Annotated in this window: 44 protein-coding genes and 1 pseudogene (1 of these 45 only partly in view); 25 read left to right on the top strand and 20 right to left on the bottom strand. The window is 55.7% G+C overall.

Translation table 11 applies throughout. The features are described from left to right. Together pepB and sseB are read left to right on the top strand one after the other, a co-directional pair. A protein-coding gene (pepB, locus tag ACOTZP_RS09430) for an aminopeptidase PepB (RefSeq protein WP_271074815.1) crosses the window boundary here: on the top strand, positions 1-274 show its 3' end. It extends 1,013 nt beyond the left edge of the window; only the last 274 of its 1,287 coding nucleotides appear in the window; the start codon falls outside the window, past its left edge; the stop codon is at positions 272-274. A 96-nt stretch (positions 275-370) separates the two neighbouring features. Further along, positions 371-1,147, top strand: coding sequence for an enhanced serine sensitivity protein SseB (sseB, locus tag ACOTZP_RS09435; RefSeq protein WP_271074814.1), 777 nt, complete (start codon positions 371-373; stop codon positions 1,145-1,147). A gap of 17 nt (positions 1,148-1,164) precedes the next feature. Here the strand turns inward: sseB and ACOTZP_RS09440 are convergent, their stop codons facing one another. From ACOTZP_RS09440 to ACOTZP_RS09455, 4 genes are all read right to left on the bottom strand, one after another. Further along, positions 1,165-1,935 carry a MurR/RpiR family transcriptional regulator gene (locus ACOTZP_RS09440; RefSeq protein ID WP_023300717.1) on the bottom strand — a complete coding sequence of 257 codons (771 nt, stop codon included), beginning with the start codon at positions 1,933-1,935 and terminating at the stop codon, positions 1,165-1,167. Then, on the bottom strand, positions 1,935-2,780 hold the full coding sequence (gene sseA, locus ACOTZP_RS09445) for a 3-mercaptopyruvate sulfurtransferase (protein WP_063138181.1): 846 nt from the start codon (positions 2,778-2,780) through the stop codon (positions 1,935-1,937). The genes ACOTZP_RS09440 and sseA overlap by 1 nt, the downstream gene beginning before the upstream one ends. An 89-nt stretch (positions 2,781-2,869) precedes the next feature. Next, positions 2,870-4,237: a 6-phospho-alpha-glucosidase gene (locus ACOTZP_RS09450; RefSeq protein ID WP_271074813.1), complete on the bottom strand. Its 1,368-nt coding sequence runs from the start codon at positions 4,235-4,237 to the stop codon at positions 2,870-2,872. 12 nt (positions 4,238-4,249) lie between these two features. Next, on the bottom strand, positions 4,250-5,794 hold the full coding sequence (locus ACOTZP_RS09455) for a PTS transporter subunit EIIC (protein WP_038416508.1): 1,545 nt from the start codon (positions 5,792-5,794) through the stop codon (positions 4,250-4,252). Between the two features lie 286 nt (positions 5,795-6,080). Between ACOTZP_RS09455 and ACOTZP_RS09460 the strand changes: the two genes are divergently transcribed. The 16 genes from ACOTZP_RS09460 (at position 6,081) to ACOTZP_RS09535 (ending at position 29,302) form a co-directional block, all read left to right on the top strand. Further along, on the top strand, positions 6,081-11,033 hold the full coding sequence (locus ACOTZP_RS09460) for an alpha-2-macroglobulin family protein (protein WP_271086659.1): 4,953 nt from the start codon (positions 6,081-6,083) through the stop codon (positions 11,031-11,033). A 1-nt stretch (position 11,034) separates the two neighbouring features. Continuing rightward, entirely contained in the window at positions 11,035-13,362 is a 2,328-nt protein-coding gene (gene pbpC, locus ACOTZP_RS09465; RefSeq protein ID WP_421633698.1) for a peptidoglycan glycosyltransferase PbpC, read from the top strand. 88 nt (positions 13,363-13,450) lie between these two features. After that, positions 13,451-15,829, top strand: a complete 2,379-nt coding sequence (locus ACOTZP_RS09470; RefSeq protein WP_023306701.1) for a DMSO/selenate family reductase complex A subunit — start codon at positions 13,451-13,453, stop codon at positions 15,827-15,829. After that, the gene (locus ACOTZP_RS09475) at positions 15,826-16,455 is read left to right on the top strand and encodes a DMSO/selenate family reductase complex B subunit (RefSeq protein ID WP_022649006.1); all 630 of its coding nucleotides are present in this window, start codon (positions 15,826-15,828) and stop codon (positions 16,453-16,455) included. The genes ACOTZP_RS09470 and ACOTZP_RS09475 overlap by 4 nt, the downstream gene beginning before the upstream one ends. Continuing rightward, the gene (locus ACOTZP_RS09480) at positions 16,448-17,227 is read left to right on the top strand and encodes a dimethyl sulfoxide reductase anchor subunit family protein (protein WP_032623777.1); all 780 of its coding nucleotides are present in this window, start codon (positions 16,448-16,450) and stop codon (positions 17,225-17,227) included. The genes ACOTZP_RS09475 and ACOTZP_RS09480 overlap by 8 nt, the downstream gene beginning before the upstream one ends. Then, positions 17,227-18,102, top strand: coding sequence for a 4Fe-4S binding protein (locus tag ACOTZP_RS09485; RefSeq protein ID WP_063138178.1), 876 nt, complete (start codon positions 17,227-17,229; stop codon positions 18,100-18,102). The genes ACOTZP_RS09480 and ACOTZP_RS09485 overlap by 1 nt, the downstream gene beginning before the upstream one ends. A gap of 124 nt (positions 18,103-18,226) precedes the next feature. Next, entirely contained in the window at positions 18,227-18,658 is a 432-nt protein-coding gene (ndk, locus tag ACOTZP_RS09490) for a nucleoside-diphosphate kinase (RefSeq protein WP_003860625.1), read from the top strand. Positions 18,659-18,805: 147 nt separating this feature from the next. Next, entirely contained in the window at positions 18,806-19,972 is a 1,167-nt protein-coding gene (locus ACOTZP_RS09495; RefSeq protein ID WP_003860623.1) for a bifunctional tRNA (adenosine(37)-C2)-methyltransferase TrmG/ribosomal RNA large subunit methyltransferase RlmN, read from the top strand. Between the two features lie 291 nt (positions 19,973-20,263). Further along, positions 20,264-21,274 carry a cytoskeleton protein RodZ gene (gene rodZ / locus ACOTZP_RS09500; protein ID WP_271074810.1) on the top strand — a complete coding sequence of 337 codons (1,011 nt, stop codon included), beginning with the start codon at positions 20,264-20,266 and terminating at the stop codon, positions 21,272-21,274. Between the two features lie 26 nt (positions 21,275-21,300). Continuing rightward, on the top strand, positions 21,301-22,419 hold the full coding sequence (ispG, locus tag ACOTZP_RS09505; protein WP_421633699.1) for a flavodoxin-dependent (E)-4-hydroxy-3-methylbut-2-enyl-diphosphate synthase: 1,119 nt from the start codon (positions 21,301-21,303) through the stop codon (positions 22,417-22,419). Positions 22,420-22,500: 81 nt separating this feature from the next. Beyond that, positions 22,501-23,775 (top strand): histidine--tRNA ligase, encoded by a 1,275-nt coding sequence (hisS, locus tag ACOTZP_RS09510; protein ID WP_022649001.1) that lies wholly within the window; start codon positions 22,501-22,503, stop codon positions 23,773-23,775. A gap of 13 nt (positions 23,776-23,788) precedes the next feature. After that, positions 23,789-24,409, top strand: a complete 621-nt coding sequence (locus tag ACOTZP_RS09515; RefSeq protein ID WP_032622338.1) for a YfgM family protein — start codon at positions 23,789-23,791, stop codon at positions 24,407-24,409. Between the two features lie 10 nt (positions 24,410-24,419). Next, positions 24,420-25,598 carry an outer membrane protein assembly factor BamB gene (gene bamB / locus ACOTZP_RS09520; protein ID WP_022648999.1) on the top strand — a complete coding sequence of 393 codons (1,179 nt, stop codon included), beginning with the start codon at positions 24,420-24,422 and terminating at the stop codon, positions 25,596-25,598. 112 nt (positions 25,599-25,710) lie between these two features. Next, positions 25,711-27,183, top strand: coding sequence for a ribosome biogenesis GTPase Der (gene der / locus ACOTZP_RS09525; protein WP_022648998.1), 1,473 nt, complete (start codon positions 25,711-25,713; stop codon positions 27,181-27,183). 298 nt (positions 27,184-27,481) lie between these two features. Further along, positions 27,482-29,023, top strand: a complete 1,542-nt coding sequence (locus ACOTZP_RS09530) for a peptide MFS transporter (RefSeq protein WP_023306697.1) — start codon at positions 27,482-27,484, stop codon at positions 29,021-29,023. 57 nt (positions 29,024-29,080) lie between these two features. After that, positions 29,081-29,302, top strand: coding sequence for a zinc ribbon domain-containing protein (locus ACOTZP_RS09535; RefSeq protein WP_023300707.1), 222 nt, complete (start codon positions 29,081-29,083; stop codon positions 29,300-29,302). On the opposite strand, the gene ACOTZP_RS09540 is transcribed toward ACOTZP_RS09535, so the two are convergent. From ACOTZP_RS09540 to xseA, 3 genes are read right to left on the bottom strand one after another with little or no spacing between them, the layout of a single operon-like run. Continuing rightward, positions 29,299-29,649, bottom strand: a complete 351-nt coding sequence (locus tag ACOTZP_RS09540; protein ID WP_023300706.1) for a protealysin inhibitor emfourin — start codon at positions 29,647-29,649, stop codon at positions 29,299-29,301. The genes ACOTZP_RS09535 and ACOTZP_RS09540 overlap by 4 nt on opposite strands. Next, a complete protein-coding gene (locus ACOTZP_RS09545) occupies positions 29,650-30,669 on the bottom strand; it encodes a M4 family metallopeptidase (protein ID WP_046618989.1) in 1,020 nt (339 codons plus the stop codon). A 58-nt stretch (positions 30,670-30,727) separates the two neighbouring features. Further along, complete coding sequence (gene xseA, locus ACOTZP_RS09550) at positions 30,728-32,101, bottom strand: exodeoxyribonuclease VII large subunit (RefSeq protein WP_045621484.1); 1,374 nt, start codon at positions 32,099-32,101, stop codon at positions 30,728-30,730. 159 nt (positions 32,102-32,260) lie between these two features. Here xseA and guaB point away from each other — a divergent pair, with 159 nt between their 5' ends. Together guaB and guaA are read left to right on the top strand one after the other, a co-directional pair. Then, on the top strand, positions 32,261-33,727 hold the full coding sequence (gene guaB, locus ACOTZP_RS09555; RefSeq protein WP_003860601.1) for an IMP dehydrogenase: 1,467 nt from the start codon (positions 32,261-32,263) through the stop codon (positions 33,725-33,727). Between the two features lie 68 nt (positions 33,728-33,795). Further along, positions 33,796-35,373 carry a glutamine-hydrolyzing GMP synthase gene (gene guaA, locus ACOTZP_RS09560; RefSeq protein ID WP_023300703.1) on the top strand — a complete coding sequence of 526 codons (1,578 nt, stop codon included), beginning with the start codon at positions 33,796-33,798 and terminating at the stop codon, positions 35,371-35,373. 159 nt (positions 35,374-35,532) lie between these two features. Here guaA and ACOTZP_RS09565 read toward each other — a convergent pair whose 3' ends face one another. From ACOTZP_RS09565 to ACOTZP_RS09575, 3 genes are all read right to left on the bottom strand, one after another. Further along, positions 35,533-36,024: an Hcp family type VI secretion system effector gene (locus ACOTZP_RS09565; protein WP_046618992.1), complete on the bottom strand. Its 492-nt coding sequence runs from the start codon at positions 36,022-36,024 to the stop codon at positions 35,533-35,535. Between the two features lie 251 nt (positions 36,025-36,275). Beyond that, the gene (locus ACOTZP_RS09570; RefSeq protein WP_023300701.1) at positions 36,276-36,791 is read right to left on the bottom strand and encodes a DUF2778 domain-containing protein; all 516 of its coding nucleotides are present in this window, start codon (positions 36,789-36,791) and stop codon (positions 36,276-36,278) included. A gap of 461 nt (positions 36,792-37,252) precedes the next feature. Beyond that, positions 37,253-37,606, bottom strand: coding sequence for a helix-turn-helix domain-containing protein (locus ACOTZP_RS09575; protein WP_006811509.1), 354 nt, complete (start codon positions 37,604-37,606; stop codon positions 37,253-37,255). 334 nt (positions 37,607-37,940) lie between these two features. Here ACOTZP_RS09575 and ACOTZP_RS09580 point away from each other — a divergent pair, with 334 nt between their 5' ends. After that, the gene (locus ACOTZP_RS09580; RefSeq protein ID WP_022648992.1) at positions 37,941-39,116 is read left to right on the top strand and encodes an efflux RND transporter periplasmic adaptor subunit; all 1,176 of its coding nucleotides are present in this window, start codon (positions 37,941-37,943) and stop codon (positions 39,114-39,116) included. A 23-nt stretch (positions 39,117-39,139) separates the two neighbouring features. After that, a complete protein-coding gene (gene oqxB, locus ACOTZP_RS09585) occupies positions 39,140-42,292 on the top strand; it encodes a multidrug efflux RND transporter permease subunit OqxB (protein WP_023300700.1) in 3,153 nt (1,050 codons plus the stop codon). 66 nt (positions 42,293-42,358) lie between these two features. Here the strand turns inward: oqxB and ACOTZP_RS09590 are convergent, their stop codons facing one another. From ACOTZP_RS09590 to ACOTZP_RS09600, 3 genes are all read right to left on the bottom strand, one after another. Continuing rightward, positions 42,359-42,838, bottom strand: coding sequence for an RrF2 family transcriptional regulator (locus ACOTZP_RS09590; protein ID WP_003860591.1), 480 nt, complete (start codon positions 42,836-42,838; stop codon positions 42,359-42,361). Positions 42,839-43,005: 167 nt separating this feature from the next. Then, positions 43,006-44,394 carry a sensor histidine kinase gene (locus ACOTZP_RS09595; protein ID WP_271074807.1) on the bottom strand — a complete coding sequence of 463 codons (1,389 nt, stop codon included), beginning with the start codon at positions 44,392-44,394 and terminating at the stop codon, positions 43,006-43,008. Further along, a complete protein-coding gene (locus ACOTZP_RS09600) occupies positions 44,394-45,071 on the bottom strand; it encodes a response regulator (protein WP_271074806.1) in 678 nt (225 codons plus the stop codon). The genes ACOTZP_RS09595 and ACOTZP_RS09600 overlap by 1 nt, the downstream gene beginning before the upstream one ends. A gap of 206 nt (positions 45,072-45,277) precedes the next feature. On the opposite strand from ACOTZP_RS09600, the gene ACOTZP_RS09605 reads away from it, so the two are divergent. Then, a complete protein-coding gene (locus tag ACOTZP_RS09605; protein ID WP_271074805.1) occupies positions 45,278-46,114 on the top strand; it encodes a MipA/OmpV family protein in 837 nt (278 codons plus the stop codon). A gap of 130 nt (positions 46,115-46,244) precedes the next feature. Here ACOTZP_RS09605 and ACOTZP_RS09610 read toward each other — a convergent pair. The 3 genes and pseudogenes from ACOTZP_RS09610 to ACOTZP_RS09620 form a co-directional block, all read right to left on the bottom strand. Further along, positions 46,245-46,990 (bottom strand): annotated as a pseudogene (locus ACOTZP_RS09610) (alpha/beta fold hydrolase). A gap of 10 nt (positions 46,991-47,000) precedes the next feature. Beyond that, positions 47,001-47,468 carry a DUF6130 family protein gene (locus ACOTZP_RS09615; RefSeq protein ID WP_126315058.1) on the bottom strand — a complete coding sequence of 156 codons (468 nt, stop codon included), beginning with the start codon at positions 47,466-47,468 and terminating at the stop codon, positions 47,001-47,003. A 156-nt stretch (positions 47,469-47,624) separates the two neighbouring features. Next, a complete protein-coding gene (locus tag ACOTZP_RS09620; protein WP_017383512.1) occupies positions 47,625-47,795 on the bottom strand; it encodes a YfgG family protein in 171 nt (56 codons plus the stop codon). A 368-nt stretch (positions 47,796-48,163) separates the two neighbouring features. Here ACOTZP_RS09620 and ACOTZP_RS09625 point away from each other — a divergent pair, with 368 nt between their 5' ends. After that, positions 48,164-50,461 carry an EAL domain-containing protein gene (locus tag ACOTZP_RS09625; protein WP_063149259.1) on the top strand — a complete coding sequence of 766 codons (2,298 nt, stop codon included), beginning with the start codon at positions 48,164-48,166 and terminating at the stop codon, positions 50,459-50,461. On the opposite strand, the gene ppx is transcribed toward ACOTZP_RS09625, so the two are convergent. The 4 genes from ppx to purM form a co-directional block, all read right to left on the bottom strand. Next, on the bottom strand, positions 50,409-51,947 hold the full coding sequence (gene ppx / locus ACOTZP_RS09630; protein ID WP_421633700.1) for an exopolyphosphatase: 1,539 nt from the start codon (positions 51,945-51,947) through the stop codon (positions 50,409-50,411). The genes ACOTZP_RS09625 and ppx overlap by 53 nt on opposite strands. A 3-nt stretch (positions 51,948-51,950) precedes the next feature. Beyond that, entirely contained in the window at positions 51,951-54,011 is a 2,061-nt protein-coding gene (gene ppk1 / locus ACOTZP_RS09635) for a polyphosphate kinase 1 (RefSeq protein ID WP_006811494.1), read from the bottom strand. Between the two features lie 204 nt (positions 54,012-54,215). Further along, positions 54,216-54,857, bottom strand: coding sequence for a phosphoribosylglycinamide formyltransferase (purN, locus tag ACOTZP_RS09640; RefSeq protein ID WP_271074804.1), 642 nt, complete (start codon positions 54,855-54,857; stop codon positions 54,216-54,218). Further along, positions 54,854-55,891, bottom strand: coding sequence for a phosphoribosylformylglycinamidine cyclo-ligase (purM, locus tag ACOTZP_RS09645; RefSeq protein ID WP_023300680.1), 1,038 nt, complete (start codon positions 55,889-55,891; stop codon positions 54,854-54,856). The genes purN and purM overlap by 4 nt, the downstream gene beginning before the upstream one ends. A gap of 266 nt (positions 55,892-56,157) precedes the next feature. On the opposite strand from purM, the gene ACOTZP_RS09650 reads away from it, so the two are divergent. After that, positions 56,158-57,588: a 6-phospho-beta-glucosidase gene (locus ACOTZP_RS09650; protein ID WP_271074803.1), complete on the top strand. Its 1,431-nt coding sequence runs from the start codon at positions 56,158-56,160 to the stop codon at positions 57,586-57,588. Positions 57,589-57,671 lie beyond the last annotated feature (83 nt).

The following is a 57,671-nucleotide window of genomic DNA, read 5'->3' on the forward strand; positions in this document are numbered from 1 at the left end:
AAACGAGCCGTTCTGGCGTCTGCCGCTGGCCGAGTTCCACCGCAGCCAGCTGCCGTCTAACTTCGCCGAGCTGAACAACACCGCGAGCGCGGCGTACCCGGCGGGAGCCAGTACCGCAGCAGGCTTCCTGTCTCACTTCGTTGAGAACTACCATGAAGGCTGGCTGCACATTGACTGCTCCGCAACCTACCGTAAAGCGGCGGTTGAGAAGTGGTCAGCAGGCGCAACCGGTCTGGGTGTGCGTACCGTGGCGAACCTGCTGACGGCTGAGTGATCTTTTTTGCCGGGTGGCGCTACGCTTACCCGGCCTACAAAACCCGTAGGCCCGTGCAAGCGTAGCGCCACCGGGCAATTGTGAAGTAGCCAAACTATGTCAGAAACCAAAAACGAATTAGAAACCCTGCTGGAGCAGGCGGCGACCGAGCCCGCCCACCGTCCGGCCTTTTTCCGCACGCTGCTGAAATCCACCGTCTGGGTGCCGGGCACCGCAGCAGAAGGGGAGCAGGTTGTCGAAGACAGCGCCCTGGATCTGCTGCACTGGGAGAAAGACGACGGCACGTCGGTGATCCCGTTCTTTACCTCGCTCGAGGCCTTGCAGGAAGCGGTAGAAGACGAACAGGCGTTCGTGGTGATGCCGGTGCGCACGCTGTTCGAAATGACCCTGGGGCAGACGCTATTCCTCAATGCCAAACTGCCGACCGGGAAAGAGTTCACTCCGCGTGAAATCAGCCATCTGATTGGTGAAGAAGGCAACCCGCTCAGCACCCAGGAGGTGCTGGAAGGGGGCGAAACGCTGCTGCTGTCTGAAGTGGCCGAGCCGCCCGCGCAGATGATTGACTCCCTAACCACGCTGTTTAAAACCATCAAGCCGGTGAAACGCGCGTTCCTCTGCTCCATCAAAGAGAGCGCTGACGAAAAGCCTGTTCTGCTGATTGGGATTGAGGCCGACGGCGATGTTGAGGAGATCATCCAGGCGGCGGGAAGCGTAGCGACCGACACGCTCCCGGGCGATGAGCCGATTGATATCTGTCAGGTGAAGAAAGGTGAGCAGGGCATCAGCCACTTTATTACCGAGCACATCACTCCGTTCTACGAGCGTCGCTGGGGCGGCTTCCTGCGCGATCTCAAGACCAACCGCATTATCTGATTACGGCGGGGTGACCTTCACCCCGTTGCTTCCAGCAACAGTAAATCCATCAGCAGCACCAGATTCGACTCAAACGACGTCACCCCTGCGGCTTCGGCGGCGAAATGTACCGCTTCGTCATAGAGGGCAAAATGCACGTCGGCCATACCTGCCAGCGTATTGGCCGACGCGCGGGTAAACGCGACGATCGTCATGCCGACGTTTTTGGCGATCCGCGCTTTATCCAGCACCTGCTCCGTTTCGCCGCTGCGCGAAACGGCAATAAATACCTGATAGCGTGCGGCGTTGCTGAGAAAAATATTCCGGCTGTCCCCCGGTCCGGAGATGAACGCGGTTTTTCCCAGCACCTGCAACTTCTTGGTCAGGTACTCGGCAAAAAGATATGAAAACCCGGCGCCGTAGAGAAAGAAGCTCTCTTTCTGGCGCAGCAGGCTGGCAAACTGCTGGCGTTTGTCCTGGGTAACCCACTGGAAGGTCTGCTGATAGTTGGCAATAAACCGGGCAAAAAGCGCGGGCATTTCTGCATGTTGCGCAGACTGTACGGTGATCCGCGGCGTGTCAGAAAGCAGCTGCTTGCAGTGCCAGATAAACTCGCTAAATCCGCTGAAGCCCAGCTTCTGGCACAGCCGCATAATCGTCGCGGTGGAAACAAATGTCGCCAGCGCCAGCTCGCGCACCGTGATATTGCCCACCAGCAGCGGATGCTCAGTGAGGTGGGCGAGGACGCGATACTCCGCGCGGGTCAGTGACGACCCGCGTGTTAACAGCGTTGCCAGGCGGTTATCCATTATTTCGCCGGTTCAACCGGCAGATCGTCCCGTGCACCCCATTCACTCCAGGCGCCGTCATACAGCGTCACGTCATTCGCGCCAAGGGTTGCCAGCGCCAGGATCACCACGCAGGCCGTCACGCCGGAGCCGCAGCTGGCAATAACCGGACGATGCAAATCCACGCCCTGACGTTCAAAAATGGCACGCAATTCATCGGTGGTTTTCAGCTCGCCTTCAAACACCAGATCGCCCCACGGCACGTTCAGCGCCCCCGGGATATGTCCGCGCTTCAGCCCCGGACGCGGTTCATCCGCTTCTGCATTGAAGCGCGGAGCAGGACGGGCATCGACGATTTGGGCCGTTTTTTCATGGCTTACGACCAGCACGTCGGTCAGGCGTTTCACCACGTGTGCGTCGAACGTGGCATCGAATTCGCCTTCCGGCAGCGTCACGTCGCCCTGCTGAAGCGGCAGCTCGTCGCGCTTCCAGCCCGCAAGCCCGCCCGCCAGAATCGACACTTTTTCCACGCCGAAGTTTTTCAGCATCCACCACGCCCGCGGGGCGGAGAAGAGGTTACCCTCATCGTAAACAACGAGGTGTTTGTCTTTGCTGATGCCGAGCTCGCGCATCGCCACGGAAAACGCTTCCGGACGAGGCAGCATGTGCGGCAGGGGAGAGGTGTGATCGGAGAGAGCTTCGATATCGAAAAAAACCGCGCCAGGCAGGTGCCCTGCGCGATATTCAGCGGGAACGTCACGATGCTCCTGGCCCGGAGGGGCCATGCGCGCGTCGATAATCTGAACTTCCGGGTCGTCGCCGTGCTCAATCAGCCAGTCGGCGGCGACAAAATATGAGGTGGACATGGTTGCCTCCATTCTTTTCCGTAAAAAAGGATTGTCGGTGTTTTTTCTGACACCGACAAGTTAACCACGTTCAACTCGCGAGCAAGCCCCTATTTTTTCACCGCTTCACCGTCCTGCCATGCCTTTTGCAGCGCTGGCCAGTAGTCGCGGTTGGCTTCGATCATCTCATCCAGAATCGCTTTCGCGTGCTCCATGGTCGGCACGGTGCGGTTCAGAGTAAACGCCTGCAACGCTTTCTCGTAGCTGCCTTCGATGGTTGCCTCCACCAGCAGCTGTTCAGAAGCGAGCTGCTGTTGCAGGAGCGTCTGGTGGAACAACGGCACCTGACCCACGCGGACAGGCTCCGGCCCTTCGGAGGTGATATAGGCAGGTACTTCCACCACCGCATCGCACGGCAGATTGGTAATCGCCCCGCGGTTTTCCACCATCACCAGATGACGTTGGCGCAGGTTGAATGCCAGCGAGCAGGCGACATCGACGATAAATTCGCCGTGAACACCTACGTGGAAGGCGTCCGGTAAGATCCCGCTGCGCTGGTACTCTTCGGCGGCGGCAAACAGCTTTTTCTCACGTCCGTTCATCACTTCGTTGGCCCGGGTATAGTCGGGGTTCTGATGCTCCACAATCTGGTTCGGCATCAGGTAGTACTGTAGATACGGGTTCGGCAGGTACTCCGGGAAGTTATCCATAATCGGCTTGATGTTGCGCCAGGTTTTCACCCACGACGGATCCGAGTGCTGCGGGTCGGTTTTTGCCGCATCTTCCGTCAGCAGGCCAAACTTCGCGATATGTTTACGCAGCTCCGGTAATTTGTCCTCGCCGTCCACCAGCACGCGGGTAAACCAGCCGAAGTGGTTGAGGCCAAAATAGTCCACCTCCAGTTTATGACGGTCCACGCCCAGAATGGCGCCCATATTGCGCATCGCGGCGACAGGCATATCGCAGATGTTCAGCACGCGTGCGTTGGGGCGCAGGCGACGCACGCCCTCAGCGACGATCGCCGCCGGGTTGGAGTAGTTCACGATCCACGCCTTTTCGTGCGCGTAGCGTTCCACCCTATCGATCAGCTCTACCATCGGCAGGATCGTACGCAGGCCATATGCCAGCCCGCCGGGTCCGCAGGTTTCCTGGCCGACCACTCCGTGGCGCAGCGGAATTTTTTCATCCTGCTCGCGCATTTTGTACTGTCCGACGCGCATCTGAGCAAAAACAAAATGCGCGCCGCTGAAGGCCACCTCCGGATCGCTGGTGACCGTGAATTTGATGCTCTGGCTGTGGTCGCGAATGACCTTTTCCACCACGGGCGCAATGGTGTTCTGGCGCGCCTCGTCGATGTCATACAGGCGAATCTCTGCCAGGGGGAAATCGTGCAGGCGTACCATCAGGCTTTTCACTATACCTGGCGTGTAGGTGCTGCCGCCGCCGGCAATCGACAGAATGAATGGGGGTGTTAACATCTTTAGCTCCTTTCAGAGAAACGTCTCAACGGCTTCTCGCATTTTTTTGACATGCAGCCCGTAGACCACCTGAACGTTGTTACCTTGTTTGATAATCCCTTTCGCGCCGGTCGCTTTCAGGCGCGGTTCGTCGATGATGGCGACGTCCTTCACCGTGACGCGTAAGCGGGTGTAGCAGTTATCAACCACCTGAATGTTTTCCCGACCGCCCAGACCGACGACGATCGATTCGCCCAGACCGTCGTTATTTCCCTTCGCCTGGTATTCCTGTTTGCTGTAGAGGCGCGTCTCCCGATCGTCATCTTCACGACCGGGCGTTTTCATGTTGAAACGCAGGATCAGGAAGCGGAACACCACGAAATAAAGGGCGAACATGATCAGCCCGACCACGATGTACATGGGCCAGTTGGACTTTTCCGTGCCGAGCGGCAGGTTGTAGAGGATAAAATCGATAATTCCGTTGGCGCCGATGGCGTGAACGCCAAACAGGGTGAACAGCATCATGCCAATGCCGGTCAGCACCGCATGCACCACGAACAACAGCGGGGCGACAAACAGGAAAGAGAACTCGATCGGCTCGGTTACGCCGACCAGCAGCGAGGTCAGCGCCGCCGGGATCAGAATGGCTTTCGCAATCGCTTTACGCTCTGGCTTCGCGGTCATGTACATCGCCAGCGCGGCGGCGGGAAGGCCGAACATCTTGCTGATGCCGCGAGCATCCCACACCACGGTGCTGCTGAGCTGCTTCACGTCCGGGCAGGCCATCTCGGCGAAGTAGATATTGCGCGCGCCCTGGTAAGCCGTACCGCACACCTCCTGCGTACCGCCCAGTTCGGTATACAGGAACGGCGTATAGACCAGATGATGCAGGCCCGTCGGCACCAGAATGCGTTCAAGGAAACCGTAGATCGCCACCCCAAACGGACCGGACCCTTTGATCGCCAGCGCCAGGGCGCTTATTCCATGCTGTGCGTACGGCCAGAGTTCGCTCATGACCACGCCGAGCAGCATAGAGACTGGCAACATCACAATCGCGACAAAGCAGTGGCCGGAGTATATCGCCATCGCGCCGTTAAACTGGACACCGGAATATTTGTTGTACAGATAACCGGAGAGCGCCCCGGTCAGGATCCCGGCGAAAACGCCCATCTCCAGCACCTGTACGCCCAGAACCATGCTTTGTCCGGCGGCTTTCATCTGCTCTGCAGGGGCCAGTTCTCCCTGAAGCTGTAACGTCACGTTCATCGCGTTAATGAATACGATAAAGGTCACCAGCCCAATCAGCGCCGCGTAGCCTTTGTCTCGGGTTGCCAGGCCAATGGGGATCCCGACGGCAAACACCAGCGCCAGGTTGACCAGCACCGACACGGCAGATTTGGCGATCAGCTGGCCGACACTCTGGATCAGCGGATGGCCGAGAAACGGCAGGTACTCGGCCAGATTGCCGTTACCCAGCACATTCCCAAAGGCGATAAACAGACCGACGATAGGTAAGATAAGTACAGGTCCGTAAAGTGATTTTCCGAAATTTTGTAGGGCGTTCACGGCTCGTTTCATGGCTTTCTCTCTTATTGAACCGCGCACTCGGGGTGCGTCATGGTCATAAAACTAGCAGGCATGATGCGAGCTTATCCAGCTATCTTCTTGTTTTAAAAACAAATGACGCGAAAGGTAACATGTTACGTTACGCTGTGTGATCGCGGTTCCACCCTCGCATGCGAGCGCGATGCCATTCTGCGAGGCGCTTTCCAGATTATAAAATTGGACTTTTTGTATTAACGAAACTTGCGGATAATACTTATCCGGACGACGACCAACAGGCCCCTCAGGCCAGGGACATAGGATGAAACCGTTTCGCTTAGCTGCGATCTCTCTCGCGCTGCTCACCACCTTTACGCTTGTCGGCTGTGATAACAGCGATGACAAACCTCAGGCCGCTGCCCCCGCAGCGTCTACTACATCAGCACAGAAAACCCCGGCAAAACCGGATCCTGAAAAGCTGGCTAAGCTGGCCGCGCAGAGTCAGGGTAAGGCGTTGACGCTGCTGGATGCCTCTGAAGTGCAACTCGACGGTGCTGCGACACTGGTTCTGACCTTCTCTGTACCGCTGAATCCCAGCCAGGATTTTGCGAAAACGGTGCATGTGGTGGATAAAAAAAGTGGCAAAGTGGACGGCGCCTGGGAACTGGCCCCCAATCTGAAAGAGCTGCGCCTGCGCCATCTGGAGCCGAATCGTAATCTGGTCGTCACCGTCGAGCGTAATTTGCTGGCGCTGAACAAAGCGACATTCGGCATTGACTATGAAAAAGCGATCACCACCCGGGATGTTGAACCGACGGTCGGATTCGCCAGCCGCGGATCGCTGCTGCCGGGTAAAGTGGTGGAAGGGTTGCCGGTGATGGCGCTCAACGTCAACAATGTGGACGTGAACTTCTACCGCGTTAAGCCGGAGTCGTTGGCCTCGTTTGTCAGCCAGTGGGAGTACCGTAACTCGCTGACCAACTGGGAATCTGACAACCTGCTGAAGATGGCGGAACTGGTCTACACCGGCCGTTTCGACCTCAACCCGGCGCGCAACACGCGTGAAAAACTGCTCCTGCCGCTCAAAGATATTAAGCCGCTCCAGCAGTCTGGCGTCTATATCGCCGTGATGAATCAGGCTGGTCACTATAACTACAGTAACGCCGCGACGCTCTTTACCTTAAGTGATATTGGGCTGTCCGCTCACCGTTATCATAACCGCCTGGACATCTTCACCCAGAGTCTTGAAAACGGTGCGGCGCAGTCAGGCGTGACCATTACCCTTCTGAACGATAAAGGACAGACCCTGGCCGAGGCGAACAGCGACGCCGATGGTCATGCGAAACTGGAAACCGATAAAGAAGCCGCGCTGATCCTGGCCAGTAAAGATGGCCAGACCACGCTTCTTGACCTCAAACTTCCGGCGCTGGATCTGGCGGAGTTTGATATCGCCGGTAACCCGGGTTACAGCAAACAGTTCTTTATGTTTGGCCCGCGCGATCTCTATCGTCCGGGTGAAACGGTGATCCTTAACGGCCTGCTTCGCGACAGCGATGGCAAACCGCTTCCCGAGCAGCCGGTAAAACTTGACGTGCTGCGTCCGGACGGCCAGGTAGCGCGTACGGTCGTTGTGCAACCTGAGAACGGCCTTTATCGCTTCAACTATTCGCTTGATAGCGGCGCCCAGACCGGCATGTGGCATATTCGCGCGAATACGGGCGATAACCAGCAGCGCATGTGGGATTTCCACGTCGAAGATTTTATGCCTGAGCGTATGGCGCTGAATCTGACCGGGCAAAAAACGCCGGTTTCCCCGCAGGAGGATGTGGACTTTAACGTTGTGGGCTATTACCTGTATGGCGCGCCGGCTAACGGTAATTCTCTGCAAGGCCAGCTTTTCCTGCGTCCGCTGCGTGACGCGGTGCCTGCACTGCCTGGCTTCCAGTTCGGTGATATTGCCGAGGAGAACCTGAGCCGCAGCCTGGATGAAGTGCAGCTTACGCTGGACGAACAGGGGCGCGGACAGGTTACCACCGAAAGCCAGTGGAAAGAGGTGCACTCGCCGCTGCAACTGATTTTGCAAGCCAGCCTGCTGGAATCAGGCGGGCGTCCGGTAACGCGACGCGCCGAGCAGGCTATCTGGCCTGCGGCTGAACTTCCGGGGATCCGCCCACAGTTCGCCAGCAAGGCCGTGTACGACTACCGCACCGATACCACCGTCAACCAGCCGATTGTTGATGAGAACGGCAACGCCAGCTTTGACATCGTCTATGCCGATGCCAGCGGGGCGAAAAAAGCGGTATCTGGTCTGCAGGTGCGTCTGGTCCGTGAGCGTCGCGACTACTTCTGGAACTGGTCCGAGAGCGAGGGCTGGCAGTCTCAGTTTGATCAAAAAGATCTGGTTGAGGGCGAGCAGGAACTTAACCTCAAGGCCGATGAAACCGGTAAAGTCACCTTCCCGGTGGAGTGGGGCTCATACCGTCTGGAAGTGAAAGCCCCTGATAACATGGTCAGCAGCGTGCGCTTCTGGGCGGGGTACAGCTGGCAGGATAACAGCGATGGCACGGGTGCTGCTCGCCCGGATCGTGTGACGCTGAAACTGGACAAGCCATCCTATCAGCCAGGCGATACCATCAACCTGCATATTGCAGCGCCGGCCGCAGGCAAGGGCTATGCAATGATCGAATCCAGCGAAGGACCGCTGTGGTGGAAAGAGATCGACGTGCCAGCAAACGGTCTGGATCTCGCCATTCCGGTGGACAAGGACTGGAAACGTCACGATCTCTATCTCAGCACGCTGGTGGTTCGTCCTGGCGATAAATCCAAATCCGCCACGCCAAAACGGGCGGTGGGCCTGCTGCATCTGCCAATGGGGGACGAAAATCGTCGCCTGAGCATCGCACTTGATAACCCACAAAAAATGCGTCCGAACCAGACGCTTTCTGTGAAAGTGAAAGCCAGCGTAAAAGAGGGGGCTGTGCCACAGAAGGTGAACGTGCTGGTCTCGGCTGTCGATAGTGGCGTGCTGAACATTACCGACTACGTCACGCCGGATCCGTGGGAAGCTTTCTTCGGTCAGAAGCGCTATGGCGCGGACATCTATGATGTTTACGGCCAGGTGATTGAAGGTCAGGGACGTCTGGCCGCACTGCGCTTTGGCGGAGACGGCGATGAACTGAAACGCGGCGGTAAGCCATCGGTGAACCATGTCACCATAATTGCCCAGCAGGCGCAGCCGGTTACGCTTGATGCCAACGGCGAAGGCACCATCACGCTGCCGATTGGCGATTTCAACGGCGAACTGCGTCTGATGGCGCAGGCCTGGACGGAAGACGATTTCGGCAGCAGCGAAAGCAAAATCATTGTGGCGGCTCCGATTATCACCGAGCTTAACACGCCGCGATTCCTCGCAAGTGGCGATACCTCTCGCCTGACGCTGGACCTGACTAACCTGACGGACCAGCCGCAAACGCTGAACATTGCGTTAACCGCAACCGGTAAGTTGTCGCTCGAAGGCGCTCAGCCAGAGCCGGTTAAGCTGCCGCCTGGCGCACGTAGCACCCTGTTTATTCCGGTGCGCGCGCTGGAAGGCTATGGCGATGGTGAAGTAACTGCTCAGGTGACGGGGCTTCAGCTCCCTGGTGAGACGTTTGCGCCGCAGCAGAAGAGCTGGAAAATTGGTGTACGCCCCGCATTCCCGGCGCAAACGGTGAATACGGGCACGATGCTGAACCCTGGCGAATCCTGGAGCGCGCCAGCACAGCATATCGACGGTTTCTCGCCTGCCACGCTACAGGGACAGCTGTTGCTCAGCGGTAAACCACCTTTGAACCTGGCGCGCTACATTCGTGAACTTCAGGCCTATCCATACGGATGTCTTGAGCAGACCACCAGCGGCCTGTTCCCGTCCCTCTACACCAACGCGGCACAGCTTACGGCGTTGGGCATTAAAGGCTACACCGACGATAAACGCCGTGCGGCCATTGATATCGGCATCTCCCGTCTGCTGCAAATGCAGCGTGACGATGGCGGTTTTGCCTTGTGGGATAAAAACGGCCCGGAAGAGTACTGGCTTACCGCATACGTCACGGACTTCCTGGTGCGGGCAGGGGAGCAGGGTTACAGCGTGCCTGCCGAGGCGGTGAATAACGCCAACAGCCGACTGCTGCGCTATTTACAGGATCCGGGGATGATGTCCATCCGCTACAGCGACGACACCCAGGCCAGCAAATTTGCTGTCCAGGCGTATGCTTCGCTGGTGCTGGCTCGTCAGCAAAAAGCGCCGCTCGGTGCATTGCGTGAAATCTGGGAGCGTCACGCTCAGGCCGCTTCCGGGCTTCCGTTGATGCAGCTGGGCATGGCACTCAAACTGATGGGGGATACACCGCGCAGCCAGCAGGCGCTGGATCTGGCTCTCAAAACACCCCGTAACGACAGCCGAAACTGGATGGCGGATTACGGCAGCCAGCTGCGTGATAATGCCCTGATGCTCTCCCTGCTGGAAGAGTACAAGCTGCTGCCGGATGCGCAAAACAGGCTGTTGAACGCGTTATCTGAAGACGCGTTCAGCCAGCGCTGGCTGTCAACCCAGGAGAGCAATGCGCTGTTCCTGGCTGGACGTTCACTGCAAACCTTGTCAGGCGCGTGGCAGGCAACGACCACCCTCTCTGAACAGACCCAGAGCAGTGATAAAGCGCAGGTAGAAAACCTGAACGGCGACCAGCCTGGTGCCTTGCAGGTGACGAATACCGGCACGACGCCGCTGTGGGTACGACTGGACACTACTGGCTATCCGGAGTATGCGCCCCAGCCATCTTCTCACGTCTTGCAGATTGAACGTCATATCCTGTCGACAGACGGCAGCAGCAAGTCGCTCTCTTCACTTAAGAGCGGTGAGCTGGTTCTGGTGTGGCTGGAAGTGAAGGCCAGCCAGAACGTACCGGATGCGCTGGTGGTGGATCTGCTCCCGGCAGGTCTGGAGCTGGAAAACCAGAATCTGGCGAGCAGCAGCGCCAGCTTGCAGGACAGCGGCAGTGAAGTGCTAAACCTGCTGAATCAGATGCAACAGTCTGATATTCAGCACATGGAATTCCGCGACGATCGCTTTGTGGCCGCCGTGCCGGTCAATGAAGGTCAGCCGGTCACGCTGGTTTACCTGGCCCGTGCCGTTACGCCAGGAACCTATCAGGTGCCTGTTCCGATGGTCGAGTCCATGTACGTTCCGCAGTGGCGAGCAACGGGGTCGGCCAGTGGCCCGCTGATCGTTGTTCCGTAAGATGCAGATAGCACGCCTGATTCGCTCCCGCTGGCTGTGGCTTGCGGGAGCGCTTCTCTTTTTAGGGGGGCTGATTGTCGCCGCTGACCGCGTGTGGCCATTGCCCCTGAAAGAGGTCAACCCTGCGCGAGTGGTCGTGGATGAGCAGGGTGTTCCGTTGTGGCGTTTTGCCGACAGCGAAGGCATCTGGCGCTATCCGGTTACCATTGAAGAGGTTTCCCCACGCTATCTTGAGGCGCTGATCCAGTATGAAGATCGCTGGTTCTGGGATCACCCTGGCGTCAATCCGCTTTCTGTACTGCGTGCCGCCTGGCAGGATCTCACCGCCGGGAGAGTGGTTTCTGGCGGGAGCACGCTTACCATGCAGGTGGCACGCCTGCTGGATCCGCATCCGCGTACCTTTGGCGGTAAAATTCGTCAGCTGTGGCGGGCGATGCAGCTGGAGTGGCATCTCTCCAAGCGTGAAATCCTGACGCTGTATCTCAACCGTGCCCCGTTTGGCGGCACGTTGCAGGGCGTGGGCGCGGCAAGCTGGACTTATCTTGGCAAACCGCCGTCTCAGCTGAGCTATTCCGACGCGGCGCTGCTGGCTGTACTGCCACAGGCACCCAGCCGTCTGCGCCCCGACCGCTGGCCGGAACGTGCCGAAGCGGCGCGGAACAAAGTGCTCGACCGCATGCTGACTCAGGGCGTCTGGTCTGAGAAGCAGGTGAAAGAGTCCCGTGAAGAGCCGGTCTGGCTGGCCCCCCGGCAGATGCCGCAGCTGGCGCCGCTCTTTTCCCGCATGATGTTGAGTAAAAGCCGCGACACAAAAATAGTCACCACGCTGGATGCAGCTTTGCAACGACAGCTTGAAGAGCTGGCAATGAACTGGAAATCGCGCCTGCCTGCCCGCAGTTCACTGGCGATGATCGTCGTGGATCATACATCCATGAAAGTGCGTGGCTGGGTAGGCTCGGTAGATATCAATGATGGCAGTCGCTTTAGTCACGTGGATATGGTCAATGCGATCCGATCGCCGGGATCGGTCCTCAAGCCATTCATCTATGGCATGGCGCTGGACGATGGCCTGATCCATCCCGCTTCGTTATTACAGGATGTTCCAAGAAAAACGGGGGATTATCGCCCCGGCAACTTTGACAGCGGTTTCCATGGGCCGGTCAGCATGAGCGAAGCCCTGGTGCGTTCCCTCAACCTGCCTGCGGTGCAGGTACTGGAAGCGTACGGCCCAAAACGTTTTGCAGGCATGCTGAGCAACGCGGGATTACCGCTCATACTCCCCGCGGGGGCGCAGCCCAACCTCTCCCTGATCCTGGGTGGCGCAGGCGCACGCCTGGCTGATATCGCTGCCGCCTACAGTGCCTTTGCGCGGCAGGGTCAGGCGGGCCGGTTGCGTTTACAGCCGGGCGATCCGCTGATCGAACGTCCGCTGCTGTCGCAGGGGGCGGCGTGGATCATTCGTCGCATTCTCGCCAGTGAAGCACAGCCCCTGCCGGACAGTGCGCTGCCCCAGGTTGCGCCGCTGGCGTGGAAAACGGGCACCAGTTACGGCTACCGGGATGCCTGGGCCATCGGGCTGAACGCCCGGTATGTCATTGGAATCTGGACCGGACGTCCGGACGGCACGCCCGTTGCCGGGCAGTTTGGTTTCGCCAGCGCAGTTCCGCTCCTGAATCAGGTCAATAACATGCTTCAGTCCCGCTCGATGGTGGATGAAGCCCGTCTGCCGCGCGATCCGCGTCCTGCAAGCGTAGGACGGGGCGTGATTTGCTGGCCGGGGGGCCAGTCCCTGCCTGAAGGGAACGAAAACTGTCGGCGTCGGCTGTCAACCTGGCTGCTGGAAGGCAGTGAACCGCCTACGCTGCTGCTGCCGGAACAGGAAGGTATTCGCGGGATCCGTTTCCCGGTCTGGCTGGATAAAGAAGGCAAACGCGTCGCAGCGGATTGTCCTGATGCGACAGAAAAAGTGCTGGATGTCTGGCCGCTGCCGCTGGAGCCCTGGCTGCCTGCTGCCGAAAAACGGGCCGCTCGTCTCCCCGCCCGTTCAGCGGTTTGCCCTCCGCTGGATAATCATAATGCGGCGCCGCTGATGTTGTCAGGCGTCAGAGAAGGGGCGGTAATTAAACGTCTTCCGGGTGAGAAAAACATGACCCTGTTCTTTTCAACCAGCGGCGGGGAGGGGCAACGATGGTGGTTTTTGAATGGAGAACCGCTGGACGGACATCAGAAGAATTATTCACTGCAATTATATTTGTCGGGTAAATATCAGTTAGTTGTATTAGATGAAACAGGACAAACGGCGACGGTCAATTTTGAGTTAGATCGCTAAGTGTTACTCCTCAAGAGTTAGCTTGATAATTATCAATATCCGTTCCTGAAAAAAAACGAGAATGCGTTTTTATTTTAAGGAACGAGCAATGGAAAAAAATAAACATCAGGGAGAGGGGACTATTCCCGCCATATCCCGGCGTCAGTTTATTCAGGCAGGATCGGCGCTCGCCGCTCTGCCTTTTGTCGTCAAAACCGGCAAAGTACAGGCACAGGGCGCGGCGGTTTCAGACACTACGCCTGAAGAAAAAGTGGTGCAAACCTGTAGTACGTTTGACTGCGGCGGCAAGTGTGATATTCGTGCTCACGTCAGTGAGGGCGTTGTGACCCGAATTTCTACGCGTCCGGATAACGCATTGGATCCGCAAATGCCCGTAATGCGCGCCTGCGTGCGTGGCCGGGCTTATCGGAAATTTGTTTACCATCCCGATCGGCTGAAATACCCAATGAAACGTGTAGGGAAACGTGGCGAAGGAAAATTCGAGCGTATTACCTGGGATGAAGCCACCACTCTTATTGCGAATCAATTAAAAACTATTACGCAAAAATACGGTGCGGCTTCACGCTATGTTCATGTGGGCACCGCTGTGTCCGGCGGGACTTTTTCCGGCGATAAAATGGTTCGTCGTCTGCTCAACTTAACCGGCGGCTATCTCGAAAGCTATCACTCGGTCAGTATGGGTAACACGGCGGCAGCAACGCCGTATACCTATGGCACCGCTGCCAGCGGCAGTTCTCTGGACACGCTGCTGGACACCAAACTGGTCATCCTCTGGGGACATAACCCGACGGAAACGATCTTTGGTCACAGCAACCACTTCTACCAGAAGATGAAGCAAAACGGCACTCGCTTTATTGTTGTCGACCCTCGCTATTCCGATACGGTTTCCTCCCTGGCCGATCAGTGGATCCCGCTGCTTCCCACCACGGACAACGCCCTGATGGACGCGATGATGTATGTGATCGTCACGGAGAACCTGCACGATCGCGACTTTATTCAGCGCTACACCCTGGGCTTTGACGAAGACACTATGCCAGAAGGCGTTCCGGCCAATGAATCCCTGATGGCTTACCTGAGCGGCGCAAAAGATGGCGTGGCGAAAACGCCCGAGTGGGCAGAGAAAATCACCCACGTGCCTGCACAAACAATTCGGCAACTGGCGCGCGACTACGCAACCACCAAACCCGCTGCGCTGATCCAGGGCTGGGGACCGCAGCGTCATAACTGCGGCGAGCGCACCGCGCGCGGCTCGACGTTGCTGGCTACGCTCACGGGTAACGTCGGGGTGAAAGGCGGTTGGGCAGCGGGCTATGGCGGCTGCGCAAACCGGAAATTTGCCGCCGGACCAGAAATGCCGGACAACCCGGTCAAAGCCAAAATATCGGTGATGAACTGGGTGCAGGCCGCCGACGATGCCTCTCAGGTCACCGCGGACGTCGGCCTGAAGGATGCCGAAAAGCTGGACAGCAATATCCGCATCCTGTTCTCGCTGGCGGGAAATTATCTGGCTAACCAGAACCCGGATCTTCATCAGGCAACCCGTGTCCTGGAAGACGAGTCGAAAATCGAGTTTATCGTCGCAAGCGATCTGTTTATGACGCCGAGCGCCCGATACGCCGACCTTCTTTTGCCGGAAACCAGCTTTATGGAACGCTGGAATATCGGCGAAACCTGGGGCACGGCAAGCTATCTGATCCTGTCAGAAAAGCTCATTGAACCTGAATTTGAACGCCGTTCAGACTACGACTGGCTGCGGGAGGTCGCCGCTAAGCTTGGCGTCGAACCCGCGTTCAGTGAAGGGCGTGACGAAAAAGCATGGATTGAGCACATCTGGGAGCAGACGCGTCTTTCCATGCCTGACGAAAACCTGCCGGACTTCGCGACGCTACAGAAGACGCGTCAGCACCTTTTCAAAAGCGCGCCGTTCGTCGCCTTTGAAGACAACATTCGCGATCCGCAGAATCATCCGTTCCCGACGCCGTCCGGAAAAATTGAGATCTTCTCGAAGCGTCTGTACGACATGCATCACCCGGAAATTCCGGCGCTGTCGCACTACGTGCCTGCCCATGAAGGGCCGGAAGACGCGCTGGCGAAACGCTTCCCGCTCCAGCTGATCACCTGGAAAGGAAAAAACCGCGCTAACTCCACCCAGTACGCCAACCCGTGGTTAATTGAGGCGCAGCAGCAAAAGCTGTGGATCAACCCGCAGGATGCGCAAAATCGCGGCATTGCGCAGGGAGATACCGTGCGTATTCATAACGCGCGCGGCATTTGCGAGATCCCGGCGGAGGTCACGCCGCGCATCATTCCAGGCGTTGTGGCCATGCAGGCAGGTGCCTGGTGGCAGCCGGACGAGCAGGGTATTGATAAGGGCGGCTGCGCGAACGTGCTCAGTTCCGCACGTATTACCGCGCTTGCGAAAGGGAATTCCCATCAAACCATGCTGGTGGAGGTAGCTAAAGCATGAGTCAGTTTAAACATTACGCACCGGTAAGCGACAAACAGCTGGGTTTTTATATCGACTCTTCTCGCTGCTCGGGCTGCAAAGCATGTCAGGTGGCGTGCAAAGATAAAAACAACCTTGAGGTCGGACGTCGTTTCCGTCGCGTGTACGAAGTTAATGGCGGGAGCTTTATCCCGACCGGGCAGGGTGGCGTCAGCAATAACGTTTTTGCCTACACGCTCTCTATCTCCTGTAACCACTGTGCCGACCCAATCTGCACCAAAAACTGTCCGACCACTGCGATGCATAAGCGTCCGGGGGACGGTATTGTGCGCGTAGATACTGATAAGTGCGTCGGCTGCGGCTACTGCGCGTGGTCATGCCCTTACGGCGCGCCACAGCTCAACGAGCAGACCGGGCAGATGTCCAAATGTGATTTCTGCGTGGATCTACAGGCGAAGGGGGAACAGCCTGTCTGTGTGGCAACCTGTCCTCTCGAAGCGATTAAATTCGGGCCGATTGATGAACTGCGGGCGAAGTATGGTGCGGTCTGTGATGTGAAAGGCTTGCCTGATTCCTCCATCACCAAACCGAACCTGGTGATCAAAGCGCATCAGGGCGCAGAGAAAGAGGGGAAACGTCATGCATGAGTTACCGCTGCTGATTTTTACGCTGTTCCTGCAAGGATCGGTTGGCGTTACGCTGTGGCTGGCCTTCGGAAGCACGCAACGCAGCGTGCTGCTGCCGGCTGCCGGAGCGTTTGTGCTGGCCAGCCTCGGTCTGCTCGCCTCCGCGTTGCACATGGGTTATCCACTTAATGCGTTCAACGCGCTGCGTCACGTATCCAGCTCCTGGCTGAGCCGTGAGATTATCTTTGCCAGTCTTTATCTTGCGGCACTTGGCCTCGCAACGCTGCTGATGTTTGTCAAAAAACCAGGCTGGAAGCCGCTGTTGGTTGTGGCAGGTCTTGTCGGGCTGGTGGATGTGTTCTGCATGGCGCAGATCTACATGCATGCATCCGTGGTGACGTGGCATCACATTAATACCCTGGTGCTGTTTATCGGTTCGGTGGGAATTATCGGTTCAGCCTGCATGGCCGTTGGGGCACGTTCCCAGACTCGCGTGCGAACGGCGATTGTCATTATCACGCTGCTGGTGATTGCACGTCTGGTGATGCAGCCCGTCTGGCTGGCAGATATTACGGCTATGGACAACACCGTTGTGACGTTCCCACACGCACCGTTACAAATGCTGGAGCAACTGCGAACCGTGCATCTGCTGAGCTGGTGCGTTTCCGTTGCGGGTATGCTGTGCTTTGCTGCGGGCGGCTTAAAAGCGGCGCGAGGCACAATGCTGTTGGGCAGCGCCTTGCTGATTGTGGGTGAGCTGATGCTGCGCTTTGTTTTCTTCAGTATTGGCTGATGGGCGGATTAACCTTTGCCCCGGCGATGGACGTGACGCATGCGTGCGTCCGTCGCCGTTTTCGCCACTCTTCCTGCTGCGCCTGCGCGGACGTCTGTCCCGTGCAGGCTTTTTCTTTTAACGACACCGGCGTCTCGGTTGATGACAGCCGCTGTATTGAATGCGGTGACTGCCTGTTTGTCTGCCCCGCTGAAGCCATCACCGGCATCACGCCGCGAAAACGTTTTCTGTGTGGCGATACGCTTGTTGGGCCTTTTACTGACCGTGCGCCAGGGGTGAATGAGCTTCTGCTGTGGCACGCGCAGCACCACGTTCGTTTTATCAGTATCGACGCGGAGCAGAATCCTGACTGGTTGCTGGCGATTGCCCGGCTGAATCTGGCGCTTCGTCGACGTGGTGAAGCAGCGTGGGCGTTTAAACATATACCCGTCAACGAGGTAAATACCGCCCGGCGTGCGCTGATGCACGTTCCCCGTGAGGATGTCCGGGCCTGTTGCGTCGTGCCCGGTCAGCGTGAGCTGCGCAGGGCGTTTTCTGCGTTTAGCGAGGCAGAGATAACTCTCGATACCGAATCCTGCGTACTCTGCGGCGCGTGCTGGCGGAGTTGTACGGAAAACGCGATTCGGTTTGAGAACGCTGAACTGGTCGTGGAAACCGGACGTTGTACGGGGTGTGGCGGCTGCGAAGCGGTATGCCAGCATGCGGCGATAAACGTGACGCAAACAGACGGGACAGCGAAAAGCGTGACCATACCGGCATATGAAGCCGTTTGTTTGACGTGCCACCGTCATTTCTGGTCATTTAGTTCTGATGAAAAGCAGTGTCCGCTCTGTTTTCACCATCAGTACGGCATGCGAAATACGAGCTGTTGCTAATCTTCGTCTCATTTTAAAAAAATGTTATGCATAACCATAGGCAATGGCGCTATTGCTCTTTATAATCCGCGCCACACCATACTCAGGTATGCAAAAACAACAGAACATTTTACAGAGGTTATCAATGGCTATTGAACGTACTTTTTCCATCATCAAACCAAACGCGGTGGCAAAAAACGTTATTGGCAGCATCTTCGCTCGCTTTGAATCAGCAGGGTTTAAGATCGTTGGCACCAAAATGCTGCACCTGACCGTTGAACAGGCTCGCGGTTTCTACGCTGAGCACGAAGGTCGCCCATTCTTTGACGGTCTGGTCGAGTTCATGACTTCTGGCCCAATCGTGGTATCCGTACTGGAAGGCGAAAACGCGGTACAGCGTCACCGCGATCTGCTGGGTGCAACCAACCCGGACAACGCGCTGGCAGGTACTCTGCGCGCTGACTACGCAGACAGCTTCACCGAGAACGGCACTCACGGTTCCGACTCTGTTGAATCTGCTGCGCGCGAAATCGCGTTCTTCTTTGCAGAAGGCGAAGTGTGCCCGCGCACTCGCTAATAATTTCGTAAATGCCGCGTGCAAACGTGGCATCCCTGCGCCAGACTTTGTACAATGCAACGCCCCGGACGAGCAGACTGCTTACCGGGGCGTTTCTTTTCAACCCACCAAGGGCCACAACGTGTAACAACGAGGCCGGAAAAAATTATGTCTGAATTAGTGAATACCTCCGAAGTCGCCATTCCTGCGGTTCCCAATAAAAATGGAAAAATTAACCTGCTGGACCTGAACCGTCAGCAGATGCGCGAGTTCTTTAAAGAGATGGGCGAGAAGCCGTTTCGTGCCGATCAGGTCATGAAATGGATGTACCACTATTGCAGCGACAACTTTGATGACATGACGGACATCAACAAAGTGCTGCGCAATAAGCTTAAAGAAGTGGCGGAAATCCGCGCACCGGAAGTGGTGGAAGAGCAGCGCTCTTCAGATGGCACTATCAAGTGGGCCATTGCCGTTGGCGATCAGCGTGTTGAAACCGTGTATATCCCGGAAGACGATCGCGCCACGCTGTGCGTCTCTTCTCAGGTGGGCTGTGCGCTGGAGTGCAAATTCTGCTCTACGGCGCAGCAGGGCTTTAACCGTAACCTGCGCGTATCGGAAATTATCGGCCAGGTCTGGCGTGCCGCGAAAATCGTGGGTGCAGCGAAAGTCACCGGTACACGTCCAATCACCAACGTGGTGATGATGGGGATGGGTGAACCGCTGCTCAACCTGACCAACGTCGTTCCGGCGATGGAAATCATGCTCGACGATTTCGGTTTTGGTCTGTCCAAGCGCCGCGTTACGCTCTCTACTTCCGGCGTTGTGCCTGCGCTGGACAAACTGGGTGACATGATTGACGTTGCGCTGGCCATCTCCCTTCACGCGCCAAACGACGCCATCCGTGACGAAATTGTGCCGATCAACAAAAAGTACAATATCGAAACTTTCCTGGCTGGCGTGCGCCGTTACCTGGAGAAATCCAATGCTAACCAGGGCCGCGTGACCATTGAATATGTGATGCTGGATCATGTTAACGACGGTACCGAGCATGCACATGAGCTGGCTGAACTGCTGAAAGATACGCCATGTAAGATCAACCTGATCCCATGGAACCCGTTCCCGGGCGCGCCGTATGGCCGTAGCTCGAACAGCCGTATCGATCGCTTCTCAAAAGTGCTGATGGAGTATGGTTTCACCACCATCGTACGTAAAACGCGTGGCGACGATATCGACGCAGCCTGTGGTCAGCTGGCGGGTGACGTTATTGACCGTACCAAACGTACGCTGCGTAAGCGTATGCAGGGTGAGTCAATCGCGGTTAAAACCGTTTGATTATTATGCAGACACGGCGCATTTTTTGCGCCGTGAAGCATTAATTTACTGAATAACCAGCCACAATCATCACGACTGATTAATAATTACGGTGCGTTTCATACGACTTTCGGGCAGTATGTAACGACGTAACAACAGTTTAGCGTGAAGGCCTGCCAGCGCTGTCATCTGCGGCCCGACAGTCTTATACTGTTTGTTCCAGGTTAACTGACCTAAAGTTTCGCGGTGCGGGTGGCATTGTGACTCACCGGCACCTGAACCCTTATTTTCACGTACCAGTAGTTGTAGCGAATGAATACTGAAGCCACTCACGATCAAAATGCAGCACTCTCCACTGGCGTTCGTCTTCGCAACGCCCGTGAACAACTCGGACTCAGCCAGCAAGCCGTTGCAGAACGCCTGTGCCTGAAGGTTTCCACCGTTCGCGACATTGAAGAAGATAAGGCGCCCGCCGATCTGGCTTCAACGTTTCTGCGCGGTTATATCCGTTCTTACGCCAAACTGGTTCATATTCCTGAAGACGAATTACTGCCGATGATGGAGAAGCAGGCGCCTGTGCGTGCGGCAAAAGTTGCGCCGATGCAAAGCTTCTCTTTGGGTAAACGTCGTAAAAAACGCGATGGCTGGCTGATGAGCTTTACCTGGCTGGTCCTGTTCGTGGTTGTCGGGCTGACGGGCGCATGGTGGTGGCAAAACCACAAAGCGCAACAGGAAGAGATCACCACCATGGCCGATCAGTCCTCCGCTGAGCTTAATCAGTCTGGTACTAACGGCGCGCAAAGCGTGCCGTTGAGCACCGAAGGGGCTGCGACCTCCAGCGAACCTCAGGCGGCAGCAACCAGCACGCCTGCAACCGAGCCAGCGGCGACGCCAGAAGCGACGGCGAATACCGCACCAGCCACCCAGGCCCAGGATCAGTACGCGGTCGTATCACCTTCTCAGGCCAATGTTGATACCGCCCCTGTGGCAACGGCACCGGCAGATAACACCGCGGCGTCACTGCCAACTGACCCGGCGGGTACGGCGGCACCTGCCGTTGACCCGAATGCGCTGGTGATGAATTTCACGGCTGATTGCTGGCTGGAAGTGACTGACGCGACAGGTAAAAAGCTGTTCAGCGGCCTGCAACGTAAAGATGGCACGTTAAATCTAACGGGCCAGGCACCATACAAGCTTAAAATCGGCGCACCGGCAGCGGTACAGATCCAGTATCAAGGAAAAGCTGTCGATCTGAGCCGCTTTATCAGAACTAACCAGGTTGCGCGTCTTACCGTTAATGCCGAACAATCAGCAGCACAGTAACAGACGGGCAATGCGGGAGATTTTACATGCATAACCAGGCTCCTATTCAACGTAGAAAATCGAAACGGATTTACGTTGGGAACGTGCCAATCGGCGATGGGGCGCCTATCGCCGTCCAGTCGATGACCAATACGCGTACTACGGATGTAGAAGCGACGGTTAATCAAATCAAAGCATTAGAACGCGTCGGCGCGGACATTGTTCGCGTCTCAGTGCCGACCATGGACGCCGCTGAGGCGTTCAAACTGATCAAGCAGCAGGTGAGCGTTCCGCTGGTTGCCGATATTCACTTCGATTACCGTATCGCGCTGAAAGTCGCTGAATACGGTGTCGATTGTCTGCGTATTAACCCAGGCAACATCGGCAACGAAGAGCGCATTCGCATGGTGGTTGACTGCGCCCGCGACAAAAACATTCCAATCCGTATCGGCGTAAACGCTGGCTCTCTGGAAAAAGATCTCCAGGAAAAGTATGGTGAGCCGACGCCACAGGCGCTGCTCGAATCCGCCATGCGTCACGTCGATCATCTGGATCGCCTTAACTTCGATCAGTTCAAAGTGAGCGTGAAAGCGTCTGACGTCTTCCTGGCCGTTGAATCGTATCGTCTGCTGGCAAAACAGATCGATCAGCCGCTGCACCTTGGCATCACCGAGGCGGGCGGTCTGCGCAGCGGTTCGGTAAAATCGGCAATTGGTCTCGGCCTGCTGCTCTCTGAAGGCATCGGTGACACGTTACGCGTCTCCCTGGCCGCCGATCCGGTGGAAGAGATCAAAGTCGGTTTCGACATCCTGAAATCACTGCGTATCCGCGCGCGTGGGATCAACTTCATTGCCTGCCCAACCTGTTCACGTCAGGAGTTTGACGTGATCGGCACCGTGAATGCCCTGGAGCAGCGTCTGGAAGACATCATCACCCCGATGGACGTTTCCATCATCGGCTGCGTGGTGAACGGTCCGGGTGAAGCGCTGGTGTCCACGCTGGGCGTTACCGGCGGTAACAAGAAAAGTGGTCTCTATGAAGATGGCGTTCGTAAAGATCGTCTGGATAATAGTGATATGATCGACCAGCTTGAAGCCCGCATTCGCGCAAAAGCGACGATGATGGACGAAGCGCAGCGCATCAGCGTTCAGCAGGCTGAAAAATAACGTGATGGGAAGCAGGCTGCTTCCCATGTATGATTGAACCCATTCTTTGGGTTCTTTTTTGTATATAGAAAGAGAATAAACGTGGCAAAAAACATTCAAGCCATCCGCGGCATGAACGATTATCTGCCTGGCGAAACCGCCATCTGGCAGCGCATTGAAGGCACACTGAAGCAGGTGCTCGGCAGCTACGGTTACAGCGAAATTCGTTTGCCGATTGTAGAGCAGACCCCGTTATTCAAACGCGCGATCGGCGAAGTAACCGACGTGGTTGAAAAAGAGATGTATACCTTTGAGGACCGCAACGGCGACAGCCTGACCCTGCGTCCTGAGGGGACGGCGGGTTGCGTACGCGCCGGCATCGAACATGGTCTCCTGTACAATCAGGAGCAGCGCCTGTGGTATATCGGCCCGATGTTCCGCCACGAACGTCCGCAAAAAGGCCGCTACCGTCAGTTCAACCAGCTTGGCGTGGAAGTGTTTGGTCTGCAAGGACCAGATATCGATGCCGAACTGATTATGCTGACTGCCCGCTGGTGGCGTGCGCTCGGTATTTCTGAGCACGTTTCCCTGGAGCTGAACTCTATCGGTTCTCTGGAAGCGCGTGCGAACTATCGCGATGCGCTGGTGGCGTTCCTGGAACAACACAAAGAGAAGCTCGACGAAGACTGTAAACGTCGTATGTACAGCAACCCGCTGCGCGTACTCGATTCCAAAAATCCTGACGTACAGGCGCTGCTGAACGATGCGCCAGCGCTGGGTGACTACCTGGATGAGGATTCCCGCGAACACTTTGCTGGCCTGTGCAAGCTGCTTGAAGCGGCGGGCATTGCTTATACCGTTAACCAGCGTCTGGTGCGCGGTCTGGACTACTACAACCGCACCGTATTTGAGTGGGTCACCACCAGCCTCGGTTCGCAGGGCACCGTCTGTGCTGGCGGTCGTTATGACGGACTGGTCGAGCAACTGGGTGGTCGCGCAGCACCGGCTGTAGGCTTCGCGATGGGCCTTGAGCGACTTGTTTTGCTGGTTCAGGCAGTTAATCCGGAATTTAAAGCCGATCCTGTTGTCGATATATACCTGGTGGCCTCAGGTGCGGATACGCAGTCTGCGGCGATGCAGCTTGCCGAACGCGTGCGCGATGCGCTGCCGGACGTAAAGCTGATGACCAACCACGGCGGCGGCAACTTTAAAAAACAGTTTGCTCGTGCCGATAAGTGGGGCGCAAGTATTGCACTGGTGCTGGGTGAGTCCGAAGTGGCCAACGGCGAAGTGGTGGTTAAAGACCTGCGCTCTGGTGAGCAAACTACGGTAACGCAGGATGGCGTTGCGGCGCACTTGCGCACTCTATTGGGCTAAGGAGAAGGACTGCGTGGAAATGTACGAGAACGAACACGACCAGGTTGATGCGGTTAAACGCTTCTTTGCTGAAAACGGCAAGGCACTGGTTGTAGGGGTTATTTTAGGTGTTGGTGCGCTGGTTGGCTGGCGTTACTGGAACAATCATCAGGCTGACTCTGCTCGCGGTTCATCCCTGAACTACGAAAACACCGTTAGCGCAATCCGTGCCGATCAGCCGCAAACGCTGACGGCTGCGGAGAAATTTGCCGCTGACAACAAAAACACCTACGGTGCGCTGGCTGCGCTGGAAGTGGCTCAGCAGTATGTTGATAAAAACGAACTGGATAAAGCCGCTGCGCAACTGTCTCAGGGGCTTGCTGCTGCCAGTGACGAAAATCTGAAAGCGGTGATCAATCTGCGCCTGGCACGTATTCAGGTTCAGCAGAAAAAAGCCGACGACGCGCTGAAAACGCTTGATACCATCAAAGGTGATGGCTTTGCCGCTATTGTCGCCGATCTTCGCGGTGAAGCACTGCTGAGTAAGGGTGATAAAGCGGGCGCGCGTAAAGCGTGGCAAGCTGGCGTGGATAGTAAAGCTTCACCTGCGCTGAGCGAAATGATGCAGATGAAAATAAATAATTTGTCCGTCTGAGAGGGACCCAATGCAATTGCGTAAATTACTTCTGCCAGGACTGCTTTCTGTTACGTTATTGAGTGGTTGTTCACTGTTCAGTGGCGAAGAAGACGTTGTCAAAATGTCCCCGCTGCCGACGGTTGAAAACCAGTTCACTCCGTCCACCGCCTGGGACACCTCCGTGGGTGATGGTATTGGCGATTTTTATTCCAACCTGCACCCGGCATTTGCTGACGGCGTGGTCTATGCGGCCGATCGCAAAGGCACCGTTAAAGCGCTGAACGCTGATGACGGAAAAGAAGTGTGGTCCATTAACCTGGCGGAAAAAGACGGCTGGTTCTCCCGTAAACCTGCGCTGCTTTCTGGCGGCCTGACCGTTGCTGGCGGTCACGTGTATGTGGGCAGCGAAAAAGCGCAGGTTTACGCGCTGAATGCCAGCGACGGTTCGGTTGCATGGCAGACCAGCGTTGCCGGTGAATCCTTGTCACGTCCGGTTGTCAGCGACGGCCTGGTGTTGATCCATACCAGCAACGGCCAGTTGCAGGCGCTGAACGAAGCAGATGGTCTGGTAAAATGGACGGTTAACCTGGATATGCCAGCGCTGTCTCTGCGTGGTGAATCTGCTCCGGCGACTGCATTTGGCGCCGCCATTGTGGGTGGTGACAACGGTCGTGTCAGCGCAGTACTGATGCAGCAGGGTCAGATGATCTGGCAGCAGCGTATTTCCCAGGCGACCGGTTCAACTGAAATCGACCGTCTGAGTGACGTGGACACCACGCCGGTCATCGTTGACGGTGTGGTTTACGCGCTGGCGTATAACGGCAACCTGACGGCGCTGGACCTGCGTAGCGGCCAGATCATGTGGAAACGTGAGCTGGGTTCCGTGAACGATTTCATTGTCGACGGCAACCGTATTTATATGGTGGATCAGAACGACCGTCTGCTGGCGCTGAGCACCGAAGGTGGCGTGACGCTGTGGACGCAGAGCGATCTGCTGCACCGTCTGCTGACCGCACCGGCACTGTATAACGGCAGCCTGGTGGTGGGCGACAGTGAAGGCTATATGCACTGGATCGATCCAGAGAATGGCCGCTTCGTGGCGCAGCAGAAAGTGGACGGCTCAGGCTTCCTGACCGACCCGGTTGTGGCTGACGGTAAACTGCTGATTCAGGCAAAAGACGGCACGCTGTACGCGATCACGCGTTAATTACACGGCGGTTGTAGTATACTAAACGGCTCCTGTTCACTCAGGAGCCGTTTTGACATTTTTAAAAACGCTGCGAAAGCGACGTTATTTTGAATTTTATGAGGCTTCAAACATGGTACCTGTGGTCGCGCTTGTCGGGCGCCCTAACGTTGGAAAATCCACTCTTTTTAACCGTTTAACACGCACCCGTGATGCGCTGGTTGCGGATTTCCCGGGGCTGACGCGTGACCGTAAGTACGGTCGTGCAGAGGTGGAAGGACGCGAGTTCATCTGTATCGATACCGGGGGTATTGACGGTACGGAAGACGGCGTAGAAACCCGCATGGCAGAGCAATCTCTGCTGGCTATCGAAGAAGCGGATGTGGTTCTGTTTATGGTGGATGCGCGCGCTGGCCTGATGCCCGCGGACTCCGCTATCGCTAAACATCTGCGTTCACGCGAAAAGCCAACCTTCCTGGTGGCGAACAAAACTGACGGCATTGATGCCGATCAGGCCGTTGCGGATTTCTGGTCTTTAGGTCTGGGTGATATTTATCCTATCGCGGCCTCGCATGGCCGTGGCGTCACCAGCCTGCTGGAAACCGTTCTGCTGCCGTGGGTTGATGAAGTAAACCCGCCGGAAGAGGTGGACGAAGACGCCGAATACTGGGCACAGTTTGAAGCCGGAGAGGAAGGCGAGGAAGAGCCGGAAGATGACTTCAACCCGCAGGATCTGCCGATTAAGCTGGCTATCGTTGGTCGCCCAAACGTAGGTAAGTCTACGCTTACTAACCGTATTCTGGGCGAAGAGCGCGTGGTGGTTTACGACATGCCAGGCACAACGCGCGACAGCATTTACATTCCAATGCAGCGCGATGAACGTGAGTACGTACTTATCGACACTGCAGGGGTGCGTAAGCGCGGGAAAATCACCGATGTAGTGGAAAAATTCTCGGTGATCAAAACCCTTCAGGCGATTGAAGACGCCAACGTGGTGCTGCTGGTTATTGACGCACGTGAAGGTATCTCCGATCAGGATCTCTCTCTGCTCGGCTTTATCCTTAATAGTGGGCGCTCACTGGTTATCGTCGTCAACAAGTGGGATGGCCTGAGCAATGAAGTACGCGAACAGGTGAAAGAGACGCTGGACTTCCGTCTGGGCTTTATCGACTTTGCCCGCGTTCACTTCATCTCTGCCCTGCACGGCAGCGGCGTAGGCAACCTGTTCGAATCCGTTCGTGAAGCCTATGACAGCTCTACCCGCCGCCAGAGCACGGCGATGCTGACCCGTATCATGAACATGGCAGCAGAAGATCACCAGCCGCCGCTGGTGCGTGGCCGTCGCGTGAAGCTGAAATATGCCCACGCCGGGGGGTATAACCCGCCTATCGTGGTGATCCACGGTAACCAGGTGAAAGACCTGCCGGACTCCTACAAACGCTACCTGATGAACTACTTCCGTAAGTCGCTGGACGTGATGGGTACGCCTATCCGTATTCAGTTCAAGGAAGGGGAAAACCCGTTTGCGAATAAACGTAATACCCTGACGCCGAACCAGATGCGTAAGCGTAAGCGTTTGATTAAGCACATTAAGAAAAGCAAATAACTCTTACCGAACTCACTAAAACCCGCGCCTGTCGCGGGTTTTTTTCGCTCATTCAAAAGGTCTGCCTTCCCTGTGTGATGTCAATCACTATTCGCTTTTAACCATGTTTATATCTAAGAAAGTAGACAATCGTCGAATTTTCATCTTAAAGTCCAGGGTTCGGTACTAGACAAAACTAGCGCCTGGTTATCAAATGGTTAACCAATATTTCGCCGCATGTAAAAAATCGATCGGATACGTAACCGTTCGGCGTACATGCTGGTGTTTACAAGCACGACACATACCTTTCGGGAGAATTATGCAATCCTCTGTTAATCAAAAAGAGAGCCGAACCTTCTTCGGCCATCCTTATCCGCTCGGTTCGCTGTTCTTCACCGAGATGTGGGAGCGTTTCTCGTTTTACGGTATTCGCCCGCTATTGATCCTGTTTATGGCCGCCACCGTGTATGACGGCGGAATGGGCCTGGCGCGTGAAAACGCCTCGGCGATTGTCGGCATCTTCGCGGGCACCATGTACCTCGCCGCACTGCCGGGCGGCTGGCTGGCGGATAACTGGCTCGGCCAGCAGCGGGCCGTCTGGTACGGTTCGATTTTGATTGCACTTGGGCACCTGTCGATTGCCCTGTCGGCCATTATGGGCGACAACCTGTTCTTCATCGGCCTGATGTTCATCGTGCTCGGCTCCGGCCTGTTCAAGACCTGTATCTCGGTCATGGTCGGTACCCTCTACAAAAAGGGCGATGCGCGTCGTGACGGCGGTTTCTCGCTGTTCTATATGGGCATCAACATGGGCTCGTTCATTGCTCCTCTGATTTCCGGCTGGCTGATTAAAACCCACGGCTGGCACTGGGGCTTTGGTATCGGCGGTATCGGGATGTTGGTCGCCCTGATTATCTTCCGCGTGTTTGCCGTTCCGGCCATGAAGCGCTACGACAGCGAAGTCGGTCTGGACTCCACCTGGAACAGTCCAGTAGTGAAACGTAACGGCGTGGGTGCCTGGCTGCTGGCGCTGGCTGTGGGTGTTGCAATCATCGTCACGTTGATTGCCCAGGGCGTGATTGTGATTAATCCGGTCGCGGTGGCCAGCGTGCTGGTATATGTGATTGCCGCCTCCGTCGCGCTCTACTTCATCTACCTGTTCATCTTCGCCGGGCTGAATCGCAAAGAGCGCGCAAGGCTGCTGGTATGCTTTATTCTGCTGGTCTCCGCCGCGTTCTTCTGGTCCGCGTTCGAGCAGAAGCCAACCTCCTTCAACCTGTTCGCCAACGACTACACTAACCGCATGATCGGTGATTTTGAGATCCCGGCGGTGTGGTTCCAGTCGATTAATGCCCTGTTCATCATTCTGCTGGCACCGGTATTTAGCTGGGCATGGCCGAAGCTGGCGAGCAATAATATTCGCCCGAGCAGTATCACCAAGTTCGTGATCGGTATTTTGTGCGCGGCGGCGGGCTTCGGCCTGATGATGCTGGCGGCACAGAACGTGCTGAGCAACGGTGGAGCAGGGGTTTCTCCGTTCTGGCTGGTAGGCAGTATCCTGATGCTGACGCTCGGGGAACTGTGCCTGAGTCCGATTGGTCTGGCAACCATGACCCTGCTGGCGCCGGAAAGAATGCGCGGTCAGATGATGGGCCTGTGGTTCTGCGCCAGTGCGCTGGGTAACCTGGCTGCGGGCCTGATTGGTGGTCACGTGAAGGCCGACCAGCTGGATATGCTGCCAGACCTCTTTGCCCGTTGCTCCATCGCGCTGTTGATTTGTGCTGCGGTGCTGATCGTCCTCATTGTTCCGGTGCGTCGCATGCTGGAAAATGTGCAGACAAAACCGGCTACCGAAGCCTGATACTATTCAGCCTGCCGGGGCAGTTATCCAGCCCCGGCCACCTCAACAGGAGAGAGCATGTCGATAACCTGTCCGGATTGCCACGCAGCGCTCGAGCCGCAAAACGGTATCGCGCACTGCGACAGCTGCAATAACGATATTCCCCTCGAAGCGCGCTGCCCTGATTGCCATCAACCGCTTCAGGTACTCAAGGCCTGCGGTGCGGTGGATTACTTTTGCCAGAACGGCCACGGTCTTATCTCTAAAAAACGCGTGGAGTTTGTTCGGGCTGAAGGTTAATCGCACACGCAGCCTTCACCTTTCTGCCACAGTTCCACCAGCGACTCGGGTGCTTCCTGCTCGGGTACCAGCACGATGATATCGGCGTAGTGCGCCTGATTTTGGCCGGTCCAGATAATCTGGATGCGGAAATAGCGCTGGTCACCTCTGCCGGGGGAAGAGGCTTGCCCGGGCGGCTGGCCGCGCGGGAAAGCCTGCTCCAGAATGCTCACCAGGCGCTGGCGCTGGGCCTCATTAAGCGAGGAGAGCGCAATGGTGCGCTGGCCGCTCAGCTTAGGGATAAAAGCGACGCCGCCTTCCCGGGCCAGCTCAACCACGGCGTCATCCGTCAGTTCCGGAACCTGCATTTACAGCACTCCTACCTGTTCCCAGGCTTGTTTTATAGCCGCCCCAACGTCGCTACCAGAGCGTTTCTCGCCGTGCGCTATCGTCAGTTTTGCAAAGGCATCAAAATCCGCATCCTGCGCCAGGTTGCGATCGCAAACCGTGTCGTACCAGGCATAACCCGCTTTTTCCCAGGCGTAGCCACCGATCGCCGTTGCGGCCAGGTAAAACGCGCGGTTGGGGATACCGGAGTTAAGGTGTACGCCGCCGTTATCCTCGCGCGTTTTGATGAAATCTTTCATATGCCCGGGCTGCGGATCTTTACCGAGCAGCGGATCGTTATAGGCCGTGCCGGGTTCAGACATGGAGCGAAGCCCTTTCCCGTTGATGCCCTCCGCCAGCAGCCCTTCACCAATCAGCCAGTCTGCTTTATCGGCGGTTTGCTTAAGATGGTATTGCTTCACCAGCGAACCGAACACGTCGGATAACGACTCGTTCAGCGCGCCCGATTGTTCAAAGTAGATGAGTCCGGCTTCGGTCTCCGTCACGCCGTGGCTAAGCTCATGCGCTACCACGTCGATGGCAATGGTAAAGCGGTTGAAGATTTCCCCGTCGCCATCGCCAAAGACCATCTGCTGGCCGTTCCAGAAGGCGTTTTGATACTCACGGCCATAGTGCACGGTGCCGGTGAGGATCAGCCCTTTGTTATCGAGCGAATCGCGCTGATATTCCTTCCAGAAGAAATCATGGGTAATACCCAGATAATCGTACGCTTCATCCACCGCCACATCTCCGTTGGAGGGCTGGCCTTCATAGCGTACCTGGGTACCCGGCAGATCCTGGGTCTGTTTCGCATCGTAGATGTCACGCTCAAGCTGACCGGCTTTATTCACATGCGGCGCGGCGGGTTTGCCCGGCATATGGGCCATCAGCGTCTGGACGTGGGTTAAGGTCTGACGGGCGCAGCGCTGCTGCGGCTCAGAACCGCTTTCGATAATACGGCGAAGAATATACGGAGGGATGACGCTATGTAGATGGGGCATGCTGCTCTCCTTATTAAAAAAGGCAATAGCAGCAGTATAGTTTGTAACCGGCGAAGATTTATCCGCTTTTACGCTGACGCGTTTTTTTCACCGGTTTGATCTCTTTCACTTCACTCTCGACCCAGCCGTCAGAAAGCCGGGTGGTGAGCACATCCCCTGCTTTAACCTGCTTCGTCTGCTTCAGCACTTTGCCGTCCGTCGCGGTGGTCACGCTATAGCCGCGGGCCAGCGTGGAGAGTGGGCTGACGGCTTCCAGATGGGTGACCGCATTGCCAAAACGCTCGCGGGTGGCGCTCAGGCGTGAGCGGATATTTTCCGCGAGGCGGAACTCAAGCTGCTGGATCCGCGTTTGTGCGCGATAAATCTTTGGCTGCGGATTCTGCTGGTTCAGACGCTGAGTCGTGCGCTGCTGGCGCGATATCGCTTTCTTAAGCTGGTTATCCAGCGCGAAGTTCATCCGCTGACGCAGACGCTCCAGTACGGTTTGCTGACGCGCCAGACGCAATTGCGGATGCTGCTGTTGCAGACGATGATGAAGCTGGGTAAAGCGGCGGGTACGGTTGGCGAGGAAGTAGTCCATCGCCATCTCCAGGCGCTGCTGCCCGTTCTGGATCTGGCGCAGCAGCTCCTGCTGATTACGGCTGACCACCTCTGCCGCCGCGGACGGCGTGGGCGCGCGTAAATCCGCGACAAAATCGGCTATCGTCACATCCGTTTCATGGCCGACGGCGCTCACCACAGGGATAAGGCTGGCAAAGATTGCCCGCGCCACGCGCTCGTCGTTAAAGCTCCACAGGTCTTCCAGCGAGCCGCCGCCGCGCCCGACGATCAGGACATCGCACTCCTGACGCGCATTCGCCAGCTCAATCGCGCGCACGATCTGCCCCGGCGCATCGTCACCCTGAACGGCAGTTGGGTAGATAATGACGGGCAGGGAAGGGTCACGGCGCTTCAGGACGTGCAAAATATCGTGCAGCGCCGCGCCGGTTTTCGAGGTGATAACTCCAACACAGTGGGCAGGTGAGGGCAGGGGCTTTTTAAACTGCTGGTCAAACAATCCCTCAGCCGAAAGCATGGCTTTTAACTGCTCGTACTTCTGCTGCAACAAGCCTTCACCGGCGGGCTGCATGCTCTCGACGATAATCTGATAATCGCCGCGCGGCTCATACAGGGTAATGTTGGCGCGAACCAGAACCTGCTGGCCATGCTGAGGGCGGAACGTCACGCGACGATTGCTGTTGCGGAACATCGCGCAGCGCACCTGAGCGGTGTCGTCTTTTAGCGTAAAGTACCAGTGACCGGAAGCAGGCTGCGTGAAGTTAGAGATTTCACCGCTGATCCAGACCTGTCCCATTTCCTGCTCAAGCAGCAAACGCACCGTCTGATTAAGGCGGCTGACAGTATAAATTGAGGGGGATTGAGAGGATAACATGTGAGCGGGATCAAATTCTAAATCAGCAAGTTATTCAGTCGATAGTAACCTGCTGAGAGGCGATCGCAAGCATTTTTTTCAAAAAAGTGTAGATGCAATCGGTTACGCTCTGTATAATGCCACGGCAATATTTAACCACCCAGGTCAGAGATATTGCCCATGCTACGTATCGCTAAAGAAGCACTGACGTTTGACGACGTCCTCCTCGTTCCCGCTCATTCCACCGTTCTGCCGAATACTGCCGACCTCAGCACGCAGTTGACGAAAACCATTCGTCTGAACATTCCTATGCTCTCCGCAGCAATGGACACCGTGACTGAAGCGCGTCTGGCTATCGCTTTGGCACAGGAAGGCGGCATTGGCTTTATCCACAAAAACATGTCTATCGAGCGTCAGGCGGAAGAAGTTCGCCGCGTGAAGAAACATGAATCCGGTATCGTGTCCGATCCTCAGACCGTTCTGCCAACCACCACCCTGCACGAAGTGAAAGCGCTAACCGAGCGTAACGGCTTCGCAGGTTACCCGGTTGTGACCGAAGACAACGAGCTGGTGGGCATCATCACCGGTCGTGATGTGCGTTTCGTGACTGACCTGAACCAGCCTGTCAGCGTCTATATGACACCAAAAGAGCGCCTGGTGACCGTTCGCGAAGGCGAAACCCGCGACGTGGTGCTGGCGAAAATGCACGAAAAACGCGTTGAGAAAGCGCTGGTTGTGGATGCGAACTTCCACCTGCGTGGCATGATCACCGTTAAAGATTTCCAGAAAGCAGAACGTAAACCGAACGCCTGTAAAGACGAGCATGGCCGTCTGCGCGTCGGCGCTGCGGTTGGCGCGGGCGCAGGTAACGAAGAGCGCGTTGACGCGCTGGTTGCCGCGGGCGTTGACGTGCTGCTGATTGACTCCTCACATGGCCACTCCGAAGGCGTTCTGCAACGTATTCGTGAAACCCGTGCTAAATACCCGGATCTCCAGATCATCGGCGGTAACGTGGCTACGGGCGCAGGTGCTCGCGCACTGGCGGAAGCCGGTTGCAGCGCGGTGAAAGTGGGTATCGGCCCTGGCTCTATCTGTACTACCCGTATCGTCACCGGCGTGGGCGTTCCGCAGATCACCGCGGTGTCTGACGCGGTTGAAGCGCTGGAAGGCACCGGTATTCCGGTTATCGCGGACGGCGGTATCCGCTTCTCTGGCGACATCGCCAAAGCGATCGCCGCAGGTGCCGCAGCCGTGATGGTGGGCTCCATGCTGGCCGGTACCGAAGAATCCCCGGGCGAAATCGAACTCTACCAGGGCCGTTCTTATAAATCCTACCGCGGTATGGGCTCCCTGGGCGCGATGTCCAAAGGTTCCTCCGACCGTTACTTCCAGACCGATAACGCCGCTGACAAACTGGTACCGGAAGGCATCGAAGGCCGCGTGGCCTATAAAGGCCGTCTGAAAGAGATCATCCACCAGCAGATGGGCGGCCTGCGTTCCTGTATGGGTCTTACCGGCTGTGGTACCATTGACCTGCTGCGTACCAAAGCGGAATTCGTACGCATCAGCGGTGCGGGTATCCAGGAGAGCCACGTGCACGACGTGACGATCACCAAAGAGTCCCCGAACTACCGTCTGGGATCATGATTTTCTTCGCCCGACCTCGTGTCGGGCGATTTATTTAATCTGTTTCACTTGCCTCGGAATTAGCGTCAATGACGGAAAACATTCATAAACATCGCATCCTCATCCTCGATTTTGGTTCTCAGTACACTCAACTGGTGGCGCGTCGCGTGCGTGAGCTGGGCGTATACTGTGAGCTGTGGGCGTGGGATGTCACGGAAGCACAGATTCGCGAGTTCAATCCAAGCGGCATCATCCTGTCCGGCGGCCCGGAGAGCACCACCGAAGCGAACAGCCCGCGCGCGCCGCAGTACGTATTCGAAGCGGGCGTACCGGTGTTCGGCGTGTGCTACGGCATGCAGACTATGGCGATGCAGCTGGGCGGTCACGTTGAAGGCTCTAACGAGCGTGAGTTCGGCTACGCGCAGGTTGAAGTCGTCACCGACAGCGCGCTGGTGCGCGGTATCGAAGACTCCCTGACCGCAGACGGCAAACCGCTGCTGGACGTATGGATGAGCCACGGCGACAAAGTCACCGCTATCCCGTCGGACTTCGTGACCGTAGCCAGCACCGAAAGCTGCCCGTTCGCGATTATGGCGAACGAAGAAAAACGCTTCTACGGCGTGCAGTTCCACCCGGAAGTGACTCACACCCGTCAGGGTATGCGCATGCTGGAGCGCTTCGTGCGTGATATCTGCCAGTGTGAAGCCCTGTGGACCCCGGCAAAAATCATCGACGACGCCGTGGAGCGTATCCGCCAGCAGGTTGGTGATGACAAAGTGATCCTCGGCCTCTCCGGCGGCGTGGATTCCTCCGTGACCGCGATGCTGCTGCACCGCGCCATCGGCAAAAACCTGACCTGCGTCTTCGTGGACAACGGCCTGCTGCGTCTGAACGAAGCCCAGCAGGTCATGGACATGTTCGGCGACCACTTCGGTCTGAATATCGTTCACGTGGAAGGCGAACAGCGCTTCCTGGACGCGCTGAAAGGCGAGAACGATCCGGAAGCGAAACGTAAAATCATCGGCCGCGTATTCGTGGAAGTGTTCGACGAAGAAGCGCTGAAGCTGGAAGACGTGAAATGGCTGGCGCAGGGTACTATCTACCCTGACGTGATCGAGTCTGCGGCATCCGCAACCGGTAAAGCGCACGTCATCAAATCTCACCACAACGTGGGCGGCCTGCCGAAAGAGATGAAGATGGGTCTGGTTGAACCGCTGCGCGAGCTGTTCAAAGACGAAGTGCGTAAGATCGGTCTGGAACTGGGTCTGCCGTACGACATGCTCTACCGTCACCCGTTCCCGGGCCCGGGCCTCGGCGTACGCGTGCTGGGCGAAGTGAAGAAAGAGTACTGCGACCTGCTGCGTCGCGCGGACGCGATCTTCATTGAAGAGCTGCACAAGGCTGACCTGTACAACAAGGTTAGCCAGGCGTTCACCGTGTTCCTGCCGGTTCGCTCCGTCGGCGTGATGGGCGATGGCCGCAAGTACGACTGGGTTGTTTCCCTGCGTGCTGTGGAAACCATCGACTTCATGACCGCGCACTGGGCGCACCTGCCGTATGACTTCTTAGGCCGCGTGTCTAACCGCATCATCAACGAAGTGAACGGCATTTCCCGCGTGGTGTATGACATCAGCGGCAAGCCACCGGCGACGATCGAGTGGGAATGATTTCGCGTCTGGCTACAGCCTGTAGGTAAATGCAGTAAAGTATCTCTAAGCCCGCGTAACTGCGGGCTTTTTTGTTTTTTATGTCTGGCACTTTCTGGCAGCGTTAGCAACGAAGAGCATAATTTCAGAACGCACTGTGGCGCAGAAAGTAACAGAAATTTATGCTGTTGGCCTCTCGTACCATGAATCAGAGAATTGGATATTCCCATCTACAATACGCCATGTGATTTTTTCATATTGCATAGAGACGGATTCCATATGGTTTAACTTATCATTGCCTGATAATTTAACATTGGGCACACCACAATTAACACCCGTTATTTTTACATTTTCCATTAATACGGTGTAATAACACACCTCTTGGCCCGCATCATTGATATGATAAAATTTTACTTCTGCACTTTTTAATGTTTGCCCTGTAGTTGCTGCTTTGTAGAGATAGGGACTGGAACTGTCGACTTCTTTTTCAAAATTAAATGATGAATGTTGGCGTGTTCCGGTGATCTTTCCATTGGCAGTATCGACGGGAAGGTTAACACCATGACCCATACTGATTACCTCGATAGAGCCCTCACGATCCTGAACATCTACAGAGCCTTTGATATCTGCACCACCATCATCTTTTAGCCAAAGATAGGGAGGGATAGGCATTTTATTTACTCCTTATTAGTTTAATTAACTTCATTGTTATGATGTAGAAAAAGATAGAGGTAAGAGTGTTGAATGAAATTAATACATAATCATAACTATAATAGATATCTTCGGGTGTTGGGTTGTTGTTAATTAAATAGGAAATTCTAATAGCTGTTTCGTGACTTATTAATGGATGTTCAGTTAAGTAGCAAACATCTAACCATGAAACAATAGCGAATATGCCGATGAAAAGAACCATTCTAACAGAACTAAGGACAAGTTTTCTGATAACCACCAATAATGACCTCAATTGTTCCATAGGATTCTAAATCAAGACCTTTAACCTTTGCTGTCTTTGTTCTTAATAGTGCGTTTCTTAATCTATTGTAATCTGATTGGCTTGGTAAAGTTATACACCCTTCTGATACCTGACCGGGATGTAGCCTAAATCCACCTCTGGCTACGCTTTTGTAAAATGTAGAATCATCTATATTCCCATCGTCGCGAAATAAAGCAAACCATTCAGAATGATCAACATGATAACTAAAAGTGCTTTTATATGTATCGACTCCCCAGGCTCTAAATCTGTTAGCCATACTTCCTTTAGGCCTGTCTACTATATAATATTTACCTTTTGGTAGCGGTCCAACGTTAGGAATGATGCCACATGCTCCTTTGTTTCTGTATGCACCGTTACCAGAAAAAGCCATAAAGACTCCAACACCATCAAATTCAAGTGGTGAGTAATCAGCATCATTTATAATAAACTTTCCATGCAAAGTCATGTATCTCTCTTTTCTTTATAGATGCTTATGAAAATTATCTGCATATAGTGCGTGTATTTTTAAAATAAAATATACATAAAGTGCGCATTTAATTATTTTACTCTAAAAAAGGTTGGCTTGCCTTTGGAAAGTAGATCTATATCAATTTTACAGCTACACCCGATAGTAGATCGTTTTAAGGGATGTGTTCATAAAAATATAAAGTGAAGTTCCACAGATAATCCCGACAAAAATCATCCCTACAGTTGTACTCGGAACCTCGACGTAACGAGATTAAGGACAATATATAAGAAAGCCGATTATCGAGAATAGCGTAAAGCCAAAATACAAGGACTGAGCTGATATGATTGAGTAGGAATAAGCCCGTAAACCTTTCTGCACGTCATAAGCAGTTAAGACTGATAAACCCCCCTTTTACAGAGGGTTTTTCTTTTGTAACTGATATCCGAACGGGACGTGAATTATTGGCTCATCTGTCGGGATCCACGGCAGCCGATACTGCGTCGCCATGCCCCTGGCGCCTGACCATACTGACGCTTAAAGCTGCGGTTGAAGGACTGCTGAGAGTCAAAGCCCAGCGCGATCGCCACGTTCAGAATCGGTTCATCGCTTTGGGCTAAGCGCTCAACCGATTTTTGCAGCTTTTGCGCGCGAATATATTCAGCGAGAGGGGAGCCGGTATGTTCTTTGAAGATCCGCTGGAGATGCCATTTCGAATAGCCGGCTCGCCTGGAGACGGTTTCAATGTCCAGGCGGCTATCAAGGTTGTTGTCGATCCAGTCGAGCAAATCGTGAATGAATGCACCCGTGTTCATCTTGCTTCCCCCTACGCCACGCATTAAAAGCATCTTTGTTTGTTGCACTTAAAGGTGGCCCGTTTTGATATTAATTGCAAGTTTTATTGTTACATTTAAATCCCTTCTCAAAACCCGTGATTTACCTTCGCCGCAAATAGCACATAAAGTGCAACAATTATTCTTGCACTTAATTAAGCGCCTTCCTACAATCGCCGCGATAGTGTATTCGCAACTGTTACAGTTTTGTGGCGATGAACGACACAAATGGCCTTAAGCCAGACCGGACAAAGGAAGTGGCGCGGCGCCTCCCGCTGCGTCTTGCCCGGCGGCTACAATAACCGGAATAAAAATAATGAGCCTGCAAAAAACCTGGGGTTACTTTCATCTGAGCGCGACGGGGGTGGTTTTACTCTCCGCGCTTCTCGTCGGGTGCGATGACAGCGTCGCGCAAAATGCCGCACCGCAAGCGCCCGTCGTCAGCGCAGCTGACGTGGTGGTGAAATCCATTAGCCAGTGGGACAGCTTTAACGGTCGCATTGAAGCGGTGGAAAGCGTTCAGCTGCGCCCACGCGTCTCCGGCTACATTGATAAAGTGAATTACACCGACGGCCAGGAGGTGAAAAAGGGCGAGGTGCTGTTCACGATTGATGACCGAACCTATCGCGCGGCGCTGGAACAGGCGCAGGCGAACCTGGCGAGAGCCAAAACGCAGGCCAGCCTGGCGCGAAGCGAGGCTAACCGTACCGATAAATTAGTCAATACCAACGTGGTATCCCGTGAAGAGTGGGAGCAGCGCCGTTCCGCCGCTACCCAGGCGCAGGCCGATATTCGCGCGGCGCAGGCGGCGGTTGATGCCGCGCAGCTCAACCTCGACTTCACCAAAGTGACCGCGCCTATCGACGGTCGCGCCAGCCGGGCGCTGATCACCAGCGGTAACCTGGTGACTGCGGGTGACAGCGCCAGCGTGCTCACCACCCTGGTCTCACAGAAGACGGTTTACGTCTACTTCGACGTGGACGAGTCCACCTATCTTCACTATCAGAACCTGGCCCGCAGCGGGCAGGGGGCGTCCAGTCACCACACGGCGCTGCCAGTGGAGATTGGTCTGACGGGTGAGGAGGGCTATCCCCATCAGGGCAAAGTGGATTTCCTGGATAACCAGCTCACGCCGAGTACCGGTACAATCCGCATGCGCGCGCTGCTGGATAACTCACAGCGTCAGTTCACGCCGGGACTCTTCGCACGCGTGCGCCTGCCGGGCAGTGCGGAATTTAAAGCCACGCTTGTTGACGATAAGGCGGTGCTGACCGATCAGGATCGTAAGTATGTTTATGTCGTTGATAAAGACGGGAAAGCGCAGCGCCGCGATATTACGCCGGGGCGTCTGGCCGACGGTTTACGTATTGTACAGCAGGGGCTGAATCCCGGGGATAAAGTCATCGTCGATGGTTTACAAAAAGTGTTTATGCCGGGTATGCCGGTTAACGCGAAAACCGTTGCCATGACCGCCAGCGCCGCCCTCAACTGATCCCTTACCTGAGAATCCAATCCATGGACTTTTCCCGTTTTTTCATCGACAGGCCGATTTTTGCCGCCGTACTGTCGATTCTGATTTTTATCACAGGATTAATCGCCATCCCGCTGCTGCCGGTGAGCGAATATCCTGATGTCGTGCCGCCAAGCGTGCAGGTGCGCGCCGAGTACCCGGGCGCCAACCCGAAAGTGATTGCCGAAACCGTGGCGACGCCGCTGGAAGAGGCGATCAACGGCGTTGAAAACATGATGTACATGAAATCCGTCGCGGGCTCCGATGGCGTGCTGGTGACTACCGTCACCTTCCGTCCGGGTACCGACCCGGATCAGGCGCAGGTACAGGTGCAAAACCGCGTCGCACAGGCCGAGGCGCGTCTGCCGGAAGACGTTCGGCGTCTGGGCATTACGACTCAGAAACAGTCGCCAACGCTGACGCTGGTGGTGCATCTCTTTTCGCCTGGCGGTAAGTACGATTCACTGTATATGCGTAACTACGCCACGCTGAAGGTGAAGGACGAGCTGGCGCGTCTGCCCGGCGTCGGTCAGATCCAGATTTTCGGCTCGGGTGAATACGCGATGCGCGTCTGGCTGGACCCAAATAAAGTGGCCGCGCGCGGACTGACGGCCTCGGACGTGGTGACGGCGATGCAGGAGCAAAACGTACAGGTCTCCGCCGGGCAGCTTGGCGCCGAGCCGCTGCCGAAAGAGAGCGATTTCCTGATCTCCATTAACGCCCAGGGCCGTCTGCATACCGAAGAAGAGTTTGGCAATATTGTCCTGAAAACAACGCAGGACGGTACGGTCGTCCGCCTGCGCGACGTGGCGCGCATAGAGATGGGTTCCGGCAGCTATGCGCTGCGCTCCCAGCTGAACAATAAAGACGCGGTCGGGATTGGTATCTTCCAGTCGCCGGGGGCAAACGCCATCGATCTGTCTAACGCGGTGCGCGCCAAAATGGACGAACTGTCCACGCGATTCCCGGACGATATGAAGTGGGCGGCACCTTACGACCCAACGGTATTTGTGCGCGACTCGATCCGTGCGGTTGTACAAACGCTGCTGGAAGCGGTGGTGCTGGTCGTGCTGGTGGTGATCCTGTTCCTGCAAACCTGGCGCGCGTCGATCATCCCGCTGATCGCGGTGCCGGTATCGGTGGTGGGTACCTTCAGCATTCTTTACCTGCTGGGCTTCTCGCTGAATACCCTGAGCCTGTTCGGGCTGGTGCTGGCCATCGGTATCGTGGTGGATGATGCCATCGTGGTGGTGGAGAACGTCGAGCGAAATATCGAAGAGGGGCTCGCCCCGCTTGCGGCGGCGCATCAGGCGATGCGTGAAGTGTCCGGGCCGATTATCGCCATTGCGCTGGTGCTGTGTGCAGTGTTTGTGCCGATGGCGTTCCTCTCTGGCGTGACCGGCCAGTTCTACAAACAGTTTGCGGTAACGATAGCCATTTCCACGGTGATCTCCGCGATCAACTCGCTGACGCTTTCTCCGGCGCTGGCCGCGCTGCTGTTGAAGCCGCATGGTGCCCCGAAAGATTTCCCGACCCGGCTTATCGATCGTCTGTTCGGCTGGATTTTCCGTCCGTTTAACCGCTTTTTCCATCGCAGCTCGACCGGCTATCAGGGACTGGTAGGGAAAACGCTTGGCCGACGCGGTGCAGTGTTTGCGGTTTATTTGCTGCTGCTTTGTGCCGCGGGTGTGATGTTTAAAGTCGTACCCGGCGGGTTTATTCCGACGCAGGATAAGCTGTACCTGATCGGCGGCGTGAAAATGCCGGAAGGCTCGTCGCTGGCGCGTACCGATGCGGTGATCCGCAAAATGAGCGAAATCGGGATGAATACCGAAGGCGTGGATTATGCGGTCGCGTTTCCTGGCCTGAACGCGCTCCAGTTCACCAATACGCCGAACACCGGGACGGTCTTCTTTGGCCTGAAGCCGTTCGACCAGCGTAAACATACTGCGGCGGAAATTAACGCGGAGATCAATGCGAAAATCGCTCAAATCCAGCAGGGCTTTGGCTTCTCGATTCTGCCGCCGCCGATTTTAGGGCTGGGTCAAGGGTCCGGTTATTCCCTGTATATTCAGGATCGTGCTGGTCTGGGCTATGGCGCGCTGCAAAACGCGGTGAACACCATGTCCGGGGCGATTATGCAGACGCCGGGTATGCATTTCCCCATCTCAACCTACCAGGCTAACGTTCCGCAGCTGGATGTGCAGGTTGACCGTGATAAAGCGAAAGCGCAGGGCGTATCGCTTACCGATCTTTTCGGCACGCTGCAAACCTATCTGGGCTCGTCATATGTAAACGACTTTAACCAGTTTGGACGGACCTGGCGCGTAATGGCACAGGCCGACGGGCAGTTCCGCGACAGCGTGGAAGATATCGCGAATTTACGCACACGCAATGACCAGGGCGAAATGGTGCCGATTGGCAGTATGGTGAAAATCACGACCACCTACGGGCCGGACCCGGTGATCCGCTACAATGGTTACCCGGCGGCGGATCTTATTGGTGATGCTGACCCGCGCGTGCTCTCTTCCGCGCAGGCGATGACGCAGCTGGACGCCATGTCTAAGCAGATCCTGCCGAACGGGATGAATATTGAATGGACGGACCTGAGTTTCCAGCAGGCCACCCAGGGCAATACGGCGCTGATCGTCTTCCCGGTCGCGGTGCTGCTGGCGTTCCTGGTGCTGGCGGCGCTGTATGAAAGCTGGACGCTGCCGCTGGCGGTGATCCTTATCGTGCCGATGACGATGCTCTCCGCGCTGTTCGGCGTCTGGCTGACCGGGGGCGATAACAACGTCTTCGTGCAGGTGGGGCTGGTCGTGCTGATGGGGCTGGCCTGTAAAAACGCGATACTTATCGTGGAGTTTGCCCGCGAGCTGGAAATTCAGGGCAAAGGCATCATGGAGGCTGCGCTGGAGGCGTGCCGCCTGCGTTTACGCCCGATTGTAATGACCTCTATCGCCTTTATTGCCGGGACCATTCCACTGATCCTAGGTCACGGGGCAGGGGCAGAAGTCCGCGGCGTCACCGGGATCACCGTCTTCTCCGGGATGCTGGGCGTGACGCTGTTTGGTCTGTTCCTGACGCCGGTCTTTTACGTGACGCTGCGTAAATTCGTGACGCGCGGCAAAGCGGAAAGAGAGGTGTTGCCTGCGTAGGACGTAGCAGATAACAAAAAGCCGCCTTCATTGTGAAGGCGGCTTTTTTTTCGCAATCCGTCAGGATTAAGGCGCTTTTTTATGCTGCGTACAGAGTTCCGGCACCGGATCGCACCCGCTGGTATCGGCTTTTTTCACCTCTTCCAGCGCGCTGGCGACGGTATGGCGCGCTAAAACCGCTAACGAAGCCTGCTCCGCTTCATCAGCGATTGATTTGAAGTACCAGCAGGCGTTGGCGCTGACCACACAGCGGGCCGGGACGTCAGGACGGGACGCCCACAGCTTTTTATCTTCAGTGACGGAAAGGTAGATATCACGCAGGGTGATCTCTTCAGCCGGGCGGCCAAGGTGAATAGAGCCGTTGCGGCCAAGCGTGGAGACGATGATGCCGTCCCGGGCGAGAGGAACCATTAATTTGCGGATAAAGCTCGGATTCGCTTCCAGGCCGTAAGCCAGGATTGCACTCGTCGAACGTTCACCCGATTGCTCCGCCATCGCTACGCTGAGAACCATCTGCAAAGCTGTCGGGAAGCGGTAATCTAACATTTTTCTGTCCTGGGTTGCGGTGAATCTTGTTCTTTTTGGCACCGCAGAGGTGAATAATCAGTGAGTAACAATATAACAAATACGGTAATTTTATTGAAGCAATCTGCGGCATACGTGAAGTAACGCTGCGCTGACACATGTCAGGACGTGTAGCGCCGGGTTTACGTTCATGCGAACGACGGATTCGGGAAATCAACGGTCACCATAAGACCACCTTCGGCTGACGTACTCAGATTGACCCTGCCGTTGTGTTGCTGCGTAACGGCTTTGACGATGGCAAGCCCCAGTCCACTCCCGCTTTGGGTCTGATTAGGATCGCGGAAAAATCTGTCGAACACGCGCTCCCGCAGTTCAACCGGGATACCGGGGCCGGCGTCTGAGACGCGCAGCTGAGCGGACTTATCACGCGATTGCAGTTGTACCTCAATGCGTCCACCCTCAGGGCTGTACTTCACGGCATTCTCAATTAAATTGTCGATCAGCGACACCAGACGTTCCCGAATGCCTGCGACATGGATTTCATCGTCACCGAAGAATTCAAACTCAATCCCGCGTGCCGATGCCAGCGGCTCCAGTGCGGCCATTCGCTCCTGAATAAGCGTTGTCAGCGGCACAGGCTCCATTACCGTGTCGATGTGCGCTTCGCTGTGCTTCATCAGCAGAAGCTGATTGACGAGACGAGCAGCACGGCTATTGCTGCGAACAATGCCTGCAAGCAGCTCCTGCTGGCTTTCGCTGATGACCCAGGACTGCAGCGCCTCGACGTTGATTCGCATCGCGGCCAGCGGCGTACGCAGCTCGTGCGCGGCATCGGCAATAAACACCCTTTCCCTTTCGGCGCTTTCCCGCACCCTGGCGAGAAAGTCATTAATCGCGTCCACCGTCTGGCGCAGCTCCCTGTGCCTGGGAACGGCTTTTAAGGGAGAGAGATCGTCTGGCGTGCGCAATGAAATTTCATTCACAACCCTGTTCCAGGGGCGCATCGCGATGCGGATTGACAGCCACGCGGGAAACAGAAGAAAAGGGATGCATACCAGCAGCGGCATGACGTAATAGCCGCGCGAGTTCAGGTAGATAAAGAAATTCCAGCTGCCAGCCGGGGTGAAAAGGGTGACTTCAACGTCGGAGCGCGCGGATTTGAGCGTGCGGCTCGTCCAGGTGTGGTCTCCGGTCCGGACGCGCTGCATTTCCCCCAGGCGGCTATTTTTCACCTCCGTTGGCGCGCCACGCGAAGAAAAAATAATCTCATTATGCTTGCGAACGATCAGGTTGATAGCGAGTTCCGGATCTTCACCGCCGCCATACCCCTCCCGCAGCGCCTTGCTGAACGCGGCTAGCACCTCATTACGCGCCTGCGGCCTATCCTCCATGCTCTCAACAAGGGAAAAGAGGGTTTCGTAAGTCTCACTGCCCGTGAGTATTGGAGGGCTGCGCAGGTCCTCCAGCAAAATGAAGGTTAAAAAGAAACACCAGAGCAACGTAAGCAGCAGCATCTGGGCGACCAGCATTCGCCTGACCAGCGTAGGGAGCCTGAGGCGGTACCAAAAATTACGCATCAACCTGGCGCCTTCTGAACCGGTACGGTATCAATGACGTACCCTACGCCCCGCACCGTTCGCACAAAGCCATCGCCAATTTTTCGCCGCAGGTTACCCATATGCACGTCGAGCGCGTTGCTGAGATTTTCTTTCGTGCCGAATATCCTCTCTTCCAGATACCGCCGCGTAAGCACGCGATCGGCGCGCAGCATTAACGTTTCAAGCAGCGCATATTCGCTTGCCGTCAGCTCAACGTGGCGTGCGCTCACCGTTACGCGACGCGTCGGAATATGAAGCGACAAACCGCGAATTTCTATTGCCTCATTTTCAAAACCGTAACTGCGTCGCGCAAGGGCTCTCACGCGTGCCAGCAGCTCGGCGAGAACAAAAGGTTTGACCAGATAGTCGTCCGCGCCCGCGTCCAGCCCGCACAGGCGGTCCTGCAGCGTGCCTCGCGCCGTCAGGATAATGACGGGGATCCCCCGGAGCTGCTGACGCAGGCGCGTCATCAGGCTCATGCCATCGCCATCGGGCAGCCCCAGGTCGAGCAGGATAAGCTCCGGCACGCAGAGCTCAAGCTGATGCAGCGCATCCTCTTTCCGGCGTACCCATATGACATCAAATCCTTGATCTGCAAGGGCGATACGTACGCCGTTGCCGAGATCCAGGTCGTCTTCAATTAGTAGAATTTTCACAAAGGTAACGGTATCAGCAGTGGATGAAGAACAGCTTAAGAAAAAAACGGTATCAGGAAATCATTTAGCTTTACATAACCAGCACGTGCTTCAGCGTTTCTTCATTTTCGGCTCATAAGAACCTTAGGGAGGGTATTCAGAATGAGCGCGCTGGCGTTTAACACCGCCTGAATCGTAACCATCTGAATCCAAAAAGGGCTTCTTTAATGAGAAACTGCAAACTGCGTCACAGGTTCCCCCGTTCACTCATCGGTCGCAGCGTGAAAAGCATCCTGTCGGGGGCCGTCCTGGCGTTACTGGCTACCCCGGCGCTGGCGGCCGGGCAGCGCCAGGGCAACGTTTTAACCCTGGGGGGCGGCGTGGATGTTGCGCCACGCTATTCCGGTTCGGATAAGAGCCGCGTTACTGCGGCTCAGGTGGTTGATTACGCGATGGCAAATGGGTTCTTTATCAGTACCACCCGCGGGCTCGGCTACGGCAACCGCGTTGGCAACCTGGATTACAGCGCTGCGCTGAGCTATCGCGCAGGACGTAAGGATCGCGACGTAAGCAGCGATTCAATCGCCTCCGGCAGCGACTACCTGCGGGGGATGGGTGACATCAAAGGCTCGGCCGTCGTTGTGCCGGGGCTGGGGTACAGGATAACTGACTGGCTTAACGTGCAGATGCATGCTGAGGTCCCGGTTTCGGAAAGAGACAACGGTGAGGCTGTGCACTTCGGCATTGCCAGCCCGCTCTACACCTCTCCTGAAAACTCGGTGACGCTGGCGCTGACCGGCAGCTGGGGATCCAGCAAGTACATGCAAACGTACTACGGGGTCAGCGCCGCCCAGTCGGCCGCATCGGGATTTGCCCGACATGATGCCGGATCGGGCATATACGCCTATTCGCTGAACCTGGACTGGACCCATAAGCTCACCTCCCGCTGGAGCCTGCTTGCCGCAGCTGGCGTTACGCAGCTGACGGGAGAGGCGGGCGATAGCCCCATTGTTCAGCGAAAAACGTCTCCTGTGGGAAGTTTGAAGGTGACGTATAGCTTCTGATGGTTCAGTGAGGGCGAAGGCGCGTTTGTGACAAAACCGCACATAACCCCGTTACAGGAGCCGGAAGTACATAAAGCCCGTAGGATGGCGTGGCCCGAAGTCGGACCGTTCATCATGCGGGCTTTTTTTATCACTGTTGACCCGATAACGCCTGTTCAATCGTACGGGTAACAACGTCCGGCTGGCTGACCATCGATACATGGCTTGCCGCAACCTCCGTGGTGTTGGCGTTGATTTTCTTTGCCATTGCGCGCTCAAGCTCAGGATTGATCATCCGGTCATTTTTGCTGACCACATACCAGCTCGGTTTGTCATGCCAGGCGGCATGCGCGACTTTCTCCCCAAACGCATTGGCCTTAATGGGGCTCTGCGTCGCGGCAATCACGCTGCGCTCAACGTCCTTCACGTCAGGGGCAAAATTCTCGCTGACCGCTTTTGTCGGCAGATATAAATACCCCTCTGCCGTTTTAGCGAGGCTGGCGCTCCCTGGCGGAGCAGGGAAGCTATTTGCCAGTTCTGCCGTCGACTGGCCGGAATCCGGCGCAAAAGCGGCAACGTAAACCAGTGACTTCAGCGGGCATTGTTTCCCGCCTCGCTGATTACCGTCCCGCCCCAGGAGTGACCGACCAGCACCACATCCCCATGAGCCCGGGCAATAGCACGCTGCGTGGCGGCGACATCATCTTTCAGAGACGTGAGCGGAAGTTGTACCGCAATGACCTCGGTATGGTGTTTTTGCAGCCGGGTGATCACCTTATTCCAGCTGCTCCCGTCGGCAAACGCCCCGTGCACCAGCACCACGCTGGCTTTCGTCTCTGCCAGCGTGGTGGTGGAAACCGCCAGCAGCGCCGCTGTTAATACAGACAATGCTTTCATAACAGGCTCCTTAAAAGTGATGAACCGCCGCGTGGGGCGGTACGGTGAATTCAACGGTTTTATGGTCGATGGGCTTATGCGTCGGGTCGGCAACGATGATGGTTACCTTGTGTTTCCCGGCGGGCAGCCCGACCAGGATCACCGGCTCGCCGCTGGTTTCAGCCCAGTGCCAGGGCGCGTCATCCACCACTACGTGAATATGGCCGATACGCGGAGTGACTTTCAGCGCGTCGGGTCCAAATACAGGTTCAATGCGCAGGTTTTCGACGCGGTACTGAATAAAGACCGCACCTTTACTCAGCGGTCCCGCCAGCGGTGGGTCGACGATCAGTTTTGCTGGCGGCTGGGGTTTTTCCTGCGGCGCTACGGCGGCCGGGCCATTAACATCAGCGGCGCTCAGGCCATCCAACGGTACGGCCAGTGCGCCAGCAAAGGACGTCAGCGCAAATACAGGAAGCAGGAAATATCGACGAATCATCGGTGTCTCTCCTCATCGGTTTATTATGGCGATGGACACAGAAGACCATTTTTATGTATCGGGGATGTTTGCTTTTGCGGGTGTTTTGTACCGGTTTGTCTGCGTAGCGCTCGGGATACAGTGCGATACAGTTTGTCTGCCTGGAGCGAACATGCTTTAGCGCTCGGGCGAATCCACTACAAGACCTGATTGCTGCGACTGAATTTTGTCCTGATGGTGATACCAGGCGCCAATGGAGGAATAAACAAAGCGGCCAAAGAAAAACAGGAAACTGATGAGCAGTATGATGCGGGTCATCCGGGTGTTAAATCGATGTCGTTTTCGCATACGCGTAGCCTGACTCACTTTCTTTTCCTGAGTATACCCTTTTGGGCGATACGGCTATTAAGGCACAGCCGCAAGTCGGGGTCAATTCAGCGAAATGTAAAATACCGTCAATGCTTACATTAATTTATGTTATTAAAAACAACGCTTTTATTTATCGCATTGATAATTACAGGAAAAATATTCAAATAAAACGTAAGAAATGTTTATTCAGATAAATTAATTTGATTTAGGTCAACGGCATCTCGTCGTTGATATTTAAAATCCCACCTCCACTGTGCTTGCCAGGAATTTTCCGGGCATCGTGTACGTCAGGTTGGATGCCTGTCTTCATTTACCCTCTGGAGCGCAAGGGTTGTAAACGAGCATCTATGAATATTCACCACATCCTGAAGCAAAATAAAGACCGCTGGTGGGCACTTCCTCTTATATTACCCGTCGTGTTACTCCCGGTGCTTAGTGTGGCTAATACCTTAACGCAGCTGGGCGACGGTATCGTTGCGCTCTATTATCTCCCGCTCTCCTTTCTGCTGACGCTGATGTTGTTCTTTGGCCTGGAAGCCCTTCCCGGAGTGGTGGTGTCGCTGTTTTTACGTTATTACCCGTCCGTTGGGCTGTTTGAAACCGTGACCGGCATTCTACATTTTATCGTCCCCCTGGTGCTCAGCTGGGGCGGTTACCGCGTGTTTGCGCCCCGACGCAATATGACCGCTTACGGTGACATACGCCTGATGGGGCAACGTATCTTCTGGCAGGTGTTTTGCCCGGCAACGCTTTTTCTGGTGCTATTTCAGTTTGCGGTTTATCTCGGGGTCTATGAGAGCCGCCAGAGCCTTGCAGGATTGAATCCCCTCAATATTCGGACCCTTATTAACTATCAGGGGCTGCTGGTGAGCGGGCTGACGGGTGTGCCGCTAAGCTACCTGCTGATCCGCCTGATACGTCATCCGCGCTATATCAAGGGACTGATGTCCCAGCTCCGCACGCAAATAGACAAAAAGGTGACGGCCGTTGAGTTTGTGGTGTGGTTTTTAGCTCTTGGTGGGTTGCTGGCCATGCTGCTGCTGCCCATGAATGAAAACAGTTCCATTTTCAGCACCAACTACACTTTGTCACTGCTGATGCCCGTGATGCTCTGGGGGGCGATGCGCTTTGGCTACAAGCTGATGTCAATCATCTGGACGCCGGTCCTGCTGGTGTCGATTCACTTTTTTTATCACTACATTCCGGTGCAGGGGGGTTATGGCATTCAGCTGGCGATCACCTCATCCAGCTATCTGGTCTTTTCCTTCGTTGTGACGTACATGTCGATGCTGGCGACACGCCAGCGGACCATCAATATTCGCTCCCGCAGTCAGGCTTTTCTCGATCCGGTGGTGCATATGCCCAACCTGCGGGCGCTGTCGCGAGAGCTGGCCAGTAACCCCTGGTCGGCGCTCTGTTTACTGCGCGTGCCCGAGCTGGAAGTGCTGGGGCGTAATTACGGCGTACTGCTACGGATCCAGTATAAGCAGCAGCTGGCGCAATGGATAAATGGCACCCTTCAGCCAAAAGAGCAAGTCTATCACCTCACCGGATATGACATGGCGGTGCGACTGGAGGCGGAGTCGCATCAACAGCGCATTGAGACGCTGGACGAGCATATTAAGCAGTTTGTTTTTATCTGGGATGGTATGCCGGTGCAGCCTCAGGTTGGCGTGAGCTACTGCTATGTACGCTCACCCGTCAATCACCTCTATCTGGTGCTGGGGGAACTGGGCATCGTGGCTGACCTCTCCCTCTCAACGAATCACCCGGAAAATCTTCAGCAGCGCGGGGCTGTTCACTTGCAGCGTAGCCTGAAAGATAAGGTGGCGATGATGAGCCGTTTGCAGACAGCGCTGGAGCAGAATGCTTTTAGCCTGTTAGTTCAGCCTGTTCGCGGCCTGCGCGGCGATCATTACCACGAAGTGCTGCTGCGAATGCGTGATGATAACGGGGCGCTGATCTTTCCCGAGCAGTTCCTGCCCATAGCACAGGAGTTTGGTTTATCGTCGCGTGTCGATTTATGGGTACTGGAGCGTACGTTGAGTTTCCTGGCACAGCACCGCCAGCGTTTGCCGGGCCAGCGCTTTGCCATCAACCTCGCACCTTCAACCGTCTACCGGGCGCAGTTCCCGCTTGAAGTGAGCCGCCTGTTAGCCAGATATGCCGTTGAAGCATGGCAGCTGATCTTTGAAGTGACCGAAAGTAGCGCCTTTGGTCATGCGGATCTGGCGGCATCCACCCTCAGGCAATTGCAAAAAATGGGAATACGGATCGCCATTGATGATTTTGGCACCGGCTACGCCAGCTATGCGCGGTTAAAAAGCGTGGACGCCGACATTCTCAAAATCGACGGCGGCTTTATTCGCAATATTGTCAGCAACAGCCTGGATTACCAGATCGTGGCATCCATTTGCCATCTGGCCCGGATGAAGAAAATGCTGGTGGTGGCGGAATGTGTGGAAACAGAAGAGATACGTAGCGCGGTGCACGCGCTAGGTATCGATTATGTGCAGGGCTACTTGATTGGGTTGCCAGTTGAGCTTGATACGTTGCTCGAAACACAGCCTTCTCAGGAGAGCGCCTTAGCCGTTACGCTGCCGCCTCAGAACTCTCTTCTTCAATCTTCAACAGCCAGCCGGTGACCGCTTCCCAGTACTGCTGCTCTTTTTCCAGATCCAGCAGCACCAGCGCGTTCTGGCTAAACCAGTCGTGCGGGAAGCTCAGCGTCCAGTGATAGTCATCCGTTTTAAGCTTCAGTGTCGGCGGCGTGGTGGTCGCCTGTCGCTGATTATTGAGCAGCACGCCCAGGCGCAGAAGCTGAATGAGTGGCAGGAACTGCTTTTTCTTAAATAGCGTAAAGCGCGGCAGATCGTCGAGCTTGATGGCTTTGCGGTGATAGCGTACCAGCGTCGCCATCATGGTTTGCTGCTCCTGGTTGAAGCCAGGCAGATCGCTATTTTGCAGAATATAGGCTGAATGGCGATGCATTCCGCTGTGGTTAATGTTCAGCCCCACCTCATGCAGCATCGCGGCCCATTTTAACAGCGCGGCCAGCTGCGGATGCGCCAGCTTTGGATTCTGCTCCTCCCACTGCTCGTACATCTGAACCGTGGTTTCCAGCACCCGTTTCGCCTGTTCGCGGTCGATATTGTACTGGTTGGCAAGGCTCTGCGCGGTGCGGCTGCGAATATCCTGATGACGGAAACGGCCTTCCATCTCATACAGCACACCTTCGCGCAGGGCGCCGTCAGAGAGGCGCAGCTCTTTGATCGCCATCGCGTCAAACACGCCGCAGAGGATCGCCAGCCCCGGTACGAACACCGCTTTACGCTCGTCGGACAAGCCCGGCAGACTCAGGGCGTCGAAGCTCTTGTGCTTAAGCACCTCTTCGGTGAGTTTCACCAGGCGCTCAGGCGTAATAAACCCGTCCTTTTCACCCATCGCCAGCAGCACTTCATGGGCCGCTTTAATCGACCCCGATGCGCCCAGCGCCACGTTCCAGCCCTGAATACGATACTGCCAGGCCAGATTTTCCAGTTTTTGCACGGCGGCCATGCGCGCGCGCTGGAAGTTTTCGCGGGTGATGACGCCGCCCGGAAAATACATTTGCGCGAAGCTGACGCAGCCCATACGGCGGCTTTCAACCAGACGCGGCTCGAAATCTTCGCCAATCACCAGTTCGGTTGAGCCTCCGCCGATATCAATCACCAGCTTGCGGCCTTTTTCCGGCTGCGTATGCTCCACGCCCATAAAAATCAGGCGCGCTTCTTCGTTACCAGAGATGATCTCAATCGGGTAGGGGATAACCTTTTCCGCGCGCTTAAGAAATTCCGGCGCGTTCAGCGCCTGGCGTAGCGTATGCGTCCCGACGATGCAGACGCTGGACGGCGAAAAGCCTTGCAGACGTTCTGCGAACAGCGACAGGCAGTTAAGCCCGCGCTCCATTGCCTCTTCGCTCAGCATGTTACGCGCGTCGAGCCCATCGGCCAGATGCACGCGCTGCTTCAGACGACCGATGATCTGCATCGCGCCATCCACCTCGCGGGCGATGACCATATGGAAACTGTTTGAGCCAAGATCGACCGCAGCGAACTCCTGCGGGCGTGGGGTATTATCGTTTATTGGCATAGGTTAATCGGGTTGCTCAAGTGATTTGATGTAATCGTAAATCGCCAGCTGCGACCGCACTTTACGGCGATTGCCGCGCGGTACATAGCGATTACTGAGTTCTTTGTCGATATAACGTGCTTTCACCGTATCGCTGAACAGGATCTCGATAATGTCCAGGATACGCTGCTTCAGGCGAGGATCCAGCAGCGGTGCCGCCACTTCAATACGGTAATCAATATTACGCGTCATCCAGTCGGCGGACGAGAGGTATACGCGCTTATCACCGGCGTTATCGAAAATATAGACGCGATCGTGTTCAAGATAGCGATCCACAATGCTGATCACGCGGATGTTGTCGCTGATGCCTTCCAGTTCCGGAATGAGCGAGCACATGCCGCGAATGAGCAGATTTACCGGAACGCCGGAGCTGGAGGCCGCATACAGGCGATCCACCAGGCCTTTGTCCACCAGATTGTTGAGCTTCAGCGTGATGCCGGACGACAAGCCGTTCTGCGCATTGGCAATCTCTTTGTCGATCATATCGTACAGCAGGCGCCGTGAGTTCTGCGGTGACACCAGCAGATAATCGAAGCTCACCGGGCGGTACGGGTTCTCAATGAAGTTGAACACCCGACGCACTTCGTTGGTGATGCGGGCATCCGCAGTCAGCAGTGAATAGTCGGTGTAAATACGCGCGGTTTTCTCGTTAAAGTTCCCGGTACCGATATGGGCGTAGCGCACCACATCGTCGCCCTCTTTACGGGAGATCAGGAACAACTTGGCGTGAATTTTCAGCCCCGGCGCGGAGAAGATGACGTGCACGCCCGCTTCCGTCAGTCGGCGCGCCCAGTGGATGTTGGCCTCTTCGTCGAAGCGAGCCTGGAGCTCAACCACCACGGTCACTTTCTTGCCGTTGTGCGCTGCGTGGATCATCGCATCGATGATGCGGGAATCTTTCGCCACGCGATAAATGTTGATTTTAATCGCCAGCACGTTCGGATCGAACGAGGCCTGACGCAGCAATTCCAGCACGTGTTCAAAGGTGTGATACGGATAGTAGAGCAGCACATCCCGCTCGCGGATGGCATCGAACCCGTTGCGAAATTTATCGAACCAGATATGGCGCAGGCGCGGCAGCGGTTTGTTTACCAGATTGGCTTTGCCGACGTTCGGGAAGCCAATGAAATCTTTAAAGTTGTGGTAACGCCCACCGGGGATTATGGAGTCGTAGCGGGAGATGGTCAGCTTATCGCGCAGCATCTCCACCATCGCGTCCGGCATATCGCGCTGATAGACAAAACGCACCGGCTCTGCCGTCAGGCGCTGTTTGAGGCTGGAAGACATCAGCTCCATCAGGCTGGCCTCCATCTCATGCACCAGATCGTACTCGGCATCACGGGTCATCTTCATCGAGTAGGCGTTGAGCGCGTCGTAATCGAAGAAACCTTTGAAGATATCGTCCAGACAGTAGCGCAGAATGTTATCCAGCAGGATCATCGGCTTACGTCGGCGCGGGGTTTCCGGCGGCAGATTTACAAAGCGCGGGACTTTATCAGACGGTATTTCCAGCAGCGCGTAGTTAATGGTCTCACCACGAATGATTTCTACCGCCAGATAGGTGTAATCATCTTTCAGGAACTGCACCAGATCGGTTTCACGGTTGATCAGAATCGGGGTGATATGCTGGCGCAGATAGTGTTTGAAATAGTGGCGCAGCCAGTTTTGCTGATTCGCGGAGAGCTGGCGTTCGTTGATCAGGAAGATTTGGTTGCGTGCCATTTCCAGCAGCAGCTCGTTATAGAGGCCATCAAATTCCTGATCGGCTTTCATGACGCGAGACTGGATTTTTCCAAGCAGATGCCGCGAGTGGGAGTTTAAGCCCTGTTCTTCGCTGATGATGATTCGGCGTTTCAGTTCGGCGAAGCGAACCTTGTAGAACTCATCCAGATTGTTGGAATAGATGCCTAAAAAACGCATACGCTCAATCAGCGGGTTGCTTTTATCGGCCGCTTCCTGAAGTACACGTTCGTTGAATGCTAACCAGCTTAGCTCTTTCTCGATATATAACTTTTCCTGACCCATTACAGCTCACACTCCAGTTCAATCACAGGACGTGGTAAATCCGTCTCGTCCTTATTATGGCGAGCATTTCCACGATATGTCCAACAGTGCCAGAAAAGTATGACAGTTATTTTTTTTGTTGGGGATTTTAGGGGGTTGGAGAAGGGGATATCGGGTAATGCAATATGTAGGTCGGGTAAGCGCAGCGCCACCCGACAGAACAAACTACTCTTCAGCCGCATGACCCTGCGGGGGCAACTTCACGCCGTCCAGCCAGGCGGCACCGTCGCGCATCTCAAGACGGCCGTCAACAAACCAGCTTACCACCAGCGGATAAATGGCGTGTTCCTGAGCCTGTACACGTTCCGTCACGTCGTCTTCGTTGTCACCGTCAAAGACCGGTACTTTTGCCTGCAAAATGACCGGACCGCCGTCCAGCTCGTCGGTAACGAAATGCACGGAGGTCCCATGCTCCTCATCGCCGTTCTCCAGCACCTGACGATGGGTATGCAGGCCAGGATATTTCGGCAGAAGAGAAGGGTGAATATTCAGCAAACGTCCGTTGTAATGCGCGACGAAGGCCGGGCTCAGGATACGCATGTAGCCCGCCAGCACCACCACGTCAGGCGCGTAGGCGTCAATCTCCTGCACCAGCTCACGGTCAAAGGCTTCACGCCCGGCGAACTGGCTGGCTTCCAGCGCGTGCGCAGGAATGTTCGCTTCCCGCGCGCGCTCAAGGCCGAACGCATCGCCCTTGTTGCTGAATACTGCCCGAATGGTGCCATTGATTTTCTTCTGTTTGCAGGCGTCTATGATTGCCTGCAAATTGCTTCCGTTGCCGGAAATGAGCACCACGATGTTTTTCATTCAATGACCACACGCTGTTCGGAATCGGAAGCTTTAATCGTACCGATTTTCCACGCGTTTTCACCTTTTTCTGTGAGCAGCTTAACCGCTTTATCCGCTTCGCTGGCGGGCAGGGCGATAACCATACCTACGCCGCAGTTAAAGGTGCGGTACATTTCATGCTCGCTCACGTTGCCTGCGGTTTGCAGCCAGTTGAAGACGGACGGCCACTGCCATGAGGAGGCGTCGATCACCGCCTGGGTATTGTCCGGCAGCACGCGCGGAATGTTTTCCCAGAAGCCGCCGCCGGTAAGGTGAGCGATGGCGTGCACGTCAACGTTCTCAATCAGCTCCAGCACGTTTTTCACGTAGATGCGGGTCGGGGCCAGCAGGTGATCGGCCAGCGGTTTGCCGTCCAGCTCGGTGGTCAGCGGGTCGCAACCGCTCACTTCGAGGATCTTACGCACCAGAGAGTAGCCGTTGGAGTGCGGACCGCTGGAGGCCAGCGCAACCAGCACATCGCCGTCAGCCACTTTGCTGCCGTCGATAATTTCTGATTTTTCTACCACGCCGACGCAGAAGCCTGCGACGTCATAATCTTCTCCGTGATACATGCCAGGCATTTCAGCGGTTTCACCGCCGACCAGCGCACAGCCGGATTGCAGACAGCCTTCGGCGATACCGTTAATGACGCTGGCTGCGGTATCCACATCCAGCTTGCCGGTCGCGTAGTAATCCAGGAAGAACAGCGGCTCAGCGCCCTGTACCACCAGGTCGTTGACGCACATCGCCACCAGATCAATACCAATCGTATCGTGACGCTTAAGATCCATCGCCAGGCGCAGTTTTGTACCGACACCATCCGTACCCGAGACCAGCACAGGTTCACGATATTTTTGCGGCAGCGCGCACAGTGCGCCGAATCCACCCAGGCCACCCATCACTTCCGGGCGGCGGGTTTTTTTCACCACACCTTTGATTCGGTCAACCAGCGCATTACCTGCGTCAATATCAACACCGGCATCTTTGTAGCTGAGAGAAGTTTTGTTGGTCACGGCTTAAATCCCCACGCGATTGCATAGCTAGTAAGAAAAATCGGCGCAATTCTAACAGTCCAGGCAAACGTTTGCGAGCCTATTCTCGGCGCGGGGATCTTTTTTTCTGTGCGGACTGTCCAGGGCAACAAACTTGACTCTGTTCACGAAAATGAAACCGGTTTCGGCGATCTGCTTGCAACGGCTATCCCCTTTGCACATCATCAAAATGAAACCGGTTTCTGTAACTGTTTTTGCAGAAAATAACGCAGAATGAGGGAAAGCGAATGTCAGGATTTAAAGCAGGTTTTCTGTGGGGTGGGGCCGTTGCGGCGCACCAGCTTGAAGGCGGCTGGAAAGAGGGCGGCAAGGGCGTGAGCGTTGCCGATGTCATGACGGCAGGCGCCCACGGGGTACCGCGTGAAATCACCAACGGCGTGCTGGAGGGGAAAAATTACCCAAACCACGAAGCCATCGACTTTTACCACCGCTATAAAGAAGACATCAAACTCTTTGCCGAGATGGGGTTCAAATGCTTCCGCACCTCCATTGCCTGGACGCGTATCTTCCCGAAAGGCGACGAGCTGGAGCCGAACGAAGCGGGACTCAAATTCTATGACGATCTTTTCGACGAGTGCCTGAAGCACGGCATCGAGCCGGTGATCACGCTTTCCCACTTCGAGATGCCTTTCCACCTGGTAACGGAATACGGCGGCTGGCGTAACCGTAAGCTGATCGACTTCTTTGTCCGCTTCGCGAAGGTCGTTTTTGAGCGCTATCAGCATAAAGTGAAGTACTGGATGACCTTTAACGAGATCAATAACCAGGCCAACTTTCACGAAGACTTTGCGCCGTTTACCAACTCCGGGCTGAAATATGCGCCGGAAGAAGATCGCGAGCCGGTGATGTTCCAGGCGGCGCACTATGAGCTGGTGGCCAGTGCCCTGGCGGTGAAAGCGGGGCGCGAGATCAACCCGTCACTGCATATCGGCTGCATGATTGCCATGTGCCCCATCTATCCGCTGACCTGTGCCCCGGACGACATGATGATGACGATGAACGCCATGCATCGCCGCTACTGGTTCACCGACGTTCACGTGCGCGGCAAGTATCCGCAGCATCTGCTCAACTACTTTGAACGTCGCGGCTTCGCGCTGGATATCACCGAAGAAGATAAAGTGGCGTTGACGCAGGGCTGCGTGGATTACATCGGGTTCAGCTACTACATGTCGTTCGCCACCAAAGCGACGGCGGATAATCCGACGCTGGATTACGACGAGAGCAAGAGCCTGGTTTCTAACCCGTACGTGCAGAAATCGGACTGGGGCTGGCAGATCGATCCTGTCGGGCTGCGCTACTCTCTGAACTGGTTCTGGGATCACTATCAGCTGCCGCTGTTTATTGTGGAAAACGGCTTTGGCGCGATCGACGTGCAGGAGAGCGACGGCACGGTGAACGACCAGTACCGCATCGACTACCTTTCCGCCCACATCCGCGAGATGAAAAAAGCGGTGGTGGAAGACGGCGTGGATCTGATGGGCTATACCCCGTGGGGCTGTATCGACCTGGTCTCTGCCGGCACTGGCGAGATGAAGAAACGCTACGGTTTTATCTTTGTCGATAAAGATAACGAAGGTAACGGCACGCTGAACCGCAGCAAGAAGAAATCGTTCGACTGGTATAAGCAGGTGATTGCGAGCAACGGCGATAACCTGTAATTGTCGGGTGGCGCTTATACTTACCCGACCTACACTACACGTAGGCCCGCGTAAGCGCAGCGCCACCGGGCAAGACCCCGCAC

The organism is Enterobacter cloacae complex sp. SYL001 (assembly GCF_049237025.1).
GTDB lineage: Bacteria > Pseudomonadota > Gammaproteobacteria > Enterobacterales > Enterobacteriaceae > Enterobacter > Enterobacter intestinihominis.

Bases quoted from the DNA above. Each gene is read 5' to 3' on its own strand.
- ACOTZP_RS09570 (WP_023300701.1), bottom strand. From the start codon at position 36,791: ATGACTTTGCATGGAAAGTTTATTATAAATGATGCTGATTACTCACCA.
- ACOTZP_RS09615 (WP_126315058.1), bottom strand. From the start codon at position 47,468: ATGATTCGTCGATATTTCCTGCTTCCTGTATTTGCGCTGACGTCCTTT.
- ndk (WP_003860625.1), top strand. From the start codon at position 18,227: ATGGCTATTGAACGTACTTTTTCCATCATCAAACCAAACGCGGTGGCA.
- ACOTZP_RS09470 (WP_023306701.1), top strand. From the start codon at position 13,451: ATGGAAAAAAATAAACATCAGGGAGAGGGGACTATTCCCGCCATATCC.
- ACOTZP_RS09475 (WP_022649006.1), top strand. From the start codon at position 15,826: ATGAGTCAGTTTAAACATTACGCACCGGTAAGCGACAAACAGCTGGGT.
- ACOTZP_RS09530 (WP_023306697.1), top strand. From the start codon at position 27,482: ATGCAATCCTCTGTTAATCAAAAAGAGAGCCGAACCTTCTTCGGCCAT.
- der (WP_022648998.1), top strand. From the start codon at position 25,711: ATGGTACCTGTGGTCGCGCTTGTCGGGCGCCCTAACGTTGGAAAATCC.
- rodZ (WP_271074810.1), top strand. From the start codon at position 20,264: ATGAATACTGAAGCCACTCACGATCAAAATGCAGCACTCTCCACTGGC.
- ACOTZP_RS09565 (WP_046618992.1), bottom strand. From the start codon at position 36,024: ATGCCTATCCCTCCCTATCTTTGGCTAAAAGATGATGGTGGTGCAGAT.
- bamB (WP_022648999.1), top strand. From the start codon at position 24,420: ATGCAATTGCGTAAATTACTTCTGCCAGGACTGCTTTCTGTTACGTTA.
- xseA (WP_045621484.1), bottom strand. From the start codon at position 32,101: ATGTTATCCTCTCAATCCCCCTCAATTTATACTGTCAGCCGCCTTAAT.
- guaA (WP_023300703.1), top strand. From the start codon at position 33,796: ATGACGGAAAACATTCATAAACATCGCATCCTCATCCTCGATTTTGGT.
- oqxB (WP_023300700.1), top strand. From the start codon at position 39,140: ATGGACTTTTCCCGTTTTTTCATCGACAGGCCGATTTTTGCCGCCGTA.
- ACOTZP_RS09455 (WP_038416508.1), bottom strand. From the start codon at position 5,794: ATGAAACGAGCCGTGAACGCCCTACAAAATTTCGGAAAATCACTTTAC.
- ACOTZP_RS09625 (WP_063149259.1), top strand. From the start codon at position 48,164: ATGAATATTCACCACATCCTGAAGCAAAATAAAGACCGCTGGTGGGCA.
- ACOTZP_RS09650 (WP_271074803.1), top strand. From the start codon at position 56,158: ATGTCAGGATTTAAAGCAGGTTTTCTGTGGGGTGGGGCCGTTGCGGCG.
- ACOTZP_RS09450 (WP_271074813.1), bottom strand. From the start codon at position 4,237: ATGTTAACACCCCCATTCATTCTGTCGATTGCCGGCGGCGGCAGCACC.
- ispG (WP_421633699.1), top strand. From the start codon at position 21,301: ATGCATAACCAGGCTCCTATTCAACGTAGAAAATCGAAACGGATTTAC.
- purN (WP_271074804.1), bottom strand. From the start codon at position 54,857: ATGAAAAACATCGTGGTGCTCATTTCCGGCAACGGAAGCAATTTGCAG.
- ACOTZP_RS09495 (WP_003860623.1), top strand. From the start codon at position 18,806: ATGTCTGAATTAGTGAATACCTCCGAAGTCGCCATTCCTGCGGTTCCC.
- sseA (WP_063138181.1), bottom strand. From the start codon at position 2,780: ATGTCCACCTCATATTTTGTCGCCGCCGACTGGCTGATTGAGCACGGC.
- ACOTZP_RS09545 (WP_046618989.1), bottom strand. From the start codon at position 30,669: ATGCCCCATCTACATAGCGTCATCCCTCCGTATATTCTTCGCCGTATT.
- ACOTZP_RS09590 (WP_003860591.1), bottom strand. From the start codon at position 42,838: ATGTTAGATTACCGCTTCCCGACAGCTTTGCAGATGGTTCTCAGCGTA.
- ACOTZP_RS09595 (WP_271074807.1), bottom strand. From the start codon at position 44,394: ATGCGTAATTTTTGGTACCGCCTCAGGCTCCCTACGCTGGTCAGGCGA.
- pbpC (WP_421633698.1), top strand. From the start codon at position 11,035: ATGCAGATAGCACGCCTGATTCGCTCCCGCTGGCTGTGGCTTGCGGGA.
- ACOTZP_RS09620 (WP_017383512.1), bottom strand. From the start codon at position 47,795: ATGCGAAAACGACATCGATTTAACACCCGGATGACCCGCATCATACTG.
- guaB (WP_003860601.1), top strand. From the start codon at position 32,261: ATGCTACGTATCGCTAAAGAAGCACTGACGTTTGACGACGTCCTCCTC.
- ACOTZP_RS09535 (WP_023300707.1), top strand. From the start codon at position 29,081: ATGTCGATAACCTGTCCGGATTGCCACGCAGCGCTCGAGCCGCAAAAC.
- ppx (WP_421633700.1), bottom strand. From the start codon at position 51,947: ATGCCAATAAACGATAATACCCCACGCCCGCAGGAGTTCGCTGCGGTC.
- ACOTZP_RS09575 (WP_006811509.1), bottom strand. From the start codon at position 37,606: ATGAACACGGGTGCATTCATTCACGATTTGCTCGACTGGATCGACAAC.
- ACOTZP_RS09540 (WP_023300706.1), bottom strand. From the start codon at position 29,649: ATGCAGGTTCCGGAACTGACGGATGACGCCGTGGTTGAGCTGGCCCGG.
- sseB (WP_271074814.1), top strand. From the start codon at position 371: ATGTCAGAAACCAAAAACGAATTAGAAACCCTGCTGGAGCAGGCGGCG.
- ACOTZP_RS09460 (WP_271086659.1), top strand. From the start codon at position 6,081: ATGAAACCGTTTCGCTTAGCTGCGATCTCTCTCGCGCTGCTCACCACC.
- ACOTZP_RS09580 (WP_022648992.1), top strand. From the start codon at position 37,941: ATGAGCCTGCAAAAAACCTGGGGTTACTTTCATCTGAGCGCGACGGGG.
- ACOTZP_RS09485 (WP_063138178.1), top strand. From the start codon at position 17,227: ATGGGCGGATTAACCTTTGCCCCGGCGATGGACGTGACGCATGCGTGC.
- ppk1 (WP_006811494.1), bottom strand. From the start codon at position 54,011: ATGGGTCAGGAAAAGTTATATATCGAGAAAGAGCTAAGCTGGTTAGCA.
- ACOTZP_RS09440 (WP_023300717.1), bottom strand. From the start codon at position 1,935: ATGGATAACCGCCTGGCAACGCTGTTAACACGCGGGTCGTCACTGACC.
- ACOTZP_RS09480 (WP_032623777.1), top strand. From the start codon at position 16,448: ATGCATGAGTTACCGCTGCTGATTTTTACGCTGTTCCTGCAAGGATCG.
- ACOTZP_RS09605 (WP_271074805.1), top strand. From the start codon at position 45,278: ATGAGAAACTGCAAACTGCGTCACAGGTTCCCCCGTTCACTCATCGGT.